Below are 43,715 nucleotides of genomic sequence, written 5' to 3'. Positions count from 1 at the left end.
GGATGGGACTCGGTGCGGGACTGGTCTTTACCGGCATCTCGGCGCTCCTCATCGTCGGACTCCTGCTGGTGCCGTTCTTCCTCCAGTTCTACCGGGCGGCGATCGTCGTCGACGACGCCGGCGTCACGGACTCGTTCCGACGGAGCGCGGGGCTGGTTCGAGCGAACTTCTTGAATACGCTCGGCTACAACGTCATCGCCCTGCTCGTCAACCTCGTTTCCGTCATCCCGATCGTCTACTACGTCGTTACCCACGTCGCCGTCTCGGACGCCCCGGCGACCGCCGCCACGAACGGGTTTCTCGGGACGTCACCCTCCGGCGGCCTCGTGTTCTTCATCGCCTCGGGGGTACTGTCGCTCCTGATCGGTGCGTTCCTGCGAACCTACTACGTGGCCTACTACACCGACAGAACCGAGGAGCGAACGGAAACCACCGCCTGAGTCACGAGCGCTCCGGTCGGAAGAGCGTCGAGACGGACCGAATGACGAGTCGTCGACGTGGGGGTCACGAGAAACGGTCCGTTGGACTGACTCGATTCGAGTACCGTCGGTACCGCGGTTCGCTAAAAAATTCGAAGTTCGGTTAGGCGATCAGTCGTCGGCGGGGGCCGCGCCCGAGCTCCCTTCCTGCTGGGCCTTGGTGTGGGGCAGCTTGCCGCCGTCGGCGAGGATCTCGCGCTCGCGGTCGGAGGCCTTGAGGGTGCCCGTGGCTTCCCAGTCGTCGTTCACGCGGATCGTGAACTCGGTCTCACCGGAGCGAACGGCCTCGTCGACGTCGTCGACGATCTCGATGTCGTCGCCCTGGTCGATTTTCTCATACGTGTCCTCGTCGATCTCCAGCGGCAGGAGGCCGAAGTTGAAGAGGTTCGCCTTGTGGATCCGCGCGAAGCTCTGGGCGAGCACCCCTTCGACGCCGAGGTACATCGGGCAGAGCGCCGCGTGCTCACGCGAGCTCCCCTGACCGTAGTTCTCGCCGGCCACGAGGAAACCACCGTCGGAGTCGAGCGCGCGCTGGGCGAACTCCTCGTCGACCCGCGAGAGGGTGAACTCCGAGAGCTTCGGGATGTTCGACCGGTACATCAGGATGTCCTGGGTCGCGGGGATGATGTGGTCGGTCGTGATGTTGTCCTGCATCTTCAGCAGTGCCGGCCCGCCGAGGTCGGATTCGAGCGGGTCCTTCAGCGGCACGTCGCCGATGTTCGGGCCCTTCACGAGCCCGTCGTCGACCGCGTTGTCCGGCGAGATGAGGTCGGCGGTCGAGCCGTCGTAGACGTCGGCCATCTCGAAGCCGGGGTCCTCGATGTCGTCGAGGTCGCGCGGGTCGGTGATCTCGCCGGTGATCGCCGCGGCGGTGGCGACCTCGGGCGAGCAGAGGTAGACCGAGTCGTCCTCGATACCCGAGCGGCCCTCGAAGTTGCGGTTGAAGGTCCGGAGCGAAACGGAGTCCGAAGCCGGCACGTGGCCGATACCGATGCAGGCCCCACAGGTGGCCTCGGAGAAGTTGACGCCGGCCGCCATCAGCTCGGCCGTCCAGCCCTCGCGGGCGAGGAGCTCGGAGGACTGCTTCGAGCCGGGCGCGATGATCATGTCCGTGCGCTTGTCGACCTGCTGGCCTTCGAGCATCTTCGCGGCCGGGAGGATGTCCTCGTAGGCACCGTTGGTGCACGAGCCGATCATGACCTGGTCGACGTCCGTCCCGGCGACCTCGCTGACGGGGACGACGTTGTCGGGCATCGACGGCGTGGCGATCAGGGGTTCGAGCTCGTCGAGGTTCACCACGATCTCGTCGGCGTACTCGGCGTCGTCGTCAGCGCTCAGGTCGACGTACTCGTCTTCGCGTTCGAGCCGCGAGAGGAACTCCTTGGTGTTGTCGTCGGTCGGGAAGATCGAAGTGGTCGCGCCGAGCTCGGTCCCCATGTTGGTGATGGTGGTCCGCTCGGGCACGGAGAGCGACTCGATGCCGGGACCGGTGTATTCGAGCACCTTGCCGACGCCGCCCTTCACCGAGAGCTCGCCGAGGAGGTGGAGGATGACGTCCTTGGCGGTGGCCCACTCGGGGAGTTCGCCTTCGAGACGGACGCTGACGACTTCCGGCATCTCGATGTAGTACGGCCCGCCGCCCATCGCGACGGCGACGTCGAGACCGCCCGAACCGATGGCGAGTTCGCCCATCCCGCCGGGGGTCGGGGTGTGGGAGTCAGAGCCGAGCATCGTCTTGCCCGGTGCGGCGAAGCGCTCCTTGTGGACCTGGTGGCAGATACCGTTGCCCGGGCGCGAGAAGTGCGCGCCGAACGTGCCCGCCGCCGACCGGAGGAAGCGGTGGTCGTCGGAGTTCTTGAAGTCGAACTGATAGGTCTGGTGGTCGCAGTACTGCGCAGCGAGCTCGGTCTGGACCTCGTCGAGGCCGAGCGCCTCGAACTGGAGCCAGACGAGCGTCCCAGTGGTGTCCTGGGTCAGGACCTGGTCGATCTCGATCCCGATCTCCTCGCCGGTTTCGAGTTCACCTTCGACGAGGTGGTCGGAGAGGATCTTCTCCGTTAGCGTTTTTCCCATAGCACGTACTCATCCGCCACCCATCGGTATAAATCCCGTGCGTTTCGCACGAAAGACCGCCATACATCGCAAGTCTTGCCGCTCCGCTCGATTCCCGGGGACTCCGGTACGGCTTTGTATGCCGATAGGAACGGTGTGGTATGTACAAAAGCGGTGCGTTCGTCGCCGAGCACGTCACGCCCGTCACCGACGAACAGGTCCAGCCCAACGGGGTGGACCTCACGCTCGAAGCCGTCTTCGAACAGCGCGAACCCGGCCGGATCGGTATCGAGAGCAAGGAGGTCGGCGTGCGCCACCGTCGCCGCGAACACGTCGTCGAGGGCTTCGGCGAGAGCGACACCACCGATCCCTACTACCTCCCGCCGGGAGGCTACGTCGCCCGCTACACCGAGATCGTCCGGATCCCCGAAGGCCACGTGGGGTTCGTCTATCCGCGCTCGTCGCTGCTGCGCAACTCGTGTATGCTGAACACCGCAGTCTGGGACGCGGGCTACGAGGGCCGCGGCGAGGGACTGCTCCAGGTCCACCACGACATCGAGATCGAACGCGGCGCGCGGGTCGCACAGCTCGTCCTCTGCGAGGCCGACCACGACGACGTCTACGACGGGAGCTATCAGGGCGAGAACGTCGAGTGAACGGTCAGGAAAACGAGCGTCGTAGTCGTGTACGGACGCGGAGCAGCATTTGTTCGGGGAGACGGATCATCGGACGAGACCACGTCACGGCCCTGGTCGACTGTTTCTCGAGTACTGTCACCGGCTCCCGCGACAGCGAACCACGATTGGTCTGCATCGAGGCGGATCGTTCGTGCGTCTCGTGTGCATCGACAGCGAGTCGTGTTTTAGGTATGCCTAAAATTATGAGTGCGGAGGACGAACTGCCGAAGGCAGATGAGACACAGCAACCGACCGGCCCCCGACGTGGCGGCGGTCGACCGTCAATACCGCGGTCGACGGGGACCACGGAGCGTTCGTGGAGCGTCCGAGCAGCGTGACCGAACCGATGTCGAAACCGAAGCGCGGTCGGCACGTGACACACGGAGTGACCGATGACGGGGACCCAACGAATGGCGGAGATCGCCGACTTCACTGGACTCGGCGCTGAATCGTTCGTCCCGCTCTTCGAGGACGGGGAGCCACAGGTGAATCACCTCCATCTCGACGCTGGCGAGCGCATCGAGCCGCATCGCCACGCCGCGCGAACGGTGCTCTTCGTGGTTCTCGACGGCGAGTTCGAGCTACACGTCGGGTCGGAGACGTACGAGCTGCCCGCCGGGCGTGTCGCGCGATTCGACGGGGAACGAGAGTTCTCGCCCGTGGCGGTCGAGGCGAGCACCGCGCTAGTGATCCTGACGTCGGTATCGGGGGGAGCCTGATGGCCCGGAAATCGCTCGAAAACCAACCCGCCCACTGGGTCCTCGCCGAGATGGGCAAACGCGTGCTCCGGCCGGGCGGTCGGGAGCTGACGCTTGAACTCGTCGACGCACTCGACATCACTCCCGGCGACGACGTGGTCGAGTTCGCCCCAGGAACGGGGTTCACCGCGCGGCTCGCGCTCGACCACGAACCAGGGTCGTACACGGGCGTCGAACTCGACCGGGAGGCGGCGAACGCACTGGCGACCGAACTCGACCGTCCCGACTGCGAGATCGTCGTCGGAAACGCGGGTGCCACGACGCTCGACTCGGCGTGCGCGGACGTGGTCTACGGCGAGGCACTGCTGACGATGCAGCCCGAGAGGGGGAAAGCGAGCATCGTCAACGAGGCCGAACGTCTCCTCCGACCGGGTGGCACGTACGGCATCCACGAACTCGGACTGATACCCGACGACATCGACGACGAGACGAAATCCCGAATTCGGGAGGACCTCTCGCACGTCCTGAAGGTCAACGCGCGGCCGCTAACCGAGTCGGAGTGGGTTGACCACCTCGAAACGGCGGGGTTCGAGGTCGTCTGGCAGGGCCGTGCCCCGATGGCGCTGCTCGACCCGCGGCGGATGATCGACGACGAGGGGCTCCGCCGAACGATGCAGTTCGGGTTCAATCTGCTCGCGAAGCCCTCGGGGCGGAGACGGGTCAGAAAGATGCGATCGGTGTTCAACCAGTACGAACAGCATATGAACGCGGTCGCCGTCGTCGCGAAGAAGCGCTAAGCACGGGCGTCCCCCACCCAGTCGAGCGCCCGTCGTTCGCGGCCTAGTTCGAGTCCTCGTTCTGGAGCTCTTCGAGTTCGGCTTCGACCTCGGGGTCGGCGGGTTCGTCGCCGCCCGCACTCGAACCGTCGTCGTCCGTGTCGGTCGTCTCGGCCTCGGCCGTTTCGGTTTCCGTGGACGTACTCGACGACCCACCCTCACCCATCTCGCCCCGGAGGGTTTCGAGTTCGGCCTCGACCTCGCTGTCGGTGCTGAGCGATTCGAGCTCGCGGTCGATGCTGTCCTTGTCCGAGAGCGCGTCCTCGAAGGCCCCCGACTCCTCGAGTTCGTCCATCGCGGCGGCGCGCGCCTCCATGTCCTCGGTGCGCTCGTTGGCGCGTTCGATCGAGCGCCCGACGTCCTCCATCTCGTCGCCCGCACCCGTCATCGCCTCCGAGACACGCGTGCTCGCCTCGGCGGCCTCGTAGCGCGCCTTCATGGTCTCCTTCTGGGTCCGGAACTCCTCGATCCGACCCTGGAGGGTGTTCTTCTTCTCGACCAGCTGGTCCTGGGTGTTCTGGAGGTCGGCGATCTGGCTCTCCAGATCCTCGATCTGAGTCATCTTCTGTTTCTTCTTTTCGAGGGCCTGCCGCGCGAGGTCGTCGCGGTCCTGACGCACCGCCTCGCGGGCCTGTTCGTTGTGCTTGTCGACGTTCTCCTCCAGTCGCCGTTTCTGGATCTCGAGGCGTTTCTTCTGGGTGGTGAGGTCCGCGATCCCGCCTTTCACGTCCTGTAGCTGGTCGCGGAGCTGTTCGTAGGAGTAATCCAGTGCCTCGCTCGGGTCCTCTGCGTTGTTGAGGATCGCGTTGAGCCGCGACCGAACCACGTACGACGCGCGTGAAAGGATGCCCATACCCGCCCCTAGCGTCCCGCCATCTTAAAACACCGCCCGTTCGCAGACGAGGCCGATGACCGTGGTTATTCCCGGCGGGCGCGACGTCCGCGGAACGCTCGACATCCCCGAGGGCGCGAACAAAAACGACCGCTTCGAGCGGCTCGTCGTGGCGTGCCCGCCCCACCCACAGGACGGGGGCACCCGCTCGGACCAGCGGCTCACCGCCGTGAGTGACGCGCTCTGCGAGGCGGGGATCGCCTGCCTCCGATTCGACTACGGGGGTTGGGACGAGGGCCGCGGCGAGCAAGAAGACGCCAAAAACGCCGTCGAGTGGGCGCGCGAGCGCGCGGACCAGGTAGGACTCTTCGGGTTCAGCTTCGGCGCGACGATGGCGCTGTGCGCCGCGGGCGATATCGAGGGCCTCTGGAGCGTGTGTGCGCTCGCGCCCGACCGTGGCGAGGGTGAAAGCGACGCAGTAGCTGCGCTCGACGGGATCGACGATCCAGTGGAAATTCTCTACGCCGAACGCGATACGACCGCCGACTGGGAGCCCGTCGTCGAGCGCGCCCGCGACCTCGATATCGCTGTCGAGGGGCTCTCGGCCGACCACTTCTTCCTCGGGCAGGCGGAGAAGGTCGCGGTGCGGGTCGTGGCGTTCTTCGAGGGGAACTGAACCCGTTTCCCGCCTCAGTCCGTCAGCCCGTAGCCGCGTTTGAACAGCAGGACGTCGACCCCGACCATCACCGCCGCCGCGACGGCGAGGACGGCGAGCGAGACCGTCGGGTCGATGTCCGCGGTTCCGAGGAAACCGTACCGCAGACCGTCGACCATGTAGACCATCGGGTTGAGGAGCGAGACGGTCTGCCAGATGGGGGGCAGCGCCGAGAGCGGGTAGAAGACCGCCCCGAAGAACACCAGCGGCCGGATGATGAACTGGTTCATCACCGTGAGGTAGTCGAAGTCCTCGGCCCAGAGCCCGCCGAGAACCCCGAAGGCCGCGAAGAGCACCGTGATCACGAGCACGAAGCCCACGGTGTAGACCGGGTGGGCCGTGCCCACCGGCGGCACGCCGGGGTCGAGGTTCGTGAAGATCACGCCGACGAGCGTGACGAGCGCCGCGATCACGATCCCGCGGAGCGCGCTCGCGGAGATGTACGAGCCGACCATCTCGACGTACGAGAGCGGTGCGGTCTGGACCTCGTGGATGTAGGCGTTCCAGCGACCGTGGAAGATGGTGAAGGAGGCGTTCTGGAAGGCGTCGCTGGTCGCGCCGAGCACGACGAGCCCCGGGAGGATGAACAGGATGTAGGGCGTCCCGCCGGTCGCGTTGATCCGCCCGCCGAGGATCACCCCGAAGACCACGAAGTAGAGCGCGTTGGTGATGACAGGAGGGAGAAACGTGTTCCACGGCCGCCGGACGTACCGGAGCACCTCGCGCCGGAGCAGGGTTCGCGCGCCCGTCGAGACTACGCTCACTGCGAGGCCCCCGGCGGGGTGGCGGCCTCGGCATCGCGTTCGGGGCCGTCGGGGTCGCCGGTCGCCGGCTCCTCGTCGTGGCTCGTCAGCGAGATGAACACCTCTTCGAGCGACGTCCGCGAGATGTCGACGTCGACCACGGTGTGGCCCTGGCGGTCGAGGTCGCGAACGAGCGCCGGGGTGACCTCGCCACCCGAAGCGGCCGAGACGGTGAGGAGGTCGCCGTCGAGGTCGACGTCGGTGACGCGGTCGTCCGTGACGGCCGGGGTCGAGGTCGGCGGGTCGCGGAGTCGGAGGCGGACGGTGTCGTCGCCTTTCGCCATCAGGTCCGCCGGGCTCGCGACGGTGACCTTCTGACCCTGGTCCATGATGGCGACCTCGTCACAGAGCTGTTCGGCCTCCTCGATGTAGTGGGTCGTCAGGAGCACCGTCAATCCGTCCTCGTTGAGGTCGGTGATGATCTCCCAGAGGTCGTGGCGGAGTTCGACGTCGACGCCCGCGGTGGGTTCGTCGAGGATCAGGAGGTCCGGGTCCGAGACCAGCGCGCGGGCGAGCATGAACCGGCGCTTCATCCCGCCGGAGAGCCAGTCGAATCTGGAGTTTCGCTTCTCGTAGATACCGACCGTTTTGAGCGCCTCGTCGGCCCGGCGGCGGGCTTCTTCCCCACTGACGCCGTGATAGCCCGCCTGGTGGAGCAGGACCTCGCGAACCGGGAAGAACCGGTCGACGTTGAACTCCTGGGGGGCGAGGCCGATCCGCGAGCGGACCTCGCGGTAGTCGGCCTCGACGTCGTTGCCGAACACCAGCGCCTCGCCGCCGGACTTCGAGACCAGCCCGACGAGGATGTTGATGAAGGTGGTCTTGCCCGCGCCGTTCGGGCCGAGCAAGCCGAAGAACTCGCCCTGCTCGATGTCGAGCGAGAGGCCGTCGAGCGCCTGCACGTCGCCGTAGTTCTTCGTGAGATCGGTCGTCGAGATGGCGAGTGACACTACGCGAACGGAGGCGTGGGAGGCGATTAAGGGTGTTGACCTCGGCGAATCGAGCCGAGCGCAGGTCGGGGCGGACGCAAAGCGAAACGTGCTTTTCGGGGCTTCGACAACGGGGCGCAGTGTCCACCGCCACCGACCGTCGAAGCCAGTTTTTCGCGCTCTATCTCGTTCGGTTCGCGGGGCGCTTCGGCTACTCGACGCTCATCGTCCTCCTCCCCTACTACGTCAACCGGCTCCACGCCTCGGGGCTGACGACCGGGCTGTTCTACTCAGGTTTCACCGCCGCCCAGTTCCTCGCGGTCGTGCCGCTGGCGTGGGCGGGCGACCGCTACGACAAACGCGTCGTGCTCGGCGGCTGTCTCGCCGTCGGGGCCGTGGTCTACGCGCTGTTCACACAGGTCGTCTCGCCGGCGACCCTCGTCGGCATCCGCGCGCTCCAGGGCATCGTGGTCGTCGGGATCGGTCTCCTGACGCTCGCGTTCGTCGGGGAACTCGCCAGCAAGGAGACCCGCGCGAACGTCATCGGGAAGTCGAACGCCGCACGCTTCGCCGCCGCCATCGCGGGGAGCCTCACCGCCGGCGTGGTCTACCAGCACTCTGGCTTCGCGCTCGTCTTCTGGCCCCTCGTCGCGCTCTACGTCGTCACCTTCCTCGCGGTCGTCTTCGTGCTCGAACCCGACGAGACCACGATTCGTGGGATCCCCTTCACCGGCCTCGCGTTCAACCGCCGCATCCGCACCCTCAGCGTCTTCCGGGCGCAGTACTCGGTCGCCGTCACCCTCGTCCGGACGTGGGTGCCGCTCTTTGCAGGCGTTGTGGCCGCCCGCGGCGGGCTCGAAATGGTCCCGATCGCCGTCACGCTCGTGATCACTGCCGAGAAGCTCGCGAACCTCGTGCTCCAACCGACTATTGGGTCGCTCTCGGACCGCTACGGTCGCGCGCTGTTCGTCTTCGTCGGCGGCGGGACGTACGGGATCGTCGCGCTCGCCGTGCCCTTCACCCCCGCCGTCGGGACGGCGCTCGGCCTCCCCGATGCGATCCCCGCGGTCGGCTACGTCTCGGCCGCGTTCGTACCCCTTCTGGTACTCAACGCCCTGCTCGGCGTCACCGAGGCCTTCCGCGAACCCGCGAGCATGGCGCTGTTCGCCGACGAGGGGAGCGACGACGACGAAAGTGGCGTGGCCGCAAGCTTCGGGATCCGCGACCTCGTCTGGCGACCCGGCAGCCTCCTCGCCCCCGTCGTCGGCGGCTGGCTGATGAGCTCGGTCGGGATGGCGTGGGTGTTCTACCTCGGTGGGGTGGTCGCCGTCACCGGCTCCCTCAGCTTTCTGTTCGCCCTCGTGCGCGCCCACGGCCGCGGCGCGCTCACCGAGTGGTAGTCACCCCGATAGCCCGTTGGACCTGGTTCGGTGAGCGAAGCTCAGAGCAGCAGCTGCACGGTCCAGAGCACGACCATCCCGATGCCGATGGTCGCGAGCATGTTCTTCGTTCGCCACGCAACCACCACGGCGACCCCGGCCGCGAGGAGCTTCGCCGGTTCGTAGACGAGGTGTGGCGTCGGTGCGGCCGAAAGCGAGAGTAGCGAGGGGACGGCGAGCGCGGCGAACACCGTCACCGGGATGAACCGGAGGGTGCCCGTGAGCCGCGGCGGCACCCGTTCCAGCCGACCGATCAATGGGAGGAAGGAGAGCCGGAACAGGTACGTCGCACCCCCGACGACGGCGATGACCAACCAGACCGCCGTCGTGGTGTATTCGGCCGTCATCCCGACCCCTCCTTCGTCGTGTCCGCCCCGCTGTCCGACCGCGGTTCCCGGTCGACCGTCGGGAAGGTCCCCCGGTAGACCTCGACCGCCACGCCGGCGGCGATCCCGACGAGCGCCGCCGCGACGAGGCTCAGGTTGAACGGCAGGACGGCGGCGACGAGGCTCACGCCGGCCGCGACGAGCGCGGCGACCACGGTCGAGCGGTCGTCGAGCGTCGTGAACAGCAGCGCCAGGTAGGTGAGCGGGATGGCGAACTCCAGGGAGAGCCCCGCGGGGAGGTTCGCCCCGAGGACGATCCCGAGCGCGGTGCTCACGACCCAGGTCGTCAGCATCGCGACCCCGGAGCCGAGGTAGAACCGCTTGTGATGCTGGACGTCGGGCCCCGAGTTCCGGAACTCGGTGATGGCGACCGCGTAGGTCTCGTCGTTGAGGAAGTACGCGCTGGCCCACTTGGCGGGGCCGCTGAGCCGCCGGAAGTACGGCGCGATCGACGCGCTGTACATGGTGTGCCGGACGTTCATGACGACGGCCGTCATGACCACCACCGCGACGGGCGCGCCCTGCCCCATGAGGTCGATGGCCGCGAGCTGGGCCGCGCCGGCGAAGACGAGAACCGACATCCCGACCATCTCGACGGGCGAGAGCCCGACGTTCGAGGCGGTCACCCCGACGATCAGCCCGAACGGGAGGACCCCGAGGAGGAGCGGGGCGGTGGCCTTCGCGCCGGCGACGAGATCGTGTCGGGCGCTCATCCCGTCCAGCACCCGTGCGTGAGACGTGTCATGGATGGACTGGACCTCCGAAACCATTTTGTCCTCCGGTTGCAGACCGTTGCTATGCCGACAAACTCCGCGAGTCCCGACGGGGGACCCAAATTCGTTTTCGTCACCGGGGGCGTGATGAGCGGCCTCGGGAAGGGAATCACCGCGGCGAGCACGGGCCGTCTCCTCGAGAACGCCGGTTTCGACGTCACGGCCGTCAAGATCGACCCCTATCTCAACGTCGACGCGGGCACGATGAACCCCTACCAGCACGGCGAGGTATATGTACTAAATGACGGCGGCGAAGTCGACCTGGATCTGGGGAACTACGAACGCTTCCTCGACGAGGACATGAGCTTCGACCAGAATATTACGACTGGCAAACTCTACAAGAACGTCATCGAGAAGGAGCGCGCCGGCGACTATCTCGGGAAAACAGTACAGATAATTCCCCACATCACCGACGACATCAAACGCCGGATCCGGGAGGCCGCCGCGGGCCACGACGTCTGTCTCATCGAGGTCGGCGGAACGGTTGGAGATATCGAGGGCGGTCCGTACTACGAGGCGATCCGACAGTTCACGCACGAGGAGAACGAGGAAGACGTCCTGCTGGCGCACGTCACCCTCGTTCCCTTCTCGAAGAACGGCGAGCAGAAGACCAAGCCCACCCAGCACAGCGTGAAGGAGCTCCGCTCGATCGGGCTCCAGCCCGACATCGTGGTCGGGCGGTGTGAGGAGAAACTCGACCCCGACACCAAGGAGAAGATCGCGCTGTTCTGTGACGTGCCCACGGAGGCGGTCTTCTCGAACCCCGACGTCGAGGACATCTACCACGTCCCCCTCGTCGTCGAGGAGGAGGGGCTCGACGAGCACGTCATGGAGCGCCTGAATATCGAGGACGCGGCACAGCCGGCCGCCGAACGCGCGGGCTGGTGGCGCGACGTCGTGACCCGCGAGAAGTCCGGGACGGTGAAGGTGGCGCTCGTCGGGAAGTACGCGCTCGAAGACGCCTACCTCTCGATCCACGAGGCGTTGAAGCACGCGGGCCTCGAACACGGCGTCGAGGTCGAGGTGCTCTGGGTCGACGCCGAGGAGATGGCGAACACCCACCAGCGCCGGGTTCGAGAGGCCGACGCCATCGTGGTCCCCGGCGGGTTCGGGACGCGCGGCACGCGCGAGAAGATCGACGCCGCGCGGTACGCCCGCGAGAACGAGGTGCCCTACCTCGGGCTCTGTCTCGGCTTCCAGATGGCCGTGATCGAGTACGCCAGAAACGTCCTCGGACTGGAAGGAGCCCACTCGACCGAGATGGTCCCCGAAACCCCCCACCCCGTGATCGGACTACTGCCCGAGCAGTACGACGTCGAGGACCTCGGTGGGACGATGCGTCTCGGCGCGCACGCGACCGACATCCAGCCGGGGACGCTTGCGGCCGAGCTCTACGGCGAGTCGTGTACCGAACGCCACCGCCACCGCTACGAGGTCAACCCCGAGTACATCGACGACCTGGAGGCGGAGGGGCTCCGCTTCTCGGGCCGGGCGAACAATCGGATGGAGGTCCTCGAACTCGACGACCACCCGTTCTTCTTCGGCACGCAGTTCCACCCCGAGTTCCGCTCGCGGCCCGGTCGGGCGAGCCCGCCGTTCGTCGGGTTGCTCGACGCGGCCATCGAGGAAGAGAGCCAGAACGAGAGCGCCGAGGTCGAAGCCTGATGGTCGACCCAGAGGAATTCATCGACGAGGCGGTCGCGGGGATCGAGGCCGACGTCGGCGACGCGAGCGCGGTGATCGCGCTCTCCGGCGGTGTGGACTCGTCCGTGGCGGCGGCGCTGGCCTACGAGGCGCTCGGCGACCGGCTGACCCCCGTCTACGTCGACACCGGGCTGATGCGCAAGGGCGAGACCGAACAGGTCGAGGAGACCTTCTCCTACATGGAGAGCCTCCAGGTCGTCCACGCCCAGGAGCGGTTCCTCGACGCGCTCGCGGGCGTGACGGACCCGGAGGAGAAACGCCACGTCGTCGGCGAGCGGTTCATCCGCGAACTCGAAACCGAGGCGCGCGAGACGGACGCCGACTACCTCGTCCAGGGCACCATCTACCCCGACCGGATCGAGTCGGAGGGCAACATCAAGTCCCACCACAACGTCGGCGGCCTCCCCGACAGAGTCGACTTCGAGGGGATCGTCGAACCCGTTCGCGACCTCTACAAGGACGAGGTCCGTGAGGTCGCGCGCGAACTCGGTCTCGACGACCTCGTGGCCGAACGGATGCCGTTCCCGGGTCCGGGTCTCGCGGTCCGAGTGCTCGGCGAAGTCACCGAAGAGAAGCTCCACGTCGCGCGCGAGGCGACCCAGGCCGTCGAGGAGGAGTTGGAGAACGCCGACTACGAGCCCTGGCAGGCGCTCGCGGCGGTCATCGGGAAGGCCACGGGCGTGAAGGGCGACAACCGGGTCCACGGCTGGGTGGTCTCCGTGCGGGCGGTCGAGAGTCGGGACGGCATGACCGCGCGCGCGCTCGAAGTCGACTGGGACACCCTCCAGCGCCTCCAGAGCCGGATCACGGGATCGCTCGACAACGTCTCGCGTGTCGTCTACGACGTGACCCACAAACCGCCCGCGACCATCGAGTACGAGTGAGGTGGACGCTTCGCGTCGCTCCTCGGCGATGACCAAACTCCCCGCCGAGTTCTGTCCCCGATGCGGCAGTCCGCTGGAGTCGACGCGATTCGAGGGGCGCGACCGGCGCTACTGCGAGGCCTGTGACCGGATCGTCTTCCAGCAACCGGGCGTAGCGGCCAACGTCGCGGTCGTCGACGGGGAAGACGTGTTGTTGGTCCAGCGAGGACGACCGCCTCACGAAGGCTCGTGGGCGTTGCCCGGCGGTGCAGTGGAGCACGACGAACCCCTCGCGGTGGCCGCGGCACGCGAGCTCCGGGAGGAAACGAACGTCGAGGCGTCCCCGGTGGACCTCGTCCCGTTCGACACGTGGCAGTCCGACTTCTCGGATGGTGTCTACGCCGTCGCGGTCGGATTCGTCGTTTCGCGGGCCGATACAACCGGCGAGCCGGCGGCGGGGTCCGACGCAGCGGACGCGCGATTTCGACGACTCGACAGTGGCCTATACGAAGACCTACGACCAGGAGCGAAAGCGAGAACCCGACGGGCGATCGAGGCAGTAGAATGACCGACCAGAAAGCGGTCGTCGCGGGTCCGGACCTCGACGGCCTCGGCGACGCACTCGAAGCCGAGGGAGTAGGAGTGTCGTGGGTCGAGGGCATCGCCAACCGGCCGGCGCTCGAAGACGCCGGTATCAGCGAGGCCGACGTCTTCGTCCTCACCGACGTCGAACAGGCGACCTCGATCCCGGTGGTCGTGGACCTGGTGGGACGGATCAGGATCGTCGTCTACTCGCGCGACTCGTTGCCGGAGTTCGCGAAGGGCCAAGCCGACCTCCTCGTCGACCCCGCGCTGCTCGACGCGCGAACGGTGGCCGAAGAACTCGCGGCGGACGGTTAGAACGACGAGATCAGGTCGTCGACGCTCTCGTCACCCTCGACGTGGCGCTCGTTGTAGGTCTCCATGAACTCGCGAGCGGTGCCGATGGCGGTGTCGCGACCCTCGATCTCCTCGCGGAGGACGTCCGGCCCGTCGCCCGTCTCGCGGATCGCGTTCACCTGCCAGACGTCCTGGTCGGTGTCGGCGGCGTTCGTCGCGGGCTGGAGGTGGAGCTCGACGGAGTCGCGCTCGTACTGGATCGGCTGCTGTGGGTTGTACTGGCCACCCTGTTGGTCGGTGTCCTCGATTCGGCTCCAGCCGTTCGGCAGGTCGTCGGTACTCATCGTTCCATCCCTCGTCGTCCGGCACCAAAGCGTCCCGGTTCTTCAGCGGTCGGCGGCGAGGTCCGCGAGGCGCGCGTCGCCGTCGCGGACGAACGGCACCCCGTGACCCATCCCGAGCACCGAGAACGCGGGGACGCGCTCGTCGACCGACCGGATGCTCTCGGCGACGGTGTCGGTGTCGTGGCTCATCGCCCACCCGGAGGGCGTGAGCCGGCCGGACCCCTCGAAGACGAGGTCGCCGAAGAACCCCGCCGAGAGGGTCTCGCTCACGAACGTGGTGTGGCCGGGAGTGTGACCCGGTGTGTGGTAGGCCGTGAAGGAGCCCACAGTATCACCGTCGGCGACGACTTCGACCGGGAGGTCGGGGGTGCCGACGAACGGGCCCGCAACGCGCTGGAATGCACCCTTTCGGTTGCCGAGTCGGGGCTTCTCGTCGCCGGTGAGGACCGCCGCGTCCGCCCGCCCGGCGTAGACCGTGGCGTCGAGGTCGTCGAGTTTCGCGAGCGCGCCGACGTGGTCGAAGTCGTAGTGGGTGAGCAGCACGCGTTCGATTTCGCTCACTTGGTGCCCCGTTGCCTCGATCTCGGCCTCGATCGTCGCGGCGTCGAACGGCGTGCCGGCGTCGACGAGGGTGAGCACGTCGTCCTCGACGAGGTAGGCGTTCACGCCCGAGAGTTCGAACCACCAGATACCGTCCGCGAGCTGGGTCGCCATGCCGTCCCTTCGACCGGCGAGCGGAAAGCTCCCGGGGTCAGAACGGGAGTCGCGCCCGGACGAAGCTCGATGCGGTCCGGGAGGCCGATGGCCGTCGGATCGCCCGCATCTCCTCGTCGGTGAGTTCGAAGTCGAAGATTTCGAGGTTGGCCTCGATGTGTTCCGGCGAGGTGGACTTCGGGATCGTCGAGACGTTCTCCTGTTGGATCAGCCACCGGAAGGCGACCTGGGCGGACGTCTTGTCGTAGCGTGCGCCGATCTCGTTCAGGAGCGGATCGGAGATCGCGCCGCCGTGGGCCAGCGGGCTGTAGGCCGTCAGCATGATGTCGTGGATCTGGCAGTAATCCAGGACTGTGGACTGGTCCCAGAATGGGTGATACATCACCTGGTTCGTGAGGATCGGCGCGTCGGCGATTTCACAGGCGGAATGGAGGCGTTCGACGCCGAAGTTCGAGACCCCGATGTGGTCGACGAGGCCGTCGTCGACGAGTTCGTCCATCGCGCCGAGGGTCTCTTCGAGCGCTACCCCACGATTCGGCTGGTGGATCAGGAGGAGGTCGACCGAATCGGTCTGGAGCTTCCGGAGGCTGGTCTCCGTGGACTCGATCACCGAGTCGTGGTCGCGGTTCGACATCGCGAGCTTCGTGGTGAGGAAGACCTCGTCGCGGTCGACGGCCGCACCGGAGATCGCCGCGCCGACCTGGCGCTCGTTGCCGTACATCTGGGCGGTGTCGACGTGGCGGTAGCCACAGTCGAGCGCGGTCGCGACCGCACGTCGGCAGGTCGGGCCCTTCATGCGCCACGTGCCGAGGCCGAGCGCCGGGATCTCGGTGTCCTGAACGGTAACGTACTCCATGTCCGGACGACGGCCGGCCGGCGTATATACTGTGGCCCGGCGGAGAGTTTCGCGGATCGGCGAAAGCGCTACCCGGTCCGCGCCCCGCGCTCTGGGTGTGCTCGATACCTACCCTGACCTCGACCCCGACGAAGGCGAGGTGCTGACCGAGGAACTCCTCGTGACCGACGACGTGCTCGTGAAGGCGTTCGTGCTGGGCCCCGGCGCGGCCGTCGAGCCACACGCCCACGAGGACGCCACCAACGTGTTCCACGTCCTCGACGGCACGGTGGTCGTGACCCGCGACGACGAAGAAGAGCGGATTTCGGCACCGGGCGTGGTCCCGAACGAACGCGGCGCGGTCCACGGCGCGCGCAACGAGACCGACGCGGTGGCGGTGCTGACGGCGAGCCTGTGTCCGCTGCCGTCTTGACTCAGCTCTCGTCCGAATCCGAGTCGGCGTCCGTATCGCTGTCGCCGTCGTCCGCGTTCTCGTCCTCGACGTCCTCGTCGCGTTTCGCGAGCCCCGCGAGGTGGCCCGCCTCCGCGGTGACGATCTCGGCCCCGAGGCTCGCCGCGTTCTCGCTCCCGGGGAGGCAGAACGCCGGGACGCCCTCGATGACCCCGGCCGTGGCGCGGGTGGCGACCACGCGGGTGCCCACCTCCTCGCGCGAGCGCGCCCGGAAGAGTTCGCCGAAGCCGGGGAGTCGTTTGTCGAAGAGGGGGTCGACCGCCTCGACGGTGACGTCGTCGGGCGTCACGCCCGTGCCGCCGGTGGTGACGACCACGTCCACGTCGTCACGATTGACGAGGGAGTTCACTCGACCCTGGATCCCGTCGTAGTCGTCGTCGACGAGTTCGCGGGTCGCGACCGAGCCACCGTCGTCCCCGACCGCGGCCACGATGGCGTCGCCTGCGGGGTCGTCGTCGAGGCTTCGGGAGGTGGAGACCGTGATCAGCGCGAAGGCGACCGGGCCGAAGTCGTGGTGGGCGTGGTCGGGTTCGTCGCCGTGGTCGTGGTGGTCGTGATCGTGATCGTGGGAATCCGCCATGCGCTCGGATCGGTCGTCGCGAATAAAACGTCCCGCATCGCTTTTGTTCGGCCCGCTCGTCGAGTCGGTATGAACCGGGGCCGACGCCGGGGTCGGATGGGGTGTGGCCGGGCGCGATGAGCGACGAATCCGTTCGCGACCCTGTGGCCGACCGTCCTCGAACCGAGTACGACGAGGTCGCCGCCGGCGCGGCCGACCGCGAGTTCGACTGGCGGGGCTGGACGCTGGTGGGAATGGTGATCCTGGCCTTCATCGTCGCACCGGCGGCGATCTACTGGCTGGCCGCCTCGGGCGAGAGCCTCGCCATGCTCGGGCTGACCTGGCGCGACACCTTCCTCGTGGTGCCGTTCGTCCCCGCGCTCGTGCTCGGGCTCACCGCCATCTGGGCCACCGCCCGCGCCTGAATCGGCATCCGGTCAACCGCCATGCGGTGCGGTTGCGGTGGGGTGGTGCTGTTGGCGCGCACTCGCGGTCGTGCGCGAGTGAAACGAGTGCCGACCGCGGACACTGTGCGAGGGATGAGCGAGTGAGGACGGAGTCCGAACGAAGCGAATCGGCTGGGGAGGCGTGTGGTCGGTGCTGTGCGGTTCGCGGTTCTCATTTGTACCAGCATCAGCGCGGTTCTAAAACGAACGAGAGCGCGGTTCTAAAACGAACGAGATCGTATTACGATCAGCGCGGTTCCGAAACGACAGCAAACTGGTCGTCCGACTGAAAGCCGCGTTTGTTATTCGACCGGAACTTCCACGAGCGCCATTTCGTCACTGGGCACCACGGTTTCGAGGGTCTCACCGAGCTCGTCCCACGTCTCGGGCCGATATCCCTCGATCCCGAAGCTCTCGGCGAAGGTCGTGAAGTCGGGGTTCGAGAGCTTCGTGCCGGTGCTCTCGTCCCGGTGGTCCTCCTGTTTCTCGGAGATCAACCCGTAGTCGTTGTCGTTGAACAGCAGGATGGTGAACCCACAGCCCAAGCGGGTCGCGGTCTCGATCTCCGCACCGTTCATCAGGAAGCCGCCGTCACCCGTCGCGGCGACGACGTTCGAATCGACGGCGAGGTCGGCGGCCACCGCGCCGGGTACTGAGATGCCCATCGTCGCCAGCCCGTTCGAGATGATGCAGGTGTTCGGTTCGTAGGTCGGGTAGTTCTGGGCGATCGCCATCTTGTGGCTGCCGGTGTCCGAGAGGAGCACGTCCGAGTCGGCCATCGCCTCCCGGAGCAGGGGCAGCGTGCGCTCGACGCTGAACGCCTCGTCCTCGGCGGGTTCGCGGGTCACGTCGTCGAGGATCGATTCCCGGAGGTCGGCGTACCAGTCGGTGTCGGTGGCGATCGCCTCGTCGTACTCCTGGATCGCCCGGAGACCGGCTGAAACATCCGAAACGATCTCGGCCTGGGGGTTGTAGTGCTCGTAGACCTCGGCGGGTTCGAAGTCGAGGTGGACGATCCGCTTTTCGAGGTCGGGGTTCCAGTTCTCGGGGTCGTGCTCGGCGATGTCGTAACCGACGGCGAGCACCACGTCGGCGCGCTCGATCGCGGTCTGGGCCTGGTCGTCGTCGCCCGAGTCGAGGGTGAACAGCGAGTGGTCGTCGGCGTCCGAAACGGCACCTTTGCCCATGTAGGTTCCTACTACAGGGATGTTCGTCTCGTCGACGAACGAGCGGAGGCGTTCGGACGAGCGGGTGCGGATACCGCCGTTGCCGGCCAGAACGATCGGGCGGTCGGCGTCGGCGAGCAGCGAGGCGGCGCGCTCGACGGCCTTCTGGTCGGGGCTGGGCCGGCGCACGCGTTCACGGGGGCGGATCGGACGGTTGTGGGCCTCCTCGGCCGCGACGTCCTCGGGGAACTCGATGTGGGTCGCGCCGGGTTTCTCGTACTCGGCGAGTTTGAACGCCTTCCGGACCGACTCGTGGATGATCTCGGGTTCCGTGATCTGGGTGTTCCACTTCGTGATCGGCTCGAAGAGGTCGACCACGTCGAGGCGCTGGTGGCTCTCCTGGTGGAGGCGTTCGAGGCCACCTTGTCCCGTGATCGCGACCAGCGGGCTCTTGTCGAGGTGGGCGTCCGCGACCCCGGTGAGGAGGTTCGTCGCGCCCGGCCCGAGGGTGGCGAGACAGACGCCGGCCTCGCCGGTGAGCCGACCGTGGACGTCGGCCATGAACGCCGCGCCCTGTTCGTGGCGGACCGGGACGAACTCCACCGTCGAGTCGCGCATCGAGAACAGGATGTCCTCCAGCTCCTCGCCCGGGACGCCGAACACCCGGTCGACGCCCTCGACTTCGAGACATCTGACGAGTAGGTCGGAAGCTTGCATGGGAAACTCGACGGGTGCGACTCACAAGACTCCACCGGACCCGCGAACGACGGACGGAGCCACTCCGTCAGCGTGGCCGTCGTCCGACCGGACGCGCGACAATCCTTTTGCCCCGTCCGGGAGTAACTCTAGGTATGACAACCACCGACGAGATCGCGGGGTTCGTGAGGTCGGTCGCGTACGACGACTTCTCCGAGGACGTTCGTGAGGAGTTGAAGAAGCGCGTGCTCGATTCGGTCGGCATCGCGGTCGGCGCGATGGACGCCGACGCGACGCGGATCGTTCGCGACACCGTCGAGACCACCGCGGCGGGTGACGCGGCGCGGCTCTGGGGGTCCGATACCCGCGCCAGCCCGACCGGCGCGGCGATGTACAACACCTCGCTCACGCGCTACCTCGACTTCATGGACTCGTTCCTCGCGCCGGGCGAGACGCCCCACCCGAGCGACAACATCGCGAGCCTCGTGGCCTGTGGCGAGTACACCGACGCCAGCGGACGAGATCTCATCGAGGCAGTGGGAGTGGCCTACGAACTCCAGGCCGAGCTCGCGTGGAACGCGCCGGTTCGGGACAAGGGCTGGGACCACGTCACCCACACCGTGATCTCGGCGGCGGCGGGGGCCGGGAAGGTCCTCGGGCTCGACCACGAGCAACTCCGGAACGCGGCCGGGATCGCCGGGACGGCCCACAACGCGCTCCGGGTCACGAGGACTGGCGGAATCAACGAGTGGAAGGGCATCGCGAGCGCGAACGCCGCCCGGAACGCGGTCTACTCCGCCCTCCTCGCCGCGAACGGTATGGAGGGCCCCGTGAACCTCTTCGAGGGGCAGAAGGGCTGGAAACAGATCGTCTCGGGCGAGTTCGAGGTCGACCTCGATCCCGCCTGCGAGCGCGTCTTCGACACCATGACGAAACGCTACGTCGCCGAGACCTACGCCCAGTCCGCCGTCGAGGGCGTCATCGAGCTCGCCGAGACCGCCGACATCGACCCCAAGCAGGTCAACTCGATCCACCTCGACACCTTCCACGGCGCGAAGCTCATCATCGGCGGCGGCGAGGGGAGCCGCTACGAGGTCGAGACCAAAGCCCAGGCCGACCACTCCCTACCCTACATGCTGGCAGCAGCCCTCATCGACCGCGAGCTCACCAACGACGCCTACGACGAGGAGCGCATCCAGCGCGAGGACGTGCAGACCCTCCTCCGGAAGGTCGAGGTCGAGGAGGACGACGAACTCACCGAGCGCTTCGAGAACGGCGAGATGCCCGCCGTGGTCGACATCGAGCTCGGGGACGACTCGACGCGCCACGTCGAGAAGGACGCCTTCAGCGGCCACCCCACCCAGCGGATGACGTGGGAGCAGGTCGAGGAGAAGTTCGGGACGATGGCACGCGAGCGCTACGACGAGAGGAGGCGAAACGAGATCGTCGACGTCGTCAGGAACCTCGAAGACCACGACGTGACGGACCTCGTCGCCCTCCTCGATTGAGCGGGCGCGACGGTCGCGTATATGGTCGGCTTGAATGTGCCGGGAGTCGCTTTTAGCCGCTGGCGTCGATGTGTTCGACGTTGACGAGTATCGATCTCCCGGTCGGCGAGTACGCACGACCGGCAGGACGGGCGAGGAACCGCGAGCGGAGTACGTGATCGAATCATGGTAGAATGGACGGAATACGAGCCGCCGGAGGGACAGTACCAGGTTCTCGACGCCGAGGGAGCGCTCGACGGCGACCCGCCCGAGTTCGACGAGGACGAACTCGTGGGGATGTACCGCACGATGGTCGCCACGCGGACCCTGGAGGAGAAGATGTTGAAGATGCAACAGAGCGGCGAGGCGAGCCTCGTCGCGCGGTCGCGGGGTGAGGAGGCCACCCCGCTGGGGTGTGCCGCCGCGCTCGCGCCCGACGACTGGGTCTTCTACACCTATCGACAGAACCCCGCGCTGCTCTACTGGGACTACCCGATGGACAACCTCATCGCGGGCTCCATCGGGGCCGAACCCGAGACCATCGAGGAGGAGCTCGGCCCGGTCGAGGCGGGCGTGAACTTCTCGCCGGACTACACTCCGGTGGGGGTGAACACCACCAACGCGGTCGGGATGGCGATGGCGGACATGTTCAACGACCGCGACACGGTGTCGATGGCGTTCATCGGCGACGGCTCCACCAGCGAGGGTGCGTTCCACGACGCGATGAACTTCGCCGGCGTGTTCGAGCCGCCGGTCGTGATCGTCTGTCAGAACAACCAGTGGGCGATCTCCGAACCCTCACACCGGCAAACCGGCTCGGAGACCTTCGCCCAGAAGGGCGAAGCCTACGGCGTGCCCCACGAGCGCGTCGACGGCAACGACATCTTCGCCGTTCGGGAGACGGCCGAAGAAGCCGTCGAGCGCGCTCGAAGTGGGGAGGGGCCGACGTTCATCGAGTGTGTGACCTATCGGATGGAGGAACACAACACCTCCGACAACCCGGACGTCTACCGCGACCCCGAGGAACAGCGCGAGGAGTGGGAAGACCGTGACCCGCTCGACCGATACGAGAGCTACCTCCGGGAAGAAGGGATCCTCGACGACGACCTCGCCGAGGAGATCGCGGCCGAGCTCGACGAGGAGGTCTCGGAGGCGGTCGAGGCCGCACGGGGTGTCCCTGATTCGGAGCCCGAGCGGATGTTCGACCACCACCTCCACGGCGACTCGTGGGCGCAGGCCCACCAGCGAAAAGAGCTCGAACGCGAACAGAGTGGTAAAAATCCGTTCACCGACTTTACCGGGGAGGGGTTCGATGAGTGAGATCTACCCGGCCCCGGACCCGGACAACGAGATCGAGGGCGAAAGCGAGGAGATCGACCTCGTGACCGCGGTGAATCGGACTCTGCATCAGGAGATGGAGCGCGAAGCGTCGGTCCGGATGATCGGCTACGACATCGGCCCCATCGGCGGGGTCTTCCGGGCGACCCAGGGCTTGCTGGAGGAGTACGGCGAGGAGCGCGTGATCGACACCCCGCTCACGGAGAACGGGATCCTGGGGACGGCGGTCGGGATGGCGATGGCGGGCGAGCGCGTCGTCCCCGAGATCCAGTTCATGGGCTTCTCGTACCCCGCTTTCGGCCAGTTCATGTACACGATGGTGAAGATGTACGACCGGACGGCCGGGGACATCGAACTCCCGATGACCCTCCGGATGGCCTACGGTGGCGGGGTCAAGGCCCTCGAATACCACCAGGAGTCCACCGAGACCTACTACGCCCACACGCCGGGCGTCCGGGTGGTCTGTCCGAGCACGCCCTATCAGGCGAAGGGGCTGCTCGCGGCGAGCATCCGGGACGACGACCCTGTCGTCTTCCTCGAACCCAAACGGATCTACCGCGGCGGGAGTCAGGAAGTGCCAACGGAGGAGTACACCCTGCCGCTCGACGAGGCCCGACTGGTGCGGGAGGGCGAGGATGTGACTGTCCTCACCTGGGGCGCGATGGTGCGCCACGCGGTCGCGGCGAGCGAGGCGGTCGATGCCGACGTCGAGATCGTGGACATGCGGTCGCTGGCCCCGCTCGACGTCGAGACGGTGCTCGAATCGGTGAAGAAGACGGGGCGGTGTGTCGTGCTCCACGAGGCGCGCCGGAGCCTCGGCCTCGGCGCGGAACTCTCGGCGCTGGTCAACGAGTACGCGCTCGACCGCCTGAAAGCCCCCGTCAAGCGGGCGACGGGCTACGACGTCCACTTCCCGGGCCACGACATCGAGGACGACTACCTGCCGGACGCCGAACGCGCGCAGTACGCCATCGAGGCGGTGATGAACTATGAATTCTGAGTTAGACACCCGACCCACGAACCGCACGGCGACAACCGCGGTCCGATCCATCGGGGACGAGCGATGAGCTACGAGTTCGAACTCCCGGACCCCGGCGAGGGACTCACCGAGGCCGAGATCGTCTCCTGGCAGGTCGCGGAGGGCGACGAGGTCGCGGAGGACGACGTGCTCGCGGAGGTCGAAACGGACAAAGCCGTCACCGAAGTCCCGTCGCCGGTCGCGGGGACGGTGACGGAGATCACCGCCGAGGAGGGCGAGACGGTGGACGTCGGCACGGTCATCGTGGTCTTCGACGGCGACGAGGACGAGTCGGCGGACGAAGAAGCCGAAGCGGAGGACGAGGGAACCGAGGAATCGGAGGGTTCAGAAGACGAAGCCGAAGCGGAGTCCGCGGACGATACAGGTGAAGCGGACGAGGAAAGCGAGGGCGACGAACCGAAACAGGCCGCCACGAGGGTCGACGACGGTGACGAGGAAAGCTCGGCGGCCTCCGAATCGGTGGAAGAGGAAGAAGCCGAGGAGTCGGAGCCCGAGACCAGCGACGGACGGGTGTTCGCCGCACCGAGCACCCGGCGCTACGCCCGCGAGGAGGACGTCGATCTCGCCGAGGTCGATGGGTCGGGCCCCAACGGTCGGGTGCTCCGCGAGGACATCGACGCGCACGCGAGCGGTGAAAGCGGCGAGAGTGCGGAAGCCGAGTCCGGTGCGTCGGGCGGACCGGGAGACCTGCACCCGAGCGTCGACATCGAGCCGACGTCGGTCGACGAGGACGAATCGCGCTCGGAACGCTACGACCTCTCGGGGTTGCGGGCGCGGATAGCGGAGAACATGACGCGCTCGAAGACCGTCACCGCCCACCTCACCTCGGAGTTCGAGGCGGATGCCACAGAGCTCGTCGCGCTGAAGGAGCGGCTGAACGAAAAGCACGACGTCCACATCACCTACACCCCGATCCTCCTGAAGGCGGTCGTCCCCGCGCTGAAGGAGTTCCCGTTGATGAACGCGAGCATCGACGATACGACCGGCGAGATCGTCGAGAAGCACTACTACAACGTCGGCTTCGCGACACACACCGAGGACGGCCTGATGGTCCCCGTCATAGAGGACGTCGACCAGAAGTCGCTGGTGGAGGTCGCGACGGAGTTGAACGACCTCGCCGAGCAGGCCCGCGAGCGCTCGATCGACATCTCGGACCTCCAAGGCGGGACCTTCACGATCACCAATCTGGCGCTCGACGGGGAGCACCGAACGGGTGGCACGCCGGTGATCAACCACCCCGAAGCCGCGATCCTGGGTATCGAGCCGATCGCGGACAAACCGGTCGCGGTCGACGGCGAGGTCGAGGTCCAAACCAGAATCCCGCTCTCGCTCTCCTTCGACCACCGCCTCATCGACGGCGTGACCGCGAACCGGTTCATGGAGCGGCTCATCGAGGGGATCGAGGACCCCGACGTCCTGCTCTCGCGGCTCTGAATCGGCCTTTCGGGGTCCGGTTGGGCCGGCGCGCGGTCCGGATCGGAGGCGGCGGTCGAGAGAACGTCCGGCCGAACTATTCCACGTCGATGTCGGCCCGGCCGCTGGTGGCGCTCAGGAGTCGGTCGCGGAGGTCGTCGTTCTCGGTCGTCGGGACCCGAACCCGGAACGCGACGCGTTCGTCGTAGCGCGCCTCGAACTCGACGTCGGCGCTCTCGAGGATCCCGCGAACGGTGCCGGAGTCGTCGTACTCGACCTCGACGACGACCGTCTCGTGGGGTCGTGACTCGACGACCCCCGCGTCCTCGACCGCCACCTTCACCGCGCGGGCGTAGGCACGCGCGAGGCCGCCGACCCCGAGGTTCGTCCCGCCGTAGTAGCGGGTGACGACGGCCGCGACGTTTTCGAGCTCTTCGCGCTGGAGCACCGTGAGCGCGGGTTTGCCCGCCGAACCGCCCGGCTCGCCGTCGTCGTTCGCGTACTCACGGAGCGGGTCGGCCCGAACCCGGTAGGCGGGGACGTTGTGGGTCGCGTCGGCGTGGTCGGTCGCGATCCCCTCGATGAACGCCTCCGCCTCGTCGACCGACCCGACCGGCGCGATACGACCGACGAACCGCGAGCCGCGCTCCTCGAAGGCGGCCTCGCCGCGGGTCTCGACGGTTCGGTAGGTTTCGGTCACTCCAGTTCGAGCCGTCGGACGAACGCCATCTCCCGGATCTCGGTGAGGACCGCGCCCGGAAGCGGGTCGTCGGTGATGACCGAGAGCGTCGGGACGTCGGTGAACTCCGGGTCTTCGCTGATCGTCTGTCGGATCGAGACTCCGTGGTCGGCGATCGCACCCGTGACCGCGGCGACGATCCCCGAGGCCTCCGCGTCGGCGACCTCGACGGTGAGGACGGACAGATCGAGCACCGGCGCGAGGTCGCGGAGACTCGGCACCGCCGAGATGTTGTGGAAGATGGGCCGGAGTTCGTCGTCGGCCAGCAGCGCGTCGGTGGTCGAGTCCACGACGCGCCTGTCGACGCCGGCCTCCGCGGCGACCTGGGTGTTCGGGATCTCGATCCCGCCCGAGACCACCCGCCCGCTCTCGTTGACCGAGAAGCCGCGTTCGAGCAGGAGGCGGACGACGGCCTGTTGGCCCGGGCTCCCCGCGAACTTCGCCATGATCTCGTCGAACATCAGAGCGTGCCTTTCGTGCTCGGGGCCCCCTCGCGGCGGTCGTCGGGTCGGGTGGCGTCATCGAGCGCCCGCGCAACTGCCTTGAACAGCGCCTCGATCTCGTGGTGGGCGTTGTCGCCGGCGACCTCCGTGTGGAGGGTCAGGTTGGCGTTCGTCGCGAGCGAGCGGAAGAAGTGGGGGGCCATCGCGCTCGTGAACTCTCCTACTTGGTCCTGGGAGAATTCCCCCTCGAACTCGAACAGCGGGCGACCCGAGACGTCGACCACCACCCCGGCGACCGCCTCGTCGAGCGGCACTCGCCTATCGGCGAACCGGTGGATCCCCGCCCGGTCGCCGAGCGCCTCGTCGAGGGCCGTCCCGAGCGCGATCGCGACGTCCTCGATCGTGTGGTGGTCGTCGATGTGGAGGTCGCCGTCACACGAGACGTCGAGGTCGAACAGGCCGTGTTTCGCGAACGAGTCCAGCATGTGGTCGAGGAAGCCGATCCCGGTGTCCGTGGTCGACTCGCCCTCGCCGTCGACCGCGAGCGTCACCTCGATCGTGGTTTCGGCCGTCTCGCGCTCGACGGTCGCACGCCTGGTCATGGGAGCCCTCGGCGTAGTGGGCATAAGGCGGTTTTGCTCGGTCGCGTGGCGCTCAGTCCCCTTCGAGCGCCGCGATGGCGTCCTCGAGCGTGAACCGCCCCTCGTAGAGCGCGGTGCCGACGACGGCCGCGCTCGCGCCGGCGTCGCGGAGGGTTCCGAGGTCGTCGAGGGTCTCGACCCCGCCGCTCGCCACGACCGGGACCGAGACCGCCTCGGCGAGCCGGCGCACACGGTCGGCGCGGACGCCTTCGAGCCGGCCTTCGACGTCGACGTCGGTGAAGAGGATCCCGGCCGCGCCGCGCTCCTCGTAGCCCGCTGCGGCTTCGACGGGGTCTATTCCTGTGCCCTCCGTCCAGCCCGAGACCACGACCTCGCCGTCGCTGGCGTCGAGACTGACGACCACGCTCTCGGGGTGGGTGTCGCTGATCGCCGCGACGACCTCGGGGGTCTCGACCGCGGCCGTCCCCAGGATCACCCGGTCGACGCCGGCGTCGAGGAGGGAGCGGGCGTCGGCTGCGGTCCGGATGCCGCCGCCGAGCTGAACGGGGACGTCGACGGTCTCGACGATCCGCTCGATCGCGGTCGCGTTGCGCCGCTCGCCGTCGAACGCCCCGTCGAGGTCCACGAGGTGGAGGGTTCGCGCGCCCGCCGCGACCCAGCGTTCGGCCGCCTCGACCGGGTCGCCGTAGGCGGTCTCGCTACCGCGCTCGCCGCCGACGAGCTGGACCACCTGCCCACCTTCGATATCGACCGCGGGAACGACTTCGAACGAATCGTACATGGGTCGCGTAGGCGGTCGCGCGGCCTTAACGCCCTGCATGTGCGGCGGACGGCTCCGGGTGGACGACCGACAGCGCCGTGGTCGCGATTCGGGACCTCGGAATCAGCCTCGATCTCGGCGCTGAGGTTTGGGCGAGCCGAATTCGGGAACGAAAACATCTAACACCTTTGGGGGAGAACGAGCTATTGATGCCTACCGTAGAATACGTCAACTACGAAGTGGTCGACGACCAGGGCTGGGATGTTGAGGACGACGACCTCTTCGAGAAGGCCGCGGACGCCGGACTCGACGAGGAGGATTACGGTTCCATCGACGTCAACGAGTCCGAGTACATCCTCGAAGCCGCCGAGGCACAGGGCTACGACTGGCCGTTCTCGTGCCGCGCTGGTGCGTGTGCGAACTGCGCGTCGATCCTCAAAGAGGGCGAGATCGACATGGACATGCAGCAGATCCTCTCGGACGAGGAAGTCGAGGACCGCAACGTCCGCCTGACCTGCATCGGGTCGCCGGCGGCCGACGAAGTCAAGATCGTCTACAACGCGAAACACCTCGACTACCTCCAGAACCGCGTCATATAAGCCGACCCCACCGTTTTTTCGCGCGTTGTGACCGGATAGAATCGAGACCGAAGAGCGATGGTGCCGGCGAAACGACGGAAAAGTCGCGGAGTCGGTCGCGGCCGTGCCGAACATCCGCTCGACCGGTCAGTCGCCAGCGTACTTCGCGCCGACGGCGTCGAGGTCCGCGCCGTCGACCGACGACCGGAAGCCGTGCATCCCGTCGTCGCGGGTGATGCCGTAGTCGTTCGCGTGGAGCTCCGCGACCCGTTCGAACTCCTCGTCCGAGAGTCGGGGGGTCTCCGGCGCGGCGGCCCACTCGTTGATGTCGGCGGCGGTGCGGAAGGTCGGCGTCACCGAGGCGACCGCGTCGTGGGCGAGCAGCCACTGGATCGTGGCCTGGCCCATCGTGCGCTCGCCGTCGCGTTCGAGGAATCGGAGCTGTTCGACCTTCTCCCAGCCGGTGTCGTACCACTCGTCGGGCCGGAAGCCCCGGTGGTCGCCGGCGTCGAGTTCGGTCTCGGGGGTGACCTGCTCGTTGAGGATCCCCGAGGAGTGGGGCACCCGCGGGACGAGGCTGGTCTCGGTGTCGAGGTCCTCGATGGTCTCGATGAAGTGCTTACCCGGTACCTGCTCGAAGAGGTTGAACACCACCTGGACGGCGTCGAACTCGTTCTCGATCGCCGCGTCGCCCTCCGCGAGCCAGCCGATCGAGGGCCCGAGCGCCCAGCCGAGCGCTTCGACTTTTCCTTCTTCCTTGAGTTCGTCGAGGGCTTCGAGGATGTCCTCGTCCACCTCGTCGACGTTCGCGTTGTGGAGCTGGAGGAGTTCGACGTGGTCGGTGTCGAGCCGGTCGAGGCTCTTCTCGACCGACTCGTGGATGTACTCGGGCGTGATGACCTTCGGAAGTTCGCCGTGGCCGGCCTGCGGGTTGTTGTAGAAGTCGTAGCCGACTTTGGTGGCGATGGCGACCTCGTCGCGGCGGTCGGCGAACGCCTGGCCGACGAGCTCCTCGCTCCGACCGTGGCCGTAGACGTCGCCGGTGTCGAAGAAGGTGATCCCCCGATCGGCGGCGTGACGAAGCATCTCGATGCTCTCGCGCTCGCTCCGGTCGCCCCACCAGTCGGTGCCGACGGTCCACGCGCCGAAGCCGACCTCGCTGACCTCGACGTTCGAGCCCCCGAGTTTCCGGTATCGCATGGTCGCGGTTGGGCCCGGCCGCACTTATCCGGCGCGGTCAGTCCTCACGAAGTAGATCACCCGAAAGGGCGAGGACGGTGGGGCGGCGGGTCGGAACGTATCGCCGTTCGACAGTTACATTCCGTCCCCTGTCGTACTCCGGGACATGAACCGCGAGCGCTCGCGCGACCTCTACGACCGCGCCCTCCCCGTGCTGGCCGGCGGTGTGAACTCCTCGGTGCGCGCGACCCAGCCCTACCCCGCGTTCGCCGAGCGCGGCGACGGATCGCATCTGATCGACGCCGACGGCAACCGCTACATCGACTACGTGATGGGCTACGGCCCGCTTTTGTTGGGTCACGACCTCCCCGAGTCGGTCCGCGCGGCGGTCCAGTCCCACATGAGCGCGGGGCCGATGTACGGCACACCCACCGAGGTCGAGGTCGAACTCGCGGAGTTCGTCGCGCGCCACGTGCCGAGCGTCGAGATGCTCCGGTTCGTGAACTCGGGCACCGAAGCCACGGTGTCGGCGGTCCGGCTCGCGCGGGGCTACACCGGCCGTGACAAGGTCGTCGTGATGCAGGGTGGCTATCACGGGGCCCAGGAGTCGACGCTGGTCGAGGGCTCGCCGGACGCGCCGCGGCCCTCCTCACCGGGGATCCCGCAGTCCTTCGCGGCCGAGACCATCCCGGTGCCGTTCAACGACACCGAGAGCCTGGAAGCCGTCTTCGAGGCCCACGAGGGCGAGATCGCGGCGGTGCTCACCGAACCTCTGCTCGGGAACACCGCGAGCGTGCTCCCGGTCGAGGGCTATCACGACCGCCTGCGCGAGTTGTGCGACGAACACGGCGCGTTGCTGGTCTTCGACGAGGTGATGACGGGCTTCCGCGTCGGGGGCCTCCAGTGCGCTCAGGGGAAGTTCGATATCGAACCGGACCTCACGACGTTCGCGAAGATCATCGGCGGCGGCCTGCCGGCGGGTGCGATCGGCGGCCCGGCCGAGATAATCGAGTCGTTCACGCCGTCAGGGGACGTCTTCCAGTCCGGAACCTACTCGGGGCACCCGATGGCGATGGCGGCGGGGCTCGAAACCCTGCGTTACGCGGCCGAGAACGACGTCTACGACCACGTGAACCGACTGGGAGAAAAGCTCCGGTCGGGCATTACCGATATCGTCGACGAGCGCGCGCCGGGCTACACAGTGCTCGGGACCGAGAGCATGTTCAAGCTTGTCTTCACCCGCGGCGGGTCGGGGGGCGTGAGTGATTCCTGCCGGGCGGGCTGTCGGCAGGAACCCGACTGTGCACGCTTCGAGCGGTGTCCCAAGACCGGTGCGGACGTCGCAGACGCCGAGACCGACCGCTGGGACCGGCTGTTCAGACCCGCGATGCTGGACCAGGGAATCCTGCTGACCGCGAACCAGATGGAGTCCCAGTTCGTGAGCGACGCGCACACCGACGAGGACATCGAGGAGACCCTCGAAGCCTACAAGGCCTACTTCGAGTGAGCCGCCGCGCGGCGGCGGCGGTGCGGTTGTGGAACGGTCTCGGCGAGCGGTAGCGAGCCGAGACTGCGGTGGCGGGGCGGTGCGGTCCTGGCGGATGAAGGGCGAGTGAACGCCGGAGGCGTGAACGAGGGCTTCGGCGGGAGCGGTTGCTGTGCGGAGTGGTTTCGGTACGGGGCGGTTAGTGGTTGTACCGCGAGCGAGGCGAAGCCGAGCGAGCGGCCTTTTTAGTCCAGGTTTTTGGACGGGGGTTGAGCGAGCCGAAGGCGAGCGATTCCCCCGTCTAAAAAAGTGGGTGTTTAGACCGCGTCCGGTCCGTGTGTCCCGGTTCGGATCTGAGCCGCGTCCTCGACGGGGGTGACGAACACCTTGCCGTCGCCGGGTTCGCCGGTCGAAGCCCGCTCGACGATGGCGTCGACCACGTCCGAGGCGGGGATCTCGGCGACCACACACTCGATCTTGACCTTCTGGTGGAGGTCGACGGTGTACTCCTCGCCGCGCCACTGGCCCTTCGTGACCGGCTGGCTGCCCCGGCCGGAGACGTTCGTCACCGTGAGCGAGGGCGCGCCGGCCTCCGAGAGCGCGCTCTTCACTGCGTTGAGTTTCTCCGGGCGGACGACGGCGGTGATCATCTTGAGCTCCCCGCCGTTGGGTTCGGGTTCACCACCGTCGGTCCGGATCTTCTCGTCGTCGATCGAGCGGACCGTCCCGCCGTCGGCGACGGGGCCGCCCGAGTCGCCGAAGCCGAACTCGGGGTAGGTGTCGACACCGTGTTCGGAGCTATCGAGCCCGTTGCGTTCGTGCTCGGGGGTGACCCGCGCCTGGCCGGCCGCCTTGAACGCGTAGAAGACCGCCGCGGTCGCGAGGATCGTCCAGCCGCCGATGACGGTGACGCCGACGATCTGGACGATGAGCTGCGTGACGGAGAAGCCGCCCACCGCGAAGAACGGGAAGAGTACCGCGCCCATCGCGCCGGCCGAGCCGTGGACCGGGTAGACCGCACAGACGTCGTCGATCTTGAGGCGCTTCTCGACGAACGCGAAGACGATCGGGAGCTGGCCGCCCGCGAGCAGCCCGAGGATCATGGCCCCCCACCACGTCACGGCGTCCGTGACGCTGGTGATGACCACGAGGCCCGCGAGCATCCCGTTGGCGACGAAGAGGGTGTCGACCTTGTCGCTCTTGAGCAACGAGACGCCGGCGGCACCGAGCGCGCCGGTCCCCATCGCGAGCGTGGTCGTGAGCGCGACCCGGCCGACGGTGCTCGCGAACGCGCCGAGCGCGAGCGTGTCGTTCTCGGCGGTGAACACCGTCGCCGCCGTGCCGACGTTGAAGCCGTACCAGCCGAAACAGAGGATGAGGGTGCCGAGCACCGCGAACGTCATCGAGTGGCCGGGGATCACGTTCGCGCTGCCGTCGTCGTTGTAGCGGTCGATCCGGGGGCCGATGACCCACGCCGCGGTGAGGCCGGCGATGCCGCCCATGCCGTGGACGATCATGCCGCCCGCGAAGTCGTGGAAACCGACGCCCATGAAGTCGGCGAGGAAGCCGCCGCCCCAGGTGACGCCCGTCACGACGGGGTAGATGACCGCGGCGAGCAGGAAGGTGTAGGTGACGTAGGCCCGGAGCTTACACCGCCCCGCGACTGCACCCGAGACGATCGTGGCGGCGGTCATCGCGAACACCGCGCTGAACAGCCAGCCGACCCACGCGGTGGGGTCCGCGGGCGCGATGACGCTGCCGAACGCCCCGCCGATATCGACCCCGCTGCCGCTCGTCAGACCGGCCACGATCGTCGAGACGGCTGCACCGACGAGGAAGAAGGCCACGACGCCGAGCGACCACGTCAGCATGTTCTTCGTGAGCTGGTTGGCGACGTTCTTCGCTCTGACCTGACCGGCCTCCAGCATCGCGAAGCCCGCGTGCATGAAGAAGATCAGGAAGGTCACCGTCAACACCCAGACGTTGTTGACCCCGTCGGCGAGCACCCCGACGTCGAGCCCGGACTGGAGCAGCACGTCGGTCATTTCCGGATCACCTGCCCAGAGTCAGCGTAAATCGGTAGCTGTTCGTTCGGATTGACCGTCTTTTTGACCATGTTCGTGGTCCCCATCACGCGAAGACGTCTGGAAGTGATAGTATATAAATATTCCACTTGGTGGGGGAGTGTTCAAGCCACATACGGTAAACATATGTTCAATATGGGAGTATATCTATATCATATTAGGTCCCGTCCGATCGGAAACGCCCGCGCTCCGCCGGCTGAAAGTTTCGATCCGAATCCGTCGATTCGATCGGGTACTACCCTGTCGGCCTCGCGCGCGCCGACACAACGTGTCGCATGGATGGCTCGACCGGTCGGAGGTCAGAGCCGGTCGGCGATGGTCTCGGCGAAGTAGGTGAGGACCAGGTCAGCACCGGCGCGTTTGATCGACAGCAGCGATTCGAGCGCCACCGCGTCGAGGTCGAGCCAGCCCTTCTCGGCGGCGGCGTGGAGCATCGCGTACTCGCCGGAGACGTTGTAGGCCGCCACCGGGTAGTCGGTGTGGTCGCGGACCTGCCGGACCACGTCGAGATACGGCAGGGCGGGTTTGACCATCAGCACGTCCGCACCCTCCTCGACGTCGAGGTCGACCTCGCGGAGCGCCTCGCGCGCGTTCGCGGGGTCCATCTGGTAGTGCCGGCGGTCGCCGAAGGCGGGGGCCCCGTCGGCGGCGTCGCGGAAGGGCCCGTAGAACGCGCTCTCGTACTTCGCGGCGTAGGACATGATCGGGACGTCCTCGTAGCCCGCGCCGTCGAGCGCGCCTCGAATGGCACCCACCATGCCGTCGGTCGCGCTGCTCGGCGCGACCATGTCCGCCCCCGCCGCGGCGTGGCTCTCGGCGACCTTCCCCAGGAGGTCGAGGGTCGCGTCGTTGTCGACGGTGAGGTCGGGCCGCCCGTCGGTCGTCGCCATCCCGCCGTCGCTCGCGGCCCCGTCCCACCGCTCGTGCGCCTCGTCGGTGAGCACCCCGCAGTGGCCGTGTTCGGTGTACTCACAGAGACAGACGTCGGTGATGGCGAAGACGTCGGTTTCCGCCGTGATCCGCCGGAGCGCGCGCTGGACCACGCCGTCGTCGGCCCAGGCCCGCGTGCCGCGTTCGTCCTTCGATTCGGGGATCCCGAAGAGCATCACGCTCTCGACGCCGGTCGCCTCGACCTCGGCGACGCGGTCGGCGGCCTGGCTCACGGGGACGCGCTCGTGACCCGGCATCGACTCTATTGGGACCCGCTCGTCGGTCGTGGCGTCGACGAACACCGGCGCGATGAGGTCGGTCGGCCGAAGGTCGGTTTCGCGAACGAGGCCGCGGAGCCCGTCGCGGCGGAGCCGGCGCGGGCGGTGAGGACCGGACATGGTCTGTGGAGGGCCCCGGAGCCCAAAACCCCCGCGGCGTGACGGAAACGATTTAGGAGCCACCGAAGTAGCTCCGACGATGATCGCGCCGGTCCTCCAGATAGCCGAGATGCCGCAACTCCTGCGGGATCTCCTCGATTCGGAGTTCGCGTTCCTCGCGCTGCTCTGCGTGTTCGTGCTCGAAGGCGCGATGTTGATGTACTTCATGCCGAGCGAGGCGATCGTGCCGATCTCGATCGGGCTCCTGGGGGGAACCATCCCCGAGATCGCCGCCATCATCGGGGTCGCCGTCCTCGGGGCGACGATCGGGCAGACCGCGTTGTTCACGCTCGCGAAGCGCGGCGGCCGGGAGTGGCTCCTCCAGAAGCGGTGGTTCCGGGTGAGCGACGAGCGTCTCGCGACCTTCGACGGCTGGTTCGACCGCTGGGGCCCGCTCGTCGTCCCGGTGAGCAACTCACTGCTGTTCACCCGCGGGATGCTCACCGTCCCCGCGGGCTTCGCCGAGATGCGAACCCGGGAGTTCGTGGTGCTCTCGGCGATCGGCACCCTCGTCTTCGAGACCGCGCTCGCGGCGCTCTCGCTCGGCGTCATCGAGTGGCTGCTCTGAATCCGTTCTCGGGCCGAATCAGTCGTCCGCGGTCGCCGTTCCCGCGGCCGTGGTCGAATCCGTGGCCCGCCCACCCGACTCGATAGCCTCGGCGAGGAGTTCGGAGAGTCCGACGATTTCGATCCGGTCTTCGAAGTTCCCGGTCTTGCGTCCATCCTCGTACATCGTCATGCACATCGGGCAGGCGACCACGAACTTCTCGATTCCCGCCCCCGCATCCGTGTCCTCCAGGGCTTCCCGGAGGCGCTCCTCGCTGGGTTTGGGCTCCTCGTCGAAGTCCATCCAGAGACCGCCGCCACCCCCGCCACAGCAGAACGAGTTCGCCCGATTCCTGGGCATCTCGTCGAGCGTACAGCCCGTCCGCTGGATCAAGTCCCTGGGAGCTTCGAACTCGTCGTTCATTCGGCCGAGGTGGCACGGGTCGTGGTAGGTGACGGTGTAGTCGAGTTCGGTCCCCGCGAGGTCGATCTTTCCCGACTGTGCGAGTTCCTGAACGACTTGGGTGTAGTGGTGGACGTCGATCTCGCCATCCGAATTCCACTCGACGCCGTCGAGTTCCGGGTACTCGTTTTCGAACGTGTTGTAGCTGTGGGGGTCGGTACAGACCAGTTTCTCGAACTCACACTCCTCGAACGCGGCGGCGTTGTCCTCGGCAAGCATTTCGTACAGTCCCTCTTCACCGACGCGCCGGACGTCGTTGCCGTCGTTCTGTTCGTCCTCGTAGAGGATCCCGTAGGAAACCCCGGAATGTTCGAGGATGGTCGCGAGCGAGCGCGCTACCCGCCGGTTGCGCTCGTCGTAGGAGGGATAGTCGCCGACGTACCAGAGGTACTCGACAGGGCCATCGCGGGCGTCGGGCACCTCGAAGTCCAGTTTCTCGACCCAGTCGGGGCGTTTGCGTTCCGGGTCCCCGAACGAGTTGCCCTGCTGGAAGACGTCCATCATGGTCTCCTGCACATTGTCGTCCATCTCGCCCATCTCGGTCAGCCGGCGGTTCATCTCCGTGAACTGCGGGACGTGTTCGATGTCCACCGGACAGGCGTCCATACAGGCCATACACGACATACACGACTCCATCGTCCGGGAGTCGATCACGCTCGTGCCGCCGTCGGCCACGATGTCCTTCGTCTCGCCGCCCGCGTCCACGGACTCCCGGTAGTTCTTCAGGTCGAGGATCACGTTCCGGGGATCGAGCGGGCGGCCCGACGCCTTCGCGGGGCAGACCGACGAACACCGGCCGCACTTGGTGCAGGCGTCGTGGTCGAGGCGCTGTCGCCAGGACATGTCCTCCACTTCGGTGAAGCCGATCTCGTCGGGTGCGGCGTCAGCGGGCACCCCCGGAAGGCGAACCCCGGCCTTCTCGTCGCGGGTCACGACGTTCGCGAAGCTCGAGATCATGTGGAACGGTTTGGCGTAGGGGACCCACGCGACGAACCCGAGCGCGAGGAGCGAGTGCGACCACCACGCCGCCGGATAGAGAGTCGTCGCGAGGCTCTCGGAGACGCCGGCGGCGCGGAGGGCGTCCGCGACGAACCATCCCACAAAACTCACCGTCTCGAAGCTCGGGAAGCCGGTCGCGAGAATCCGCAACCCTTCGAGGAGGTAGCCACCCACGCCGAGGAAGAAGAGCACCCAGACGAACGTCCCGTCTTCGAGGCTGGTGTGACGGCTCCAGAGGCGGTCGGTGCGGACGACGTGCCGACGATAGATCGCCATGCCGAGTCCCACTATGAACAGGAAGCCGAGCGCGTCCATTATCAGGGAGTACGAGAGGTAGAAATCGCCGACGAAGAAGGACTGCTCCTCGCCGAGCAGCCCGGTCACGAGCCGGTAGCCGTCCATGTCGATCCCGAGGATGGTGGTGCCGATCAGGAGGGTGAGAAACCCCCACATGATGAAGGTGTGCATCAGCCCGCCGTAGAGGTCGCGGTCGAACTGGTTGCGGTTCGACAAAACTGTGCTCGCGGCGCTCACCACCCGACCCGGGAGGTCGTCGAGTCGCGCGAAGGCGTCGTCGGGCCCCTGTGCATAGCGCGCGAACCGGTCGTAGACCCCGTAGAGGAAGAGCACGACCGCGAGCGCCGCGAGGAAGTAGAACACCGCCTTCCCCACCGGGCCCACCAGCCAGAACGTCTCCCGGGTGACGGTTCCGGCCTGGAGTGGATGTATCATTTACTACTGTTAGCGTATCGACCGCCGGGGTTAAATCTTGGCAACAGCGGGGGGACGGCTCCCCTGGAGCCGTCACGCGGCGCGGTAGTACGCGACCGCGTCGCCGTCCTCCTGGCGCACGCGTTTCTCCGCCACGTCGCGCGAGACGAGGGTTTCGAGCGCCATCTCGACGAGGACCTCCGAGCGCTGTTTCGAGACCTGCCAGTCGAGGGCTTCGAGCAGCGTGGCGAGGGGTTCGAACCCCTCGGACTCCGGGCCGGCGTCGCGAAAGAAGTCGTCGACGCAGTAGGCGCGGGTTTCGTCGTCGGTGAGGACGTCCCGGACCTGCGTGATGACGTCGCTGGTCGGGTCGGCAACCTCCCAGTCAGCTGCGTCGAGCACCATGCGCGGGCTTCGGGGTCGACGGGCATATATCCAGTGGGCGTCAGAGCGCCGCCCACACGAGCAAACCACCCGCGATAAGGAGCGCGGGACCGTCGAGCCAGGAGAGTTGGAGGGCCGGAAGCGTCGGGTTCCACGCGAAACACCGGGCACGAAGGGCGAGTCCCAGTCGGTCCGCCCGGCCGAACGCCCGCCCGACGCCCGCGGCGGCGACTATCCGCATCCGCTCGACCAGCGAGCGTTCGGTGCCGAGACGCGCCCGCATCGCCGTTCGCGCGCCCTTGAGGTCGGCCACCAACACCGGCAAGAACCGGAAGACCAGCGCCACGCCGACCCCGAGCAGCCGACCCGTCCGGCCCGGGATCGTCCGCTGGATCGCGGCGCGCGAGTCCCGGACCGGCGTCGTCCGGACGTAGGCCGTGCTCACCACCAGGACGAGCAGGACCCGGTAGCTCGCCAGTGCCGGGCCGCCGGCCTCGGCGAGCGCGACCCACGGCGGCCCGAGCGTGAGCGCCGCGACGGCCGGCCCGGCGACGAGAAAGGGGAGCGCGTATCGCACCTCGGCCACGGCTTCGACCGGCGAGGTGGCCGCTGCGAGGAGGGCGACGGCCGTGATGCCGGTCGCGACGGCGAGCCCGCGCGGGGTGGTGTGGGCGAACGCCGCGACCGCGAACCCGACCTGAACGGCGAGCTTCGTCCGCGGATCGAGCCGATGCGCCACCGAGTCGCCGGGTTCGTACGCCAGCGTCACGGGTCCGCACCGCGGGCCGGAACCCGTACGCCGAGCCCCGCCAGTCGGTCGCGGACGTTCTCGGGTGCGGCGTCGAGCGCGACCTGGCCATCGCGCAGCACCACCACCCGGTCGGCGAGCGCGAGGAGGTCGCGGAGGTCGTGTGTCACGACCACGATGCTCGTCCCGTCGGCCGATAGCGCGGCCAGCCTGTCGAGAACCGACGCCCGCGCGGGCTCGTCGAGCCCCGCGAACGGTTCGTCGAGCACCAGATGGTCGGGATCCATCGCGAGCGCGCCCGCGATGGCGACCCGGGCCTGCTCGCCACCCGAGAGCCGGTCGATCCGGTCGTCCTCGCGCCCCGCCAGCCGCACCGCCGAGAGCGCCCGCTCGACCCGCCGGTCGATCGTCTCCCGCGGGAGCCCGAGGTTCTCCGGCCCGAACGCGACGTCCGCGCCGACCGTCGCAGCGACGAAACCGTCCTTCGGGTCCTGAAACGTCATCGCCACCGTGCTCCGAGCGGCCACGAGGTCCTCGGCCACCGGTACTCCGTTGACCGCGACGGACCCCGAATCGGGCGTGAGCAGCCCGTTGAACAACCGCACCAGGCTCGTCTTTCCCGAGCCGTTGGGGCCCGCGAGCACCACGAACTCGCCGTCGTCGATGGTGAGCGAGACGCCGTCGACCGCCGGTCGATCGTCCTCGTCGCTCCCGTAGCGATAGACGAGATCGCGGGTCTCGATCATTCGGTCACGAGCGCGTCGCTCCGGACGATCCCGACCGCGGCAGCCGCCTTCAGCGCCTCGGCCGGCAGGAACGCCGCCGCGCCGGTCAGGAACGCCTCGACGGGCCCGAGCTGCTGGGTCGCCATCAGTCCGAGGGTCCCACAGGTGTAGATCACGACGATGCCGGCGACGAGCGCGACGACGAGCCGAACGAGCCCCACTCGACCGGGGTCGACCGCCGACCGCCCGTAGGCGAGGCCGCCGATGACTGCCGCGCCGAGGGGATACGACCAGAGGTAGCCCGCGGTCGGGCCGAGGAGGACCCCGAATCCCGCGGTCCCGAGCGCGAACACCGGCGCGCCGAGCGCGCCCGCGAGGAGGTAGAGCCCACAGGCCGCCGCCCCCCAAACCGGGCCACAGAACAGGCCCGCGAGGAACACCCCGAGGACCTGCAGGGTCACGGGCGCGGGCGAGAGAGGGTACGGGAACGCCACGTAGGCGAAAGCCCCCAGCAATGCCGCGAACAGCGCCGCCCGCGCGAGGTTGGCCGCGGTCTCGTCGCCGACGAGTTCGGTGTCGGTGGTTCGCGTACTCACGATAGCGACCCTTCGTCAACCCCTCTAATAAGTCTGGTTGACGAACTCGGGTTCGGGTCGCCGGTGGGTTTTTATTCGCCGGTGTCAGACGCTTCGTTCGCGTGGCAATGGACGAAAAAACCGAGGAGCTCCGGGACATCTTCATGGAGGTCACCGACGCGTCGAGCGTCACCGAGCCTCAGGAGGACGAGCGGGGGGCGATCGCACCCGAGGGCTCGCCAGACGAGCGCACCGCCGAGGTGGTCGCGGCGATGGACGAGCGCTACGAGTTCACGACCGACCTCGACCGCGAGGGGCTCGTCGCCATCGTCCGCGGGTTCTACGAGGACGATGGCGACGCCGAACTCGCCGACGCGGTCGACGAATCGCGCCACACCGTCTTCCAGGCCCGGATGGACCTCCACCTCTTTCGGGACGACGACGTCGAAGCGCCGTTCGACCTCGACACCCTCCGCGAGCGGCTCGAAGACGGGACCGACGTCGCGGCGGTCGCCGAGGAGTTCGACGTCGCGGAATCGACGGTCCGGCGCTACGGTCGGGTGCTCGAAACCTGGGCCGAGCGCCGCGCGGTCGGCGACCGCTTCCGGGAGGCCTTCGACGAGATCTACCTCGACGCCGACCTCGAAGACCACACGACCGAGGCCACCCGCGACGGCCTCGACGAGGCCACCGAGGGGATGGAGAACAACCTCTCGTTCTGAGCACCCACTTTTTGGGGCGGGGGTTGAGCGCGAGCGAAGCGAGCGCGATTCCCCCGCCCCAAAACCTGTCTTGCTGAGCATCGCGAAGCAAGGCTCGGAAGACGCTTCGCGTCTTCCGGCGGACTAAAAACTGCCGCTCGTTCGGCTCCGCCTCACTCGCGGTACAACCACTAACCAACTCCGCACAGCACCGCGACCACCTCCGCAAACCGCACAGCACCGCAACCGCCGAAGCCCTCGACTGCTCGCTTTGCTCGCAGTCTCGCCCTTCATCCACCAGGAGAGCACAGCTCTCCTGAGCCTCGGCTCGCTGACGCTCGCCGAGACGTCAGGACCGCACCACAACCACCCAGCGGCCGCACCCGCACGGCGGCCGCACCGCCCCGCAGCCGCCGGGCCGCAAAATTCGGTTTCGGTCGGTTACTCTTCGAGGACGGCGTTGACCTGCCCGTCCTGGCCGGGGCGGGAGGTCACGCGGGCCGCGCCCTCGCCGGTCTCGACCAGCGCGCCCTTCGTGACGATGTTCCGTCGGACGTAGTTCGGGTTCGCGGGGTTCTCGACCACGTTCTCGATGGTCGTGCTTCGGGTCTCGCCGTCGACGGCGACGGTGGCGCGGTCGGTCGCGATCGCCCGGACCTTCGTCGTGTTACCACGCGAGGTGACGGTCTTGAGCTTCGGCTCGCCGACGCGGGTCTCGGTGCCCTCGCTGCCGAGCTGGTGCTTGCGTTTGCCGTGCGTCGGTCGTCGTCGCCCGCCCGTCCGCTTCTTCGTCGAGCGTCCTTGGTCTTTCATACCTCCCACACGACGAGCGCGCTATTTGAATCGCTCGATGCGGGTCTACCGGAGCCTTTAGGCCGCTCGACCGTGGCCCTCCCGTGTGAGTCTCCGGAGCGCCGTCGCCGCACCGTTTCTGGGTCGCGGGGAGATGGAACTCGCCGAGAGCGAGTTCGTGGTGGCGCTCTCGCTCGACCGGGACTGGTTCTCGCCCGACCAGGCCAAACGCCTCGCGGACGTCGCGGTCGGCGAGGGCCTCCTCGAACGCACCGACGCCGGCCTCGAACCCGGTTTCGACCCGGACGAGGTGACGATCCCCGACGGGTTCGTCCCGAGCGAGGACCTCCTCCGACAGCGCTCGACGTTCGAGCGCGTGCTCGACAGCGTTGTGGCCGACGGCACCGAAAAACGAACCGCCGTCGCCGAGATAAACCGACTCCAGGGCTCGCTCGGGCTCACCATCGAGGCCGCCGCGGTGGTCTACGCCCGCCGCCGCGGGGTCGACGTGGGCGAGGTAGCCGAGCGCGCGCTCGGCGAACTCCGCGAGGACTGAGGAGTGGGGAAGGGGGGAGCTACAGTCCCTCGATGAGTCCGGGGAGGTCGTCGGCGAGCGCGTCGCGTTCGATGCTGGCGTCGGCCTCGGGGACGGCGTCGCTCCCGTCGAGGATCTGGATGGTGTAGAGCCCCGCGGCGTTGGCACCCCTGATGTCGGCCTCGGGATGGTCGCCGACGTACACCGTCTCGTCGGGCGCGCTCGACAGCCTGTCGAGGATGGCCGCGAAGGCGCGGTCGTCGGGTTTGCCCGCGGCGAGCGAGCCCGTTATCACCACCGAATCGAACAGGTCGGCCCACCCGAGCGCGTCGAGTTTGGCCTGCTGGGCGCGGACCGGGCCGTCGGTGAGGAGCCCGACGCGATAGGTCCCCTTGAGGTCGGTGACGAGGGCTTCGGCCCCCGCGACCGGCACGAGCGCCTCCTCGATCGTGTCGCGATAGGCGTCGGCGAGCGCCGCCGCCGACACAGTACTGTCCTCGCCGAGGAGGTCGGCGAAGATCGCCTCGCGCGTCTCGTTGGTGAGGTGCCGACGATGGGCGTCGAGGTAGGCCTCGCGCGAGAACCGGGGCGCACCGACCGCTTCGGTGGCGTCGTCGAGGAGCGTCTGGCGGTCGCGGTCGGGAACCGCGAGGGTGTAATCGAGGTCGAACGCGACCGCCGTGACTGGCATACGCACAGGATGGAGCCGGGGGGTATCAGTGTGGCGGACGAGCCGAAAACGGTAGGCCGGCGGGTTCCGAGTACCGACCATGTTCTTCGAGCGACTCGCCGCACGCATCGAGACCGCCGACAGCGTGCTCTCGGTGGGTCTCGACCCCGACCCAGACCGGCTGCCCGACCACCTCGCCGACCACGACCTCCCGCGGTGGGCCTGGGCCCGCCGGATCATCGACGCGACCCACGAGCACGCCGCGTGCTACAAGCCGAACGCCGCCTTCTACGAGGACCCGGATGGCTGGCGCGCGCTCCGCGAACTCGTCGCCTACGCCCACGGCAAGGATGTACCCGTTCTCCTCGACGCCAAACGCGCCGACATCGGCAACACCGCCCGCCAATATGCCCAAATACTCGACACCGTGGACGCCATCACCGTCAACCCCTACCTCGGCCGGGATTCGCTCGACCCGTTCCTCTCGCAGACAGACGCCGGCGTGTTCGTGCTGTGTCGGACCTCGAACCCAGGCGGGAGTGACCTCCAGGACCTCGAACTCGCCAGTGACGAACGACTCTACGAGCGCGTCGCACGGCTCGCTAGTGGCTGGAACGAGTACGACAACGTGGGACTGGTAGTCGGAGCCACGACACCGGAGGAACTCGAACGCGTGCGTGAGATCGCGCCCGACCTGCCGTTCCTGGTCCCCGGCGTGGGCGCGCAGGGTGGGGATAGCGAGGCCGCCGTCGAGTACGGGCTCGCGAGCGGTGTCGGGCTGGTGAACTCCTCGCGGGGGATCACCTTCGCGGGCGAGGGCGAGCAGTTCGCGGGGGCGGCCGGCGAGGCGGCCAAGCGACTCAAGCGCCGGCTCAACGAGTTCCGATAGTCCTACCCCTGCGTCGCCGAGCCCATCGGGGCACCGCGCTGGGTTCGCCAGGCGAAGAAGACGGCGTTGGCCAGCAACCCGAGGACGAACAGCCCGACCGTGGCCCAGATCGAGTCGTAGTAGAGCACGTCGACGTACGCGATCGGCCCCTGGACCACCGGCCAGAGCGGCTCGATCCGGGTCGAGATGTCGGGAGCCGAGAGGATGTCCGCGAACAGGTGGGAGGTCAGCGCGGCCCCGACGGCGATCACACCCATCCAGGTGGCGCGCTGGCTCGCTTTCTTCGAGAACCAGCTCGTCCCGCCGAAGACGCGCTTGAGCAGCCAGCCGAGGATCGGACCGAGAATCGCGGTCATGACGACGACGGCGAGGAGGGTGTGAACCACGCCGTGGTGGTGGATCTCGTTCGGGAACCATTCCGAGAGGTAGGTGTCGACGTCCGGGACTGGACCGAACCAGAAGCCGGCGGCGATGAACAGAGCTGCCGTACGCTTCTCATCGATGAACAGCCACGCCGGGGCGAGGAAGATCAGCGCCATCCCGAGATGGCCGAGGGTTTCCGTCATACGTACCCCCAGCGGAGATAAAGTAAAAGGCTGCTGCCTGCGAAACCAGCGAAACGCCGGGCCGTCGTTCGCGGACGGGCGAACCGATGGTCGACCCGGTCGGGAGTCAGAACTGCACGTTGTCGCCGACGTCGTCCCGACCGGTTCCGTCGGGATCGCTGGGGCCGCCGGGACCCCCCGAGCCCGCGCTGTCCCCACAGTCGAGACAGAGCCCGAACGCGTCGTCGTAGTGTTGCGCGCAGACGCCGCGGCCGCAGCGGTCGCAGGTGCGCTCGGCTTCGCGGCTCTCGCACACTGCACACAGGGAAGCGACGCTCATGGTTCGATTTAGGGGTCGAACGTCTTGAATCTGTGGCGAGAGGTTTAGGCCGTTCGGCACCCAAGGCCGGCCGTGAGCGCACCGCGGCTCCTGGTCGGTCTCGTGTCGGTCTTCGCGGGACTCACCGTCGTCCTGGCGATCCTCGGCTTCGTCTACAGTCCCGTGGTGCTCGTCATCGCAGTCCCGTTCGGGGTTGTGACCTACGTCCTCTGGTACCACGTCAGCGGCCGGCTCGGGGAACGCGTCTACCGGCAGACCCGGACCGCGGGTGGGTTTCGGG

General features: G+C 67.6%; 48 protein-coding genes and 2 pseudogenes. 23 read left to right on the top strand and 27 right to left on the bottom strand.

Features of this window, described 5'->3' with window-relative positions; translation table 11 throughout:
- Positions 1–440, top strand: a pseudogene (locus D3261_RS16065) (hypothetical protein); the annotation flags it as partial.
- 150 nt (positions 441–590) lie between these two features.
- Here D3261_RS16065 and D3261_RS16060 read toward each other — a convergent pair.
- On the bottom strand, positions 591–2,552 hold the full coding sequence (locus tag D3261_RS16060) for an aconitate hydratase (protein WP_120074115.1): 1,962 nt from the start codon (positions 2,550–2,552) through the stop codon (positions 591–593).
- 140 nt (positions 2,553–2,692) lie between these two features.
- On the opposite strand from D3261_RS16060, the gene D3261_RS16055 reads away from it, so the two are divergent.
- From D3261_RS16055 to D3261_RS16045, 3 genes are all read left to right on the top strand, one after another.
- Positions 2,693–3,187: a deoxyuridine 5'-triphosphate nucleotidohydrolase gene (locus D3261_RS16055; protein WP_120074113.1), complete on the top strand. Its 495-nt coding sequence runs from the start codon at positions 2,693–2,695 to the stop codon at positions 3,185–3,187.
- A 431-nt stretch (positions 3,188–3,618) separates the two neighbouring features.
- The gene (locus tag D3261_RS16050; RefSeq protein WP_120074118.1) at positions 3,619–3,927 is read left to right on the top strand and encodes a cupin domain-containing protein; all 309 of its coding nucleotides are present in this window, start codon (positions 3,619–3,621) and stop codon (positions 3,925–3,927) included.
- Positions 3,927–4,703 (top strand): class I SAM-dependent methyltransferase, encoded by a 777-nt coding sequence (locus D3261_RS16045; protein ID WP_120074111.1) that lies wholly within the window; start codon positions 3,927–3,929, stop codon positions 4,701–4,703. Before D3261_RS16050 ends, D3261_RS16045 begins: the two co-directional genes overlap by 1 nt.
- A gap of 43 nt (positions 4,704–4,746) precedes the next feature.
- On the opposite strand, the gene D3261_RS16040 is transcribed toward D3261_RS16045, so the two are convergent.
- The gene (locus tag D3261_RS16040; protein ID WP_120074110.1) at positions 4,747–5,595 is read right to left on the bottom strand and encodes a PspA/IM30 family protein; all 849 of its coding nucleotides are present in this window, start codon (positions 5,593–5,595) and stop codon (positions 4,747–4,749) included.
- Positions 5,596–5,650: 55 nt separating this feature from the next.
- Between D3261_RS16040 and D3261_RS16035 the strand changes: the two genes are divergently transcribed.
- Positions 5,651–6,250 (top strand): alpha/beta hydrolase, encoded by a 600-nt coding sequence (locus D3261_RS16035; protein ID WP_120074108.1) that lies wholly within the window; start codon positions 5,651–5,653, stop codon positions 6,248–6,250.
- A 14-nt stretch (positions 6,251–6,264) separates the two neighbouring features.
- Here the strand turns inward: D3261_RS16035 and D3261_RS16030 are convergent, their stop codons facing one another.
- Both D3261_RS16030 and D3261_RS16025 read right to left on the bottom strand, forming a co-directional pair.
- Positions 6,265–7,053 (bottom strand): ABC transporter permease, encoded by a 789-nt coding sequence (locus tag D3261_RS16030; RefSeq protein WP_120074106.1) that lies wholly within the window; start codon positions 7,051–7,053, stop codon positions 6,265–6,267.
- Complete coding sequence (locus D3261_RS16025) at positions 7,050–8,042, bottom strand: ABC transporter ATP-binding protein (RefSeq protein ID WP_120074104.1); 993 nt, start codon at positions 8,040–8,042, stop codon at positions 7,050–7,052. Before D3261_RS16025 ends, D3261_RS16030 begins: the two co-directional genes overlap by 4 nt.
- A 119-nt stretch (positions 8,043–8,161) precedes the next feature.
- On the opposite strand from D3261_RS16025, the gene D3261_RS16020 reads away from it, so the two are divergent.
- Positions 8,162–9,421 (top strand): MFS transporter, encoded by a 1,260-nt coding sequence (locus D3261_RS16020; protein ID WP_120074102.1) that lies wholly within the window; start codon positions 8,162–8,164, stop codon positions 9,419–9,421.
- A gap of 41 nt (positions 9,422–9,462) precedes the next feature.
- Here the strand turns inward: D3261_RS16020 and D3261_RS16015 are convergent, their stop codons facing one another.
- On the bottom strand, positions 9,463–9,807 hold the full coding sequence (locus tag D3261_RS16015; protein ID WP_120074101.1) for an AzlD domain-containing protein: 345 nt from the start codon (positions 9,805–9,807) through the stop codon (positions 9,463–9,465).
- A complete protein-coding gene (locus D3261_RS16010) occupies positions 9,804–10,616 on the bottom strand; it encodes an AzlC family ABC transporter permease (RefSeq protein WP_233554018.1) in 813 nt (270 codons plus the stop codon). Before D3261_RS16010 ends, D3261_RS16015 begins: the two co-directional genes overlap by 4 nt.
- Positions 10,617–10,643: 27 nt before the next feature.
- Between D3261_RS16010 and D3261_RS16005 the strand changes: the two genes are divergently transcribed.
- From D3261_RS16005 to D3261_RS15990, 4 genes are read left to right on the top strand one after another with little or no spacing between them, the layout of a single operon-like run.
- The gene (locus D3261_RS16005) at positions 10,644–12,284 is read left to right on the top strand and encodes a CTP synthase (protein WP_120074099.1); all 1,641 of its coding nucleotides are present in this window, start codon (positions 10,644–10,646) and stop codon (positions 12,282–12,284) included.
- Positions 12,284–13,207 (top strand): glutamine-hydrolyzing GMP synthase, encoded by a 924-nt coding sequence (gene guaA, locus D3261_RS16000; RefSeq protein ID WP_120074097.1) that lies wholly within the window; start codon positions 12,284–12,286, stop codon positions 13,205–13,207. The genes D3261_RS16005 and guaA overlap by 1 nt, the downstream gene beginning before the upstream one ends.
- 28 nt (positions 13,208–13,235) lie before the next feature.
- A complete protein-coding gene (locus tag D3261_RS15995; protein WP_147464986.1) occupies positions 13,236–13,754 on the top strand; it encodes an NUDIX domain-containing protein in 519 nt (172 codons plus the stop codon).
- Positions 13,751–14,086, top strand: coding sequence for a CTP synthetase (locus tag D3261_RS15990; protein ID WP_120074093.1), 336 nt, complete (start codon positions 13,751–13,753; stop codon positions 14,084–14,086). The genes D3261_RS15995 and D3261_RS15990 overlap by 4 nt, the downstream gene beginning before the upstream one ends.
- Here D3261_RS15990 and D3261_RS15985 read toward each other — a convergent pair.
- The 3 genes from D3261_RS15985 to D3261_RS15975 are packed head-to-tail and all read right to left on the bottom strand — an operon-like array spanning position 14,083 to position 15,979.
- On the bottom strand, positions 14,083–14,409 hold the full coding sequence (locus D3261_RS15985) for a hypothetical protein (protein WP_120074091.1): 327 nt from the start codon (positions 14,407–14,409) through the stop codon (positions 14,083–14,085). The genes D3261_RS15990 and D3261_RS15985 overlap by 4 nt on opposite strands.
- Positions 14,410–14,451: 42 nt before the next feature.
- A complete protein-coding gene (locus D3261_RS15980; RefSeq protein WP_120074089.1) occupies positions 14,452–15,123 on the bottom strand; it encodes an MBL fold metallo-hydrolase in 672 nt (223 codons plus the stop codon).
- 37 nt (positions 15,124–15,160) lie between these two features.
- Complete coding sequence (locus tag D3261_RS15975; RefSeq protein ID WP_120074087.1) at positions 15,161–15,979, bottom strand: aldo/keto reductase; 819 nt, start codon at positions 15,977–15,979, stop codon at positions 15,161–15,163.
- A gap of 97 nt (positions 15,980–16,076) precedes the next feature.
- Here D3261_RS15975 and D3261_RS15970 point away from each other — a divergent pair, with 97 nt between their 5' ends.
- Positions 16,077–16,391 (top strand): cupin domain-containing protein, encoded by a 315-nt coding sequence (locus D3261_RS15970; RefSeq protein ID WP_120074085.1) that lies wholly within the window; start codon positions 16,077–16,079, stop codon positions 16,389–16,391.
- 1 nt (position 16,392) lies between these two features.
- Here D3261_RS15970 and D3261_RS15965 read toward each other — a convergent pair whose 3' ends face one another.
- Positions 16,393–17,010, bottom strand: coding sequence for a molybdenum cofactor biosynthesis protein B (locus D3261_RS15965; protein ID WP_120074083.1), 618 nt, complete (start codon positions 17,008–17,010; stop codon positions 16,393–16,395).
- A 116-nt stretch (positions 17,011–17,126) separates the two neighbouring features.
- Here D3261_RS15965 and D3261_RS15960 point away from each other — a divergent pair, with 116 nt between their 5' ends.
- The gene (locus D3261_RS15960; protein ID WP_120074081.1) at positions 17,127–17,414 is read left to right on the top strand and encodes a hypothetical protein; all 288 of its coding nucleotides are present in this window, start codon (positions 17,127–17,129) and stop codon (positions 17,412–17,414) included.
- 323 nt (positions 17,415–17,737) lie between these two features.
- On the opposite strand, the gene D3261_RS15955 is transcribed toward D3261_RS15960, so the two are convergent.
- Positions 17,738–19,318, bottom strand: coding sequence for an acetolactate synthase large subunit (locus D3261_RS15955; RefSeq protein WP_120074079.1), 1,581 nt, complete (start codon positions 19,316–19,318; stop codon positions 17,738–17,740).
- A 134-nt stretch (positions 19,319–19,452) separates the two neighbouring features.
- Here D3261_RS15955 and D3261_RS15950 point away from each other — a divergent pair, with 134 nt between their 5' ends.
- The 4 genes from D3261_RS15950 (at position 19,453) to D3261_RS15935 (ending at position 24,595) form a co-directional block, all read left to right on the top strand.
- Entirely contained in the window at positions 19,453–20,805 is a 1,353-nt protein-coding gene (locus tag D3261_RS15950) for an MmgE/PrpD family protein (protein WP_120074077.1), read from the top strand.
- 165 nt (positions 20,806–20,970) lie between these two features.
- Positions 20,971–22,104, top strand: a complete 1,134-nt coding sequence (locus D3261_RS15945) for a thiamine pyrophosphate-dependent dehydrogenase E1 component subunit alpha (RefSeq protein ID WP_120074076.1) — start codon at positions 20,971–20,973, stop codon at positions 22,102–22,104.
- Positions 22,097–23,122, top strand: a complete 1,026-nt coding sequence (locus D3261_RS15940) for an alpha-ketoacid dehydrogenase subunit beta (RefSeq protein ID WP_120074074.1) — start codon at positions 22,097–22,099, stop codon at positions 23,120–23,122. Before D3261_RS15945 ends, D3261_RS15940 begins: the two co-directional genes overlap by 8 nt.
- 63 nt (positions 23,123–23,185) lie before the next feature.
- Positions 23,186–24,595 carry a dihydrolipoamide acetyltransferase family protein gene (locus D3261_RS15935; protein ID WP_120074072.1) on the top strand — a complete coding sequence of 470 codons (1,410 nt, stop codon included), beginning with the start codon at positions 23,186–23,188 and terminating at the stop codon, positions 24,593–24,595.
- Between the two features lie 76 nt (positions 24,596–24,671).
- Here D3261_RS15935 and D3261_RS15930 read toward each other — a convergent pair whose 3' ends face one another.
- The 4 genes from D3261_RS15930 to hisA are packed head-to-tail and all read right to left on the bottom strand — an operon-like array spanning position 24,672 to position 27,139.
- The gene (locus tag D3261_RS15930; protein WP_120074070.1) at positions 24,672–25,274 is read right to left on the bottom strand and encodes a YigZ family protein; all 603 of its coding nucleotides are present in this window, start codon (positions 25,272–25,274) and stop codon (positions 24,672–24,674) included.
- Complete coding sequence (locus D3261_RS15925) at positions 25,271–25,774, bottom strand: amino acid-binding protein (protein ID WP_120074069.1); 504 nt, start codon at positions 25,772–25,774, stop codon at positions 25,271–25,273. Before D3261_RS15925 ends, D3261_RS15930 begins: the two co-directional genes overlap by 4 nt.
- Positions 25,774–26,358, bottom strand: coding sequence for an imidazoleglycerol-phosphate dehydratase HisB (gene hisB / locus D3261_RS15920; RefSeq protein WP_120074067.1), 585 nt, complete (start codon positions 26,356–26,358; stop codon positions 25,774–25,776). Before hisB ends, D3261_RS15925 begins: the two co-directional genes overlap by 1 nt.
- 52 nt (positions 26,359–26,410) lie before the next feature.
- Positions 26,411–27,139: a 1-(5-phosphoribosyl)-5-[(5-phosphoribosylamino)methylideneamino]imidazole-4-carboxamide isomerase gene (gene hisA, locus D3261_RS15915; RefSeq protein ID WP_120074065.1), complete on the bottom strand. Its 729-nt coding sequence runs from the start codon at positions 27,137–27,139 to the stop codon at positions 26,411–26,413.
- Positions 27,140–27,327: 188 nt separating this feature from the next.
- Between hisA and fer the strand changes: the two genes are divergently transcribed.
- The gene (fer, locus tag D3261_RS15910; RefSeq protein WP_120074063.1) at positions 27,328–27,717 is read left to right on the top strand and encodes a ferredoxin Fer; all 390 of its coding nucleotides are present in this window, start codon (positions 27,328–27,330) and stop codon (positions 27,715–27,717) included.
- 126 nt (positions 27,718–27,843) lie between these two features.
- Here the strand turns inward: fer and D3261_RS15905 are convergent, their stop codons facing one another.
- Entirely contained in the window at positions 27,844–28,896 is a 1,053-nt protein-coding gene (locus D3261_RS15905; protein ID WP_120074061.1) for an aldo/keto reductase, read from the bottom strand.
- A 145-nt stretch (positions 28,897–29,041) separates the two neighbouring features.
- Between D3261_RS15905 and D3261_RS15900 the strand changes: the two genes are divergently transcribed.
- Positions 29,042–30,382: a glutamate-1-semialdehyde 2,1-aminomutase gene (locus D3261_RS15900; protein WP_120074059.1), complete on the top strand. Its 1,341-nt coding sequence runs from the start codon at positions 29,042–29,044 to the stop codon at positions 30,380–30,382.
- A 296-nt stretch (positions 30,383–30,678) separates the two neighbouring features.
- On the opposite strand, the gene D3261_RS15895 is transcribed toward D3261_RS15900, so the two are convergent.
- Positions 30,679–32,406: an ammonium transporter gene (locus tag D3261_RS15895; protein ID WP_120074057.1), complete on the bottom strand. Its 1,728-nt coding sequence runs from the start codon at positions 32,404–32,406 to the stop codon at positions 30,679–30,681.
- Positions 32,407–32,744: 338 nt separating this feature from the next.
- Positions 32,745–33,773, bottom strand: a complete 1,029-nt coding sequence (gene hemB / locus D3261_RS15890) for a porphobilinogen synthase (RefSeq protein WP_120074055.1) — start codon at positions 33,771–33,773, stop codon at positions 32,745–32,747.
- A gap of 79 nt (positions 33,774–33,852) precedes the next feature.
- Between hemB and D3261_RS15885 the strand changes: the two genes are divergently transcribed.
- The gene (locus D3261_RS15885) at positions 33,853–34,380 is read left to right on the top strand and encodes a DedA family protein (RefSeq protein WP_120074054.1); all 528 of its coding nucleotides are present in this window, start codon (positions 33,853–33,855) and stop codon (positions 34,378–34,380) included.
- Positions 34,381–34,398: 18 nt separating this feature from the next.
- On the opposite strand, the gene D3261_RS15880 is transcribed toward D3261_RS15885, so the two are convergent.
- From D3261_RS15880 to D3261_RS15860, 5 genes are all read right to left on the bottom strand, one after another.
- The gene (locus D3261_RS15880; RefSeq protein WP_120074052.1) at positions 34,399–36,552 is read right to left on the bottom strand and encodes a (Fe-S)-binding protein; all 2,154 of its coding nucleotides are present in this window, start codon (positions 36,550–36,552) and stop codon (positions 34,399–34,401) included.
- Between the two features lie 72 nt (positions 36,553–36,624).
- Complete coding sequence (locus D3261_RS15875; RefSeq protein WP_120074050.1) at positions 36,625–36,936, bottom strand: hypothetical protein; 312 nt, start codon at positions 36,934–36,936, stop codon at positions 36,625–36,627.
- 40 nt (positions 36,937–36,976) lie between these two features.
- Positions 36,977–37,684, bottom strand: a complete 708-nt coding sequence (locus D3261_RS15870; RefSeq protein WP_120074048.1) for an energy-coupling factor transporter transmembrane protein EcfT — start codon at positions 37,682–37,684, stop codon at positions 36,977–36,979.
- Entirely contained in the window at positions 37,681–38,409 is a 729-nt protein-coding gene (locus tag D3261_RS15865) for an energy-coupling factor ABC transporter ATP-binding protein (protein ID WP_120074046.1), read from the bottom strand. Before D3261_RS15865 ends, D3261_RS15870 begins: the two co-directional genes overlap by 4 nt.
- A complete protein-coding gene (locus D3261_RS15860; RefSeq protein WP_120074036.1) occupies positions 38,406–38,984 on the bottom strand; it encodes a biotin transporter BioY in 579 nt (192 codons plus the stop codon). The genes D3261_RS15865 and D3261_RS15860 overlap by 4 nt, the downstream gene beginning before the upstream one ends.
- A 107-nt stretch (positions 38,985–39,091) precedes the next feature.
- Here D3261_RS15860 and D3261_RS15855 point away from each other — a divergent pair, with 107 nt between their 5' ends.
- Complete coding sequence (locus D3261_RS15855; RefSeq protein ID WP_120074034.1) at positions 39,092–39,685, top strand: helix-turn-helix domain-containing protein; 594 nt, start codon at positions 39,092–39,094, stop codon at positions 39,683–39,685.
- A 420-nt stretch (positions 39,686–40,105) separates the two neighbouring features.
- Here D3261_RS15855 and D3261_RS15850 read toward each other — a convergent pair whose 3' ends face one another.
- The gene (locus D3261_RS15850; protein ID WP_120074032.1) at positions 40,106–40,477 is read right to left on the bottom strand and encodes a 30S ribosomal protein S8e; all 372 of its coding nucleotides are present in this window, start codon (positions 40,475–40,477) and stop codon (positions 40,106–40,108) included.
- A gap of 85 nt (positions 40,478–40,562) precedes the next feature.
- Here D3261_RS15850 and D3261_RS15845 point away from each other — a divergent pair, with 85 nt between their 5' ends.
- Entirely contained in the window at positions 40,563–41,012 is a 450-nt protein-coding gene (locus D3261_RS15845) for a DUF2240 family protein (protein ID WP_120074030.1), read from the top strand.
- 19 nt (positions 41,013–41,031) lie between these two features.
- Here D3261_RS15845 and D3261_RS15840 read toward each other — a convergent pair whose 3' ends face one another.
- A complete protein-coding gene (locus D3261_RS15840) occupies positions 41,032–41,682 on the bottom strand; it encodes an HAD family hydrolase (protein ID WP_120074028.1) in 651 nt (216 codons plus the stop codon).
- A 79-nt stretch (positions 41,683–41,761) separates the two neighbouring features.
- On the opposite strand from D3261_RS15840, the gene pyrF reads away from it, so the two are divergent.
- On the top strand, positions 41,762–42,550 hold the full coding sequence (gene pyrF / locus D3261_RS15835; RefSeq protein WP_120074026.1) for an orotidine-5'-phosphate decarboxylase: 789 nt from the start codon (positions 41,762–41,764) through the stop codon (positions 42,548–42,550).
- A gap of 2 nt (positions 42,551–42,552) precedes the next feature.
- On the opposite strand, the gene D3261_RS15830 is transcribed toward pyrF, so the two are convergent.
- Positions 42,553–43,116 (bottom strand): metal-dependent hydrolase, encoded by a 564-nt coding sequence (locus tag D3261_RS15830; protein ID WP_120074024.1) that lies wholly within the window; start codon positions 43,114–43,116, stop codon positions 42,553–42,555.
- A gap of 106 nt (positions 43,117–43,222) precedes the next feature.
- Complete coding sequence (locus tag D3261_RS15825) at positions 43,223–43,435, bottom strand: hypothetical protein (RefSeq protein ID WP_120074022.1); 213 nt, start codon at positions 43,433–43,435, stop codon at positions 43,223–43,225.
- 72 nt (positions 43,436–43,507) lie between these two features.
- On the opposite strand from D3261_RS15825, the pseudogene D3261_RS15820 reads away from it, so the two are divergent.
- Positions 43,508–43,715 (top strand): annotated as a pseudogene (locus tag D3261_RS15820) (molecular chaperone DnaJ); the annotation flags it as partial.

The sequence above is a fragment of the Halococcus sp. IIIV-5B genome (assembly GCF_003602035.1).
Classification (GTDB): Archaea; Halobacteriota; Halobacteria; order Halobacteriales; family Halococcaceae; genus Halococcus; species Halococcus salsus.
The sequence above is the reverse complement of the archived record's forward strand: the minus strand, read 5'-3'. Positions and strand labels throughout refer to the sequence as shown.

Coding starts and splice junctions, on each gene's coding strand:
- D3261_RS16060 (WP_120074115.1), bottom strand. CDS start 2,552: ATGGGAAAAACGCTAACGGAGAAGATCCTCTCCGACCACCTCGTCGAA.
- D3261_RS16055 (WP_120074113.1), top strand. CDS start 2,693: ATGTACAAAAGCGGTGCGTTCGTCGCCGAGCACGTCACGCCCGTCACC.
- D3261_RS16050 (WP_120074118.1), top strand. CDS start 3,619: ATGGCGGAGATCGCCGACTTCACTGGACTCGGCGCTGAATCGTTCGTC.
- D3261_RS16045 (WP_120074111.1), top strand. CDS start 3,927: ATGGCCCGGAAATCGCTCGAAAACCAACCCGCCCACTGGGTCCTCGCC.
- D3261_RS16040 (WP_120074110.1), bottom strand. CDS start 5,595: ATGGGCATCCTTTCACGCGCGTCGTACGTGGTTCGGTCGCGGCTCAAC.
- D3261_RS16035 (WP_120074108.1), top strand. CDS start 5,651: ATGACCGTGGTTATTCCCGGCGGGCGCGACGTCCGCGGAACGCTCGAC.
- D3261_RS16015 (WP_120074101.1), bottom strand. CDS start 9,807: ATGACGGCCGAATACACCACGACGGCGGTCTGGTTGGTCATCGCCGTC.
- D3261_RS16010 (WP_233554018.1), bottom strand. CDS start 10,616: ATGGTTTCGGAGGTCCAGTCCATCCATGACACGTCTCACGCACGGGTG.
- D3261_RS16005 (WP_120074099.1), top strand. CDS start 10,644: ATGCCGACAAACTCCGCGAGTCCCGACGGGGGACCCAAATTCGTTTTC.
- guaA (WP_120074097.1), top strand. CDS start 12,284: ATGGTCGACCCAGAGGAATTCATCGACGAGGCGGTCGCGGGGATCGAG.
- D3261_RS15995 (WP_147464986.1), top strand. CDS start 13,236: ATGACCAAACTCCCCGCCGAGTTCTGTCCCCGATGCGGCAGTCCGCTG.
- D3261_RS15990 (WP_120074093.1), top strand. CDS start 13,751: ATGACCGACCAGAAAGCGGTCGTCGCGGGTCCGGACCTCGACGGCCTC.
- D3261_RS15985 (WP_120074091.1), bottom strand. CDS start 14,409: ATGAGTACCGACGACCTGCCGAACGGCTGGAGCCGAATCGAGGACACC.
- D3261_RS15980 (WP_120074089.1), bottom strand. CDS start 15,123: ATGGCGACCCAGCTCGCGGACGGTATCTGGTGGTTCGAACTCTCGGGC.
- D3261_RS15975 (WP_120074087.1), bottom strand. CDS start 15,979: ATGGAGTACGTTACCGTTCAGGACACCGAGATCCCGGCGCTCGGCCTC.
- D3261_RS15965 (WP_120074083.1), bottom strand. CDS start 17,010: ATGGCGGATTCCCACGATCACGATCACGACCACCACGACCACGGCGAC.
- D3261_RS15960 (WP_120074081.1), top strand. CDS start 17,127: ATGAGCGACGAATCCGTTCGCGACCCTGTGGCCGACCGTCCTCGAACC.
- D3261_RS15955 (WP_120074079.1), bottom strand. CDS start 19,318: ATGCAAGCTTCCGACCTACTCGTCAGATGTCTCGAAGTCGAGGGCGTC.
- D3261_RS15950 (WP_120074077.1), top strand. CDS start 19,453: ATGACAACCACCGACGAGATCGCGGGGTTCGTGAGGTCGGTCGCGTAC.
- D3261_RS15945 (WP_120074076.1), top strand. CDS start 20,971: ATGGTAGAATGGACGGAATACGAGCCGCCGGAGGGACAGTACCAGGTT.
- D3261_RS15940 (WP_120074074.1), top strand. CDS start 22,097: ATGAGTGAGATCTACCCGGCCCCGGACCCGGACAACGAGATCGAGGGC.
- D3261_RS15935 (WP_120074072.1), top strand. CDS start 23,186: ATGAGCTACGAGTTCGAACTCCCGGACCCCGGCGAGGGACTCACCGAG.
- D3261_RS15925 (WP_120074069.1), bottom strand. CDS start 25,774: ATGTTCGACGAGATCATGGCGAAGTTCGCGGGGAGCCCGGGCCAACAG.
- hisB (WP_120074067.1), bottom strand. CDS start 26,358: ATGACCAGGCGTGCGACCGTCGAGCGCGAGACGGCCGAAACCACGATC.
- hisA (WP_120074065.1), bottom strand. CDS start 27,139: ATGTACGATTCGTTCGAAGTCGTTCCCGCGGTCGATATCGAAGGTGGG.
- fer (WP_120074063.1), top strand. CDS start 27,328: ATGCCTACCGTAGAATACGTCAACTACGAAGTGGTCGACGACCAGGGC.
- D3261_RS15905 (WP_120074061.1), bottom strand. CDS start 28,896: ATGCGATACCGGAAACTCGGGGGCTCGAACGTCGAGGTCAGCGAGGTC.
- D3261_RS15900 (WP_120074059.1), top strand. CDS start 29,042: ATGAACCGCGAGCGCTCGCGCGACCTCTACGACCGCGCCCTCCCCGTG.
- D3261_RS15895 (WP_120074057.1), bottom strand. CDS start 32,406: ATGACCGACGTGCTGCTCCAGTCCGGGCTCGACGTCGGGGTGCTCGCC.
- hemB (WP_120074055.1), bottom strand. CDS start 33,773: ATGTCCGGTCCTCACCGCCCGCGCCGGCTCCGCCGCGACGGGCTCCGC.
- D3261_RS15885 (WP_120074054.1), top strand. CDS start 33,853: ATGATCGCGCCGGTCCTCCAGATAGCCGAGATGCCGCAACTCCTGCGG.
- D3261_RS15880 (WP_120074052.1), bottom strand. CDS start 36,552: ATGATACATCCACTCCAGGCCGGAACCGTCACCCGGGAGACGTTCTGG.
- D3261_RS15875 (WP_120074050.1), bottom strand. CDS start 36,936: ATGGTGCTCGACGCAGCTGACTGGGAGGTTGCCGACCCGACCAGCGAC.
- D3261_RS15865 (WP_120074046.1), bottom strand. CDS start 38,409: ATGATCGAGACCCGCGATCTCGTCTATCGCTACGGGAGCGACGAGGAC.
- D3261_RS15855 (WP_120074034.1), top strand. CDS start 39,092: ATGGACGAAAAAACCGAGGAGCTCCGGGACATCTTCATGGAGGTCACC.
- D3261_RS15850 (WP_120074032.1), bottom strand. CDS start 40,477: ATGAAAGACCAAGGACGCTCGACGAAGAAGCGGACGGGCGGGCGACGA.
- D3261_RS15840 (WP_120074028.1), bottom strand. CDS start 41,682: ATGCCAGTCACGGCGGTCGCGTTCGACCTCGATTACACCCTCGCGGTT.
- pyrF (WP_120074026.1), top strand. CDS start 41,762: ATGTTCTTCGAGCGACTCGCCGCACGCATCGAGACCGCCGACAGCGTG.
- D3261_RS15830 (WP_120074024.1), bottom strand. CDS start 43,116: ATGACGGAAACCCTCGGCCATCTCGGGATGGCGCTGATCTTCCTCGCC.
- D3261_RS15825 (WP_120074022.1), bottom strand. CDS start 43,435: ATGAGCGTCGCTTCCCTGTGTGCAGTGTGCGAGAGCCGCGAAGCCGAG.